Origin of the sequence: Enterobacter sp. KB-221C9 (assembly GCF_041320715.1) — a bacterium.
GTDB classification, from domain to species: Bacteria; Pseudomonadota; Gammaproteobacteria; order Enterobacterales; family Enterobacteriaceae; genus Enterobacter; species Enterobacter asburiae_D.
Window position 1 is genome coordinate 168,729 of sequence record NZ_JBGIWG010000006.1, and the last position, 57,671, is coordinate 226,399.

Here is a 57,671-nt window from a genome sequence, read left to right on the forward strand (position 1 = left end):
CCGTTCGCGGTGTCACCAAAGAGATCCGTATTCCGACGCTGGAAGAGTGTGACGTTTGCCACGGCAGCGGCGCGAAAGCGGGTACGCAGCCTCAGACCTGTCCAACCTGTCACGGCTCTGGTCAGGTACAGATGCGTCAGGGCTTCTTCGCGGTACAGCAGGCCTGTCCGCACTGTCACGGTCGCGGTACGCTGATTAAAGATCCGTGCACCAAATGCCACGGCCACGGTCGCGTTGAGAAAACCAAGACCCTGTCCGTTAAAATCCCGGCTGGCGTCGATACGGGCGACCGCATCCGTCTGGCGGGTGAAGGTGAAGCAGGGGAGCACGGCGCGCCGGCAGGCGATCTGTACGTTCAGGTGCAGGTGAAACAGCACGCCATCTTCGAGCGTGAAGGTAATAACCTGTACTGCGAAGTGCCGATCAACTTCGCGATGGCGGCACTGGGCGGTGAAATCGAAGTACCGACGCTGGATGGTCGCGTGAACCTGAAAGTGCCTGGCGAAACCCAGACCGGTAAGCTGTTCCGCATGCGCGGAAAAGGCGTTAAATCCGTTCGCGGTGGTGCGCAGGGTGACCTGCTGTGCCGCGTCGTCGTGGAAACGCCGGTTGGCCTGAACGACAAGCAGAAACAGCTGCTGAAAGAGCTGCAGGAGAGCTTTGGCGGCCCGACGGGTGAGAAAAACAGCCCGCGTTCCAAAAGCTTCTTCGATGGCGTCAAAAAATTCTTCGATGATTTGACCCGTTAATCTGTTCGCAGGTTTTCATCCGCAAAAGCCCGGAAGCGATTCCGGGCTTTTTCTATTTAGGGGTATTGCTCGGTAAAACTGAATATATACTCAATATTAATCTGTTTTTGTCGAGCTATCTGGCTTGGTATTATGGTTTTATCGAGGTATTGTTGTAACAGAGAGAATTAAAGTGAAATTACTACACCGTTTTTTTAGCAGTGAGGCGTCCGGCGGCGTGATCCTGATTATTGCCGCTGCGGCCGCGATGGTGCTGGCTAACCTTGGCATCACGCAGGAACTCTACCATGCATTTCTGGAAACGCCCGTTGAGCTGAAGGTCGGCGCGCTCGAAATTAACAAGAACATGCTGCTGTGGATCAACGATGCGCTGATGGCGGTGTTCTTCCTGCTCATCGGGCTTGAGGTTAAGCGCGAGCTGGTACTGGGCTCGCTTGCCAGCCGCCAGCGCGCGGCGTTTCCGGTGATTGCCGCCCTCGGTGGGATGGTGGTGCCGGCGCTGCTCTTCCTGGCGTTCACCTGGCAGGATCCGATTGCACGTCACGGCTGGGCGATCCCTGCCGCGACGGATATCGCTTTTGCGCTCGGAGTGCTGGCACTGCTGGGAAGCCGCGTGCCGGTGGCCCTGAAAATCTTCCTGATGGCACTGGCGATCATCGATGACCTGGGCGCCATTGTGATTATCGCGCTGTTCTACACCAGCGATCTGTCGATCCTGTCCCTGAGCGTGGCCGCTGGGGCGATTGCGTTGCTGGCGCTGCTGAACGTCTTCAATGTTCGCCGTATCGGTATCTATATCCTGGTGGGGATGGTGCTGTGGACGGCGGTGCTGAAATCGGGCGTGCACGCTACGCTGGCAGGTGTGATCGTCGGCTTCTTCGTGCCGCTTAAGCCGCAGGACGGCAGGTCGCCTGCCAAACAGCTGGAGCATGTGCTGCACCCGTGGGTCGCCTTTATGATTCTGCCGCTGTTTGCGTTTGCCAACGCGGGCGTTTCCCTCGGTGGCGTGACGCTGGACGGGCTGACGTCCGTGCTGCCGCTGGGCATTATTGCCGGGCTGTTTATCGGTAAGCCGCTGGGCATTAGCCTCTTCTGCTGGCTGGCGACGAAGCTGAAGCTGGCGTCTTTACCGCACGGCACCACGTTTAAGCAGATTATGGCCGTCGGCGTGCTGTGTGGCATCGGGTTTACGATGTCGATCTTTATCTCGACGCTGGCGTTTGGTGCGCATGCGCCTGAGCTTATCGTCTGGGCTAAACTCGGCATTCTCATCGGGTCATTACTGGCCGCGGTAATCGGTTATACCTTGTTGAAGGTGAAATTGTCCGGACAGGCCGTCCAGGCATAACGGAACACCGGGAGGAGGCGAGCCTTCTCCCGATACACACTCAGGGAGAGAAGACGCGATGTCTCATTTAAATTACAACCATCTGTACTACTTCTGGCACGTCTATAAACAGGGCTCGGTGGTGGGGGCGGCAGAGGCGCTCTACCTGACGCCGCAAACCATCACCGGGCAAATCAAGGCCCTGGAAGAGCGCCTGCAGGGCAAGCTGTTCAAGCGTAAAGGGCGCGGTATTGAACCCAGCGAACTGGGCGAGCTGGTGTTTCGCTATGCGGACAAAATGTTCACCCTGAGCCAGGAGATGCTGGATATCGTCAACTACCGCAAAGAGTCGAACCTGCTCTTTGACGTGGGCGTGGCGGATGCGCTGTCCAAGCGGCTGGTGAGCGGCGTGCTGGATGCGGCGGTGGTAGAAGATGAGCAAATCCATCTGCGCTGCTTTGAATCCACCCACGAGATGCTGCTGGAACAGCTGAGCCAGCACAAGCTGGACATGATTATCTCGGACTGCCCGATCGACTCCACCCAGCAGGAAGGGCTGTTCTCGGTGAAGATTGGCGAATGCGGCGTCAGCTTCTGGTGCATTAACCCGCCGCCGGAAAAACCGTTCCCCGCGTGCCTTGAAGAGCGCCGCCTGCTGGTGCCCGGAAGGCGTTCCATGCTCGGACGCAAGCTGCTTAACTGGTTTAACTCGCAGGGGCTAAAGGTAGAAATCCTTGGTGAGTTCGACGATGCGGCGCTGATGAAAGCCTTTGGCGAAGCGCATAACGCGATCTTCGTTGCGCCGACGCTGTACGCGCACGATCTCTATTCGGACGAGAAGATTACGGAGATAGGCAGAGTGGATAACGTGATGGAGGAGTATCACGCCATATTTGCCGAAAGGATGATTCAGCACCCGGCGGTACAGCGAATCTGTAACCGTGACTACGCGGCGCTGTTTACGCCACCGGCAATCTGAAGGCATAAAAAAACCCGCGTTAAGCGGGTTCTTTAAACAAGCAACAACAAATAGCGATTAAGCCAGTTTGTTGATCTGCGCGGTCAGGTTTGCTTTATGACGCGCTGCTTTGTTTTTGTGGATCAGACCTTTAGCAGCCTGACGATCCACGATTGGTTGCATTTCGTTAAATGCGTTCTGCGCTGCAGCTTTGTCGCCAGCTTCGATTGCTGCGTATACTTTCTTGATGAAAGTACGCATCATAGAGCGACGGCTTGCGTTGTGCTTACGAGCCTTTTCAGACTGAACGGCACGTTTCTTAGCTGATTTGATATTAGCCAAGTCCAACTCCCAAATATGTTCTATGTGGACAATTCAAAGGCCGAGGAATATGCCCTCTTTGCCTTCTTTTGTCAATGGATTTGTGCAAATAAGCGCCGTTAATTAGCGACGCTACGTTACGTAGTGATGGCGCAGGATTCTACCAGCTTGTCTTCCCTGAATACAGCCTTTCGGCATAAAAATCGCAGTTCACGAGCAGATTTTTTCGCTGCGAAAGGTCAGCCTGATGAAATCATTACGGCTTTCTGTTTTGCGCGAACAATCGCCGGTTAACCTTAACCGCTGTACAAGGTATACTTTGGCGATTTTCACTGTTTTGAGCCAGACATGAAGCTGATACGCGGCATACATAATCTCAGCAGCGCGCCAAACGGGTGCGTGCTGACCATTGGTAATTTCGACGGCGTGCATCGTGGTCATCAGGCGCTGTTGCAGGGATTGCGTAAAGAAGGGGAGGCCCGTGGCCTGCCCGTTGTAGTGATGATTTTCGAGCCGCAGCCGCTGGAGCTGTTCGCGGGCGATAAATCTCCCGCCCGCCTCACTCGCCTGCGCGAGAAGTTGCGCTATCTGGCGGAGTCCGGCGTTGACTATGTATTGTGTGTGCGTTTCGACCGTCGCTTTGCCGCACTGACAGCACAAAATTTCGTCAGCGACCTTTTGGTTAAGCGTCTTGGCGTGCAGTTTCTCGCCGTGGGGGATGATTTCCGCTTTGGCGCTGGTCGTCAGGGCGATTTCTTGCTATTACAGAAGGCTGGTCTGGAGTACGGATTTGACGTCACCAGCGCGATGACCTTCTGCGAAGGCGGCGTGCGCGTCAGCAGCACGGCGGTTCGTCGGGCACTGGCCGATGACGAACTGGATACGGCGGAAACCCTGCTGGGGCATCCGTTCACTATCTCTGGCCGCGTGGTCCATGGCGATGCGCTGGGCCGCACGATAGGCTTCCCGACGGCGAATATACCGCTGCGTCGTCAGGTTTCCCCGGTTAAAGGGGTGTATGCGGTAGAAGTGGCAGGACTGGGCGATAAGCCGTTTTACGGCGTCGCCAACATTGGCACGCGTCCGACCGTCGCCGGTGTGCGTCAGCAGCTAGAAGTGCACCTGCTGGACGTTGTAATGGACCTCTATGGTCGCCATATAGATGTGATACTGCGTAAAAAAATACGCAACGAGCAGCGATTTGGTTCGCTGGATGAACTAAAAGCGCAAATTGCGCGAGATGAATTGACGGCCCGCGAGTTTTTTGGGCTTTGAACCCGGCTTAACTGCCTACGTGATAAATACGGAACCGAGAATCTGATGAGTGACTATAAATCAACCCTGAATTTGCCGGAAACAGGGTTCCCGATGCGCGGCGATCTCGCCAAGCGCGAACCGGGAATGCTGGCGCGTTGGACCGATGATGACCTGTACGGCATCATTCGTGCAGCCAAAAAAGGCAAAAAATCCTTCATTCTGCATGATGGCCCTCCATATGCGAATGGCAGCATTCATATTGGTCACTCGGTTAACAAGATTCTGAAAGACATTATCGTGAAGTCCAAAGGCCTCACGGGATATGACTCGCCTTACGTTCCGGGCTGGGACTGCCACGGTCTGCCAATCGAACTGAAAGTAGAGCAAGAGTTCGGCAAGCCGGGTGAGAAGTTCACCGCCGCCGAGTTCCGTGCGAAGTGCCGCGAATACGCCGCGACGCAGGTTGACGGTCAGCGCGCTGACTTCATCCGTCTGGGCGTGCTGGGCGACTGGTCGCACCCGTACCTGACCATGGACTTCAAAACTGAAGCCAACATCATCCGTGCGCTGGGTAAAATCATCGGTAACGGCCACCTGCACAAAGGCGCTAAGCCGGTGCACTGGTGCGTGGACTGCCGCTCTGCGCTGGCAGAAGCGGAAGTGGAGTATTACGACAAAACCTCTCCTTCTATTGACGTGGCGTTCCATGCCGTCGATCAGGATGCGGTGAAGGCTAAATTTGGCGTGTCGTCCGTTAATGGCCCAATCTCGCTGGTTATCTGGACCACCACCCCGTGGACCCTGCCTGCCAACCGCGCGATCTCCCTGTCCGGTGAGTTCGAATACGCGCTGGTTCAGGTTGAAGGTCAGGCGGTTATCCTGGCGAAAGATCTGGTTGAGAGCGTGCTGAAGCGCGCACATATCACCGACTACACCGTGCTGGGCACCGTGAAAGGTGACGCGCTGGAGCTGATGCGCTTCAAACACCCGTTCCTGGACTTCGACGTTCCGGCGATCCTGGGCGACCACGTGACGCTGGAAGCGGGTACCGGTGCGGTGCATACCGCCGGTGGCCACGGCCCTGACGACTACAACATCAGCCTGAAGTACGGTCTGGAAATCGCTAACCCGGTTGGCCCGGACGGCTCTTACCTGCCTGGCACCTACCCGGCGCTGGACGGTATCAACGTCTTCAAAGCGAACGACATCATCGTCGACATGCTGCGCACCAGCGGCGCGCTACTGCACGTTGAAAAAATGCAGCACAGCTATCCGTGCTGCTGGCGTCACAAGACCCCGATCATCTTCCGTGCGACCCCGCAGTGGTTCATCAGCATGGATCAGAAAGGCCTGCGCGAGCAGTCTCTGAAAGAGATCAAAGGCGTGCAGTGGATCCCTGACTGGGGCCAGGCGCGTATCGAATCCATGGTGGCTAACCGTCCTGACTGGTGTATCTCCCGTCAGCGTACCTGGGGCGTGCCGATGTCTCTGTTCGTACATAAAGAGACGCAGGAGCTGCACCCGAACACCCTGGAACTGATGGAAGAAGTGGCGAAGCGCGTCGAAGTTGACGGCATTCAGGCGTGGTGGGATCTCGACTCCCGCGACATCCTGGGCGCTGACGCAGACAGCTACGAGAAAGTGCCGGATACCCTGGACGTGTGGTTCGACTCCGGGTCTACCCACTCCTCCGTGGTTGACGTGCGTCCTGAGTTTGCCGGTCACGCTGCCGATATGTATCTGGAGGGCTCTGACCAACACCGCGGCTGGTTCATGTCATCCCTGATGATCTCCACCGCCATGAAGGGTAAAGCACCTTACCGTCAGGTACTGACTCACGGCTTCACCGTGGATGGTCAGGGCCGTAAGATGTCCAAATCTATCGGTAACACCGTTTCTCCGCAGGATGTGATGAACAAGCTGGGCGCAGACATTCTGCGTCTGTGGGTGGCCTCTACCGACTACACCGGCGAAATGGCGGTGTCCGACGAGATCCTGAAGCGTGCTGCCGACAGCTATCGTCGTATCCGTAACACCGCGCGCTTCCTGCTGGCGAACTTGAACGGGTTCGATCCGGCAAAAGACATGGTGAAACCGGAAGAGATGGTGGTGCTGGACCGCTGGGCGGTAGGCTGCGCGAAAGCGGCGCAGGACGATATCCTGAAAGCCTATGAGTCTTACGACTTCCACGAGGTGGTGCAGCGCCTGATGCGCTTCTGCTCCATCGAGATGGGCTCGTTCTACCTCGACATCATCAAAGACCGCCAGTACACCGCGAAAGCGGACAGCGTGGCGCGTCGTAGCTGCCAGACCGCGCTGTTCCACATCGCAGAAGCGCTGGTGCGCTGGATGGCGCCGATCATGTCCTTCACCGCGGATGAAATCTGGGGCTATCTGCCGGGCGACCGTGAGAAGTATGTCTTCACGGGCGAGTGGTACGAAGGTCTGTTCGATCTCTCCAGCACCGAAGCGATGAACGATGCCTTCTGGGACGAGCTGCTGAAAGTGCGTGGCGAAGTGAACAAGGTTATCGAGCAGGCGCGTGCAGACAAGAAAGTCGGCGGCTCTCTGGAAGCGGCAGTCACCCTGTACGCCGAACCGGAGCTGGCGGCGAAGCTGACGGCGCTGGGCGATGAATTGCGATTTGTCCTGTTGACCTCCGGTGCGAAAGTTGCGGATTATGCCGATGCTTCTGCTGATGCTCAGCAGAGCGAACTGCTCAAAGGACTGAAAGTCGCGCTGAGCAAAGCCGACGGTGAGAAATGCCCGCGCTGCTGGCATTACACCACCGATGTTGGCCAGGTGGCGGAACACGCAGACATCTGCGGACGCTGTGTAAGCAACGTCGCCGGTGACGGCGAAAAACGTAAGTTTGCCTGATGAGTAAAACTCTCTGTTCAACAGGACTGCGCTGGCTGTGGCTGGTTGTGGTGGTGCTGATTATCGATCTGGGCAGCAAGTTCCTGATCCTCCAGAATTTCGCTCTGGGGGATACGGTCCCGCTGTTCCCGTCGCTTAACCTGCACTACGCGCGTAACTACGGCGCAGCGTTTAGTTTCCTTGCCGACAGCGGTGGCTGGCAGCGCTGGTTCTTTGCGGGTATCGCTCTCGGTATCTGCGTGATCCTGGCGGTGCTGATGTACCGCTCGAAGGCCACGCAAAAGCTGAATAACATCGCCTACGCGCTGATCATTGGCGGCGCGCTGGGCAACCTGTTTGACCGCCTGTGGCACGGCTTTGTGGTCGATATGATCGACTTCTACGTCGGCGACTGGCACTTCGCGACCTTTAACCTCGCCGATAGCGCAATTTGCATCGGTGCGGCGTTAATCGTGCTGGAAGGCTTCTTGCCGAAACCGGCCGCGAAAGAGCAGGCTTAATTGTCAATGCCGGGTGGCGCTGCGCTTACCCGGCCTACAGAATTTGTGGCCTCCCGTAGGCTCGGTAAGCGCAGCGCCACCGGGCAACAGGTGACCCAAAACAAGCGAGCAATTTGCATGTCTAAATCCGTACAGAGCAACAGCGCGGTTCTCGTTCACTTCACGCTGAAGCTGGATGACGGCTCCACGGCCGAATCCACCCGCAACAACGGCAAACCGGCCCTGTTTCGTCTTGGCGATACCTCCCTGTCTGAAGGTCTTGAGCAGCAGCTTCTCGGTCTGAAAGAGGGTGAGAAAAAAGCCTTTTCGCTGGAGCCGGATGCCGCGTTTGGCGTGCCAAGCCCGGACCTGATCCAGTATTTCTCGCGCCGTGAGTTTATGGACGCGGGTGAACCGGAAATCGGGGCGATTATGCTCTTTACCGCTATGGACGGCAGCGAAATGCCTGGCGTGATCCGCGAAATCAACGGCGACTCGATTACCGTTGATTTCAACCATCCGCTCGCCGGGCGTACCGTTCATTTTGATGTTGAAGTGCTGGAAATCGATCCTGCACTGGAGGCCTGAAATGCAGATCCTGTTGGCTAACCCGCGCGGCTTTTGCGCCGGTGTAGACCGCGCTATCAGCATTGTTGAAAACGCGCTGGAGATTTACGGCGCGCCGATTTATGTGCGTCACGAAGTGGTGCATAATCGCTACGTGGTCGACAGCCTGCGCGAGCGCGGCGCTATCTTTATTGAGCAGATCGGCGAAGTGCCGGACGGTGCGATCCTGATCTTCTCCGCGCACGGCGTCTCGCAGGCGGTACGCAACGAGGCGAAAAGCCGCGATCTGACCGTATTCGATGCCACCTGTCCTTTGGTGACAAAAGTGCATATGGAAGTGGCGCGCGCCAGCCGTCGTGGTGAAGAGTCGATTCTGATTGGCCATGCCGGTCATCCGGAAGTCGAAGGCACCATGGGCCAGTACAGTAACCCGGAAGGGGGCATGTATCTGGTCGAGTCGCCTGAAGATGTCTTTACGCTAAACGTGAAAAATGAAGCCCGCCTGTCGTTTATGACCCAGACGACGCTCTCCGTAGACGATACCTCGGACGTGATTGACGCCCTGCGCCAGCGCTTCCCGAAAATCGTCGGTCCGCGTAAGGATGATATCTGCTACGCGACCACTAACCGTCAGGAAGCGGTGCGCGCACTGGCTGAACAGGCGGACGTGGTGCTGGTGGTCGGCTCCAAAAACTCGTCAAACTCCAACCGTCTGGCCGAACTGGCGCAGCGCATGGGGAAAATGGCTTTCCTGATTGATGACGCGTCGGATATTCAGGAAGCGTGGGTTAAGCACGCGGCCTGTGTCGGCGTGACGGCCGGGGCATCTGCGCCAGATATTCTGGTACAGAACGTCATTTCCCGTCTGCAGGAGCTGGGCGGCGGCGAAGCGGTGCCGCTGGAAGGACGTGAAGAGAACATCGTTTTCGAAGTCCCGAAAGAGCTGCGCATCGACGCCCGCGAAGTCGAATAGTCCTTTTTCTGATGAAAGGCCAGCACCTCCTGTGCTGGCCTTTTTTTTACCCGTTACTTTATCGTGACGACAAAATCATGTCTTTTACTGATATTTAAGTCGGTTTCACGTTAAATTCTAATTATCGGTGTTTTCAGTTGGCAGTGCCTCTCAAGGCTGGTTAATCTGAAAACGGTTTACATCATTTTAACGTAAGAGAATAACTATGCATGATGCACAGATCCGCGTCGCCATTGCGGGCGCGGGTGGACGTATGGGCCGTCAGCTTATTCAGGCGGCACTTCAGATGGATGGCGTCGCGCTTGGCGCGGCCCTGGAGCGTGAAGGTTCTTCGCTTCTGGGGAGCGATGCCGGTGAGCTGGCAGGCGCAGGCCACACGGGCGTAACCGTGCAAAGCAGCCTGGAAGCGGTACAAGAGGACTTCGATGTCTTCATCGATTTTACCCGCCCGGAAGGGACGCTCACGCACCTGGCGTTTTGTCGCCAGCACGGCAAGGGGATGGTGATCGGCACCACCGGTTTTGACGATGCGGGTAAGCAGGCTATTCAGGATGCATCAAAAGAGATTGCGATTGTCTTCGCCGCAAACTTCAGCGTGGGCGTGAACGTCATGCTGAAGCTGCTGGAGAAGGCTGCGAAGGTGATGGGCAACTATACCGATATCGAGATCGTCGAAGCTCACCACCGTTACAAAGTTGATGCGCCATCAGGCACGGCGCTGGCGATGGGCGAAGCGATTGCCCATGCACTTGATAAAGATTTAAAAGACTGCGCGGTCTACACCCGCGAAGGTTACACCGGCGAACGCGTGCCGGGCACCATTGGCTTTGCAACCGTGCGAGCGGGTGACATCGTCGGCGAACACACGGCGATGTTCGCCGATATTGGTGAACGCGTCGAAATTACGCATAAAGCCTCCAGCCGAATGACGTTCGCCAACGGCGCCGTACGTTCCGCTTTGTGGCTGAAAAACAAGAAAGATGGCCTTTTTGATATGCGAGATGTGCTCGATCTCAACAATTTATAAGCATTATTACCCATCGTGATGTGGTTATTGCAGTCGTAATTGTTTGATTGCATAGGGCAATATTTTATTGCCCTTTTATTTTGTCTGTTTCATTGTGTATTTTGATTTAAAGCCATAAATATCTATCTATTGCTGCGTTTTAACGTTGCTGAAATGTAAATTTTGACCATTTGGTCCACTTTATTAAGCTCCATCGCATTATTTTTTATTAAACCAGGCGCGCAAGCGTTTTCCGCAGTGATTTACCTGATCTTTTTGTCGCTTAAGCCGCATTCCTCTCTCCAGGACTGCAAAAGACTAAACAAAATATCCGTTTTAAGTTGACTTTTACCCACCAAATCCCCAGAATGCCGCCGTTTGCCAAAAATCCGCTGGCAACACATTTGCATTGATCCATGACATGCTATGAATTAATATGCAAATAAAGTGAGTGAATATTCTCTGGAGGGTGTTTTGATTAAGTCAGCGCTATTGGTTCTGGAAGACGGAACCCAGTTTATCGGTCGGGCCATAGGGGCAACGGGTTCGGCGGTTGGGGAAGTCGTTTTCAATACTTCAATGACCGGTTATCAAGAAATCCTCACTGATCCTTCCTATTCTCGCCAAATCGTTACTCTTACTTATCCTCATATCGGCAATGTCGGCACCAATGCGGCTGACGAAGAATCTTCTCAGGTACATGCGCAAGGCCTGGTCATCCGCGACCTGCCGCTGATTGCCAGCAACTTCCGCAATACCGAAGACCTCTCTTCTTACCTGAAACGCCATAACATCGTGGCGATTGCCGATATCGATACCCGTAAGTTAACGCGTCTGCTGCGCGAGAAGGGTGCACAAAACGGCTGCATCATCGCGGGCGATAACCTCGATGCGACGCTGGCGCTGGAAAAAGCGAAAGCCTTCCCGGGCCTGAACGGCATGGACTTGGCGAAAGAAGTAACGACCGCAGAAGCCTACAGCTGGACCCAGGGTAGCTGGACGCTGGAAGGCGACCTGCCGGAAGCGAAAAAAGAGAGCGAGCTGCCGTTCCACGTGGTGGCCTACGATTTCGGCGCCAAGCGCAACATCCTGCGCATGCTGGTTGACCGCGGCTGCCGCCTGACGGTGGTGCCGGCACAGACCTCTGCAGAAGACGTGCTGAAGATGAATCCGGACGGTATTTTCCTGTCCAACGGTCCAGGTGACCCGGCACCGTGCGATTACGCCATCGCCGCCATCAAGTCCTTCCTGGAAACCGACATCCCGGTATTCGGCATCTGCCTCGGCCATCAGCTGCTGGCGCTGGCGAGCGGTGCGAACACCGTTAAGATGAAGTTCGGCCACCACGGTGGTAACCACCCGGTGAAAGACATCGATAACAACACGGTGATGATCACCGCGCAGAACCACGGCTTTGCCGTCGATGAAGCCTCGATGCCGGCTAACCTGCGCGTGACCCATAAGTCGCTGTTCGATGGCACCCTGCAGGGGATTCATCGCACCGATAAGCCAGCGTTCAGCTTCCAGGGTCACCCGGAAGCCAGCCCGGGCCCACACGACGCCGCGCCGCTGTTCGATCACTTCATCGAACTTATCGAGCAATACCGTAAGACCGCTAAATAATCAGGAGCCGAGAAGACAATGCCAAAACGTACAGACATAAAAAGCATCCTGATCCTTGGCGCTGGCCCGATCGTCATCGGCCAGGCCTGCGAATTTGACTACTCCGGCGCGCAGGCATGTAAAGCCCTGCGTGAAGAGGGTTACCGCGTTATCCTGGTGAACTCTAACCCGGCGACCATCATGACCGACCCGGAAATGGCTGATGCAACCTACATCGAGCCGATTCACTGGGAAGTGGTGCGTAAAATCATCGAGAAAGAGCGTCCGGACGCGGTGCTGCCAACCATGGGCGGCCAGACGGCGCTGAACTGTGCGCTGGAGCTGGAGCGTCAGGGCGTGCTGGCCGAGTTCGGCGTGACCATGATTGGTGCGACCGCCGACGCGATTGATAAAGCAGAAGACCGTCGCCGCTTCGACGTGGCGATGAAGAAAATCGGCCTCGACACCGCGCGTTCCGGTATCGCACACAATATGGAAGAAGCGCTGGCCGTTGCGGCTGATGTGGGCTATCCGTGCATCATCCGTCCATCGTTCACCATGGGCGGCACCGGCGGCGGCATCGCCTACAACCGCGAAGAGTTCGAAGAGATTTGCGAACGCGGTCTGGATCTCTCCCCAACCAAAGAGCTGCTGATTGATGAATCGCTGATTGGCTGGAAAGAGTACGAGATGGAAGTGGTGCGTGATAAAAACGACAACTGCATCATCGTCTGCTCTATCGAAAACTTCGATGCGATGGGTATCCACACCGGTGACTCCATCACCGTTGCGCCAGCCCAGACCCTGACCGACAAAGAGTATCAAATCATGCGTAACGCCTCGATGGCGGTACTGCGTGAAATCGGCGTAGAAACCGGCGGCTCAAACGTGCAGTTCTCCGTGAACCCGAAAACCGGTCGCCTGATTGTTATCGAAATGAACCCGCGCGTGTCCCGTTCCTCCGCGCTGGCTTCCAAAGCGACCGGCTTCCCGATCGCCAAAGTGGCGGCGAAGCTGGCGGTAGGCTATACCCTCGACGAACTGATGAACGACATCACCGGTGGCCGCACGCCTGCGTCCTTCGAGCCGTCCATCGACTACGTTGTCACCAAAATTCCTCGCTTCAACTTCGAGAAATTCGCGGGCGCGAACGACCGTCTGACCACCCAGATGAAATCTGTCGGTGAAGTGATGGCGATTGGCCGCACGCAGCAGGAATCCCTGCAGAAAGCGCTGCGCGGCCTCGAAGTGGGCGCGACCGGCTTCGACCCGAAAGTGAGCCTGGACGACCCGGAAGCGCTGACGAAAATCCGCCGCGAGCTGAAAGACGCGGGCGCAGAGCGTATCTGGTACATCGCCGATGCCTTCCGCGCGGGCCTGTCCGTCGACGGCGTGTTCAACCTGACCAACATCGACCGCTGGTTCCTGGTGCAGATTGAAGAGCTGGTGCGTCTGGAAGAGCAGGTGGCTGAGCTGGGCATCACCGGCCTGGACGCTGACTTCCTGCGCGTGCTGAAGCGTAAAGGCTTCGCCGATGCGCGTCTGGCTAAGCTGGCGGGCGTGCGTGAAGCGGAAATCCGCAAGCTGCGCGACCAGTACGATCTGCACCCGGTCTACAAGCGCGTGGACACCTGTGCGGCTGAATTCTCGACCGACACCGCCTACATGTACTCCACCTATGAAGACGAGTGCGAAGCGAACCCGTCCGTCGACCGCGACAAGATTATGGTGCTGGGCGGCGGTCCAAACCGTATCGGCCAGGGCATCGAGTTCGACTACTGCTGCGTACACGCCTCCCTGGCGCTGCGTGAAGACGGTTACGAGACCATCATGGTCAACTGTAACCCGGAAACCGTATCGACCGACTACGACACCTCTGACCGCCTCTACTTCGAGCCGGTGACGCTGGAAGACGTGCTGGAAATCGTGCGCATCGAGAAGCCAAAAGGCGTTATCGTGCAGTACGGCGGCCAGACCCCGCTGAAGCTGGCGCGCGCGCTGGAAGCAGCAGGCGTGCCGGTTATCGGCACCAGCCCGGACGCGATTGACCGTGCGGAAGACCGCGAGCGTTTCCAGCAGGCGGTTGACCGTCTGAAGCTGAAACAGCCGGCGAACGCCACCGTCACCGCCATTGAGATGGCCGTTGAGAAGGCGAAAGAGATTGGCTACCCGCTGGTGGTGCGTCCTTCCTACGTGCTGGGCGGCCGCGCGATGGAAATCGTGTATGACGAAGTCGACCTGCGTCGCTACTTCCAGACCGCGGTAAGCGTCTCCAACGATGCGCCAGTGCTGCTCGACCGCTTCCTCGACGATGCGGTAGAAGTGGACGTTGACGCCATCTGCGACGGCGAAATGGTGCTGATTGGCGGCATCATGGAGCACATCGAGCAGGCGGGCGTACACTCCGGTGACTCAGCCTGTTCTCTGCCCGCGTACACCCTGAGCCAGGAAATTCAGGACGTGATGCGCCAGCAGGTGCAGAAGCTGGCCTTCGAGCTGCAGGTGCGCGGTCTGATGAACGTCCAGTTCGCGGTGAAAGACAACGAAGTCTACCTGATTGAAGTTAACCCGCGCGCGGCACGTACCGTACCGTTCGTCTCCAAAGCCACCGGCGTACCGCTGGCGAAAGTGGCGGCGCGCGTGATGGCAGGCCAGACGCTTGCGCAGCAGGGCGTGACCAAAGAGATCATTCCACCGTACTACTCGGTGAAAGAAGTGGTGCTGCCGTTCAACAAATTCCCGGGCGTTGACCCGCTGTTAGGGCCAGAAATGCGCTCTACCGGGGAAGTGATGGGCGTGGGCCGCACCTTCGCAGAAGCGTTCGCGAAGGCGCAGCTGGGCAGTAGCTCCACCATGAGAAAATCAGGCCGTGCGCTGCTCTCCGTTCGTGAAGGCGACAAAGAGCGCGTGGTTGACCTGGCCGCCAAGCTGCTGAAACAGGGCTTCGAGCTGGATGCGACCCACGGTACGGCGATTGTGCTGGGCGAAGCCGGTATCAACCCGCGTCTGGTGAACAAGGTGCATGAAGGTCGTCCGCACATTCAGGATCGTATCAAGAATGGCGAATACACCTACATCATCAACACCACCGCAGGCCGCCAGGCGATCGAAGACTCCAAGCTGATTCGCCGCAGCGCGTTGCAGTACAAAGTGCACTACGACACCACCCTGAACGGCGGTTTCGCAACGGCCATGGCGCTGAACGCGGATGCCACCGAGAAGGTGATTTCGGTGCAGGAAATGCACGCGCAGATTAGCAAGTAAGCAAAAATGCCCGGTGCCGTTCGGCTGCCGGGCATTCTCCCCATCTTCAGAACCTTCTGGTTTTTCATCCGCTTTCAGTCAGTTAACCTAAAATGGTTAGGTCGATAACGAAATTCAACTGAGAGCAGGGGAAAACACCATGCAAAATAAATTACTGATCGCTTCCGTTCTGGCTGCCACCACAATGTTTACCGTTGCGGGCTGTTCGTCTAATCAGGCCGTTAAAACCACCGATGGCAAAACCATTGTCACCGACGGTAAACCGCAGGTGGATGACGATACCGGTCTGGTGTCTTACAAAAACGCCGAAACCGGTCAAACCGAGCAGATCAACCGTGACCAGGTGAAATCCATGGGCGAGCTGGATAACTAATTCAGAATTCTGACGTAAGCCCGTCAATAATATTCACTATTAGCCTGTTGAATTACTGACTACACTCTTTTGTTAAAAGAGAGCAGTAACAACAGGCTAATCAATGATTCTGATAATTTATGCCCATCCTTATCCGCAGCACTCGCATGCGAATAAGCGGATGCTTGAGCAGGTAAGGACGCTTGATAACGTAGAGATACGTTCCCTCTATCAACTCTATCCCGATTTTAATATTGATATCGCCGCCGAACAGGAGGCGCTTTCCCGTGCCGATCTGATTATCTGGCAGCATCCCATGCAGTGGTACAGCACGCCCCCGCTCCTGAAACTGTGGATTGATAAAGTCTTCTCCCACGGCTGGGCGTATGGTCACAACGGCAATGCGCTAAAAGGAAAAAGCCTGATGTGGGCGGTCACCACCGGCGGAGGGGAAAGCCATTTTGATATCGGTTCCTTCCCGGGTTTTGACGTCCTGGCGCAGCCGCTGCAGGCGACTGCGCTCTATTGCGGTCTGAACTGGCTCCCGCCGTTTGCGATGCACTGCACGTTTGTTTGCGATGATGAAACGCTGCAGGCGCAGGCTCGCCATTATAAACAACGCTTACTTGAGTGGCAGGAGGCGCACCATGGATAGCCATACGCTGATTCAGGCGCTGATTTACCTCGGCGCGGCGGCGCTGATTGTGCCCGTGGCGGTACGCCTGGGGCTGGGCTCTGTTCTCGGCTACCTGATTGCGGGCTGCGTCATTGGGCCGTGGGGCTTTCGACTGGTCACGGATGCAGAGGCGATTCTCCATTTCGCTGAAATCGGCGTGGTGCTGATGCTGTTTGTGATTGGCCTGGAGCTCGACCCGCAGCGGTTGTGGAAGCTTCGCGCCTCGGTATTTGGTGGCGGGGCGCTGCAGATGGTGGCCTGCGGCCTGCTGCTGGGCGGGTTCTGCATCCTGTTGGGTATGGACTGGAAAGTGGCAGAGCTCATCGGGATGACGCTGGCGCTCTCTTCAACGGCCATTGCCATGCAGGCGATGAACGAGCGAAATCTGACGGTATCCCAGATGGGACGCAGCGCGTTCTCGGTGCTGCTGTTCCAGGACATTGCCGCTATCCCGCTGGTGGCGATGATCCCGCTGCTGGCGGCCAGCGGTTCCTCTACCACGCTGGGCGCTTTCGCGCTGTCGGCGCTGAAGGTGGCGGGCGCGCTGGCGCTGGTGGTGTTGCTTGGCCGCTACGTGACCCGCCCGCTGCTGCGGTTTGTTGCCCGCTCTGGCCTGCGCGAAGTGTTCAGCGCCGTGGCGCTGTTCCTGGTGTTTGGCTTCGGTCTGCTGCTGGAGGAAGCCGGGCTGTCGATGGCGATGGGGGCGTTCCTCGCAGGCGTTCTGCTGGCGAGTTCTGAATACCGTCACGCGCTGGAAAGCGATATCGAGCCGTTCAAAGGGCTGTTGCTGGGGCTGTTTTTCATCGGCGTCGGGATGTCCGTCGACTTCGGCACGCTGGTGACGCACCCGCTGCGGATCGTCATCCTGCTCGTTGGCTTCCTGGTCATTAAAATGGTGATGCTGTGGCTGATTGCGCGTCCACTGAACGTGCCGGGCAGGCAGCGTCGCTGGTTTGCCGTGCTGCTGGGGCAGGGGAGTGAGTTTGCGTTCGTGGTCTTTGGCGCCGCGCAGATGGCAAACGTGCTCGATCCCGAGTGGGCGAAAGCGCTGACGCTGGCGGTTGCACTGTCGATGGCGGCGACGCCTGTATTGCTGGTGGTGCTGACGCGCCTGGAAAAATCGGACAGCGAGCAGGAGCGCGAAGCCGATGAGATTGACGAGGAGCAGCCGCGCGTCATCATCGCCGGATTTGGTCGCTACGGGCAGATCGTGGGGCGTTTATTGCTCTCCAGCGGGGTGAAAATGGTCATCCTCGATCACGATCCCGACCATGTCGATACCCTGCGTAAATTCGATATGAAGGTGTTTTACGGGGATGCGACCCGTGTCGATCTGCTGGAATCCGCCGGGGCGGCAAAAGCCGAGGTATTGATTAACGCCATTGACGATCCGGAAACCAGCATGCAGATGGTGGAGCTGGTAAAAGAACATTTCCCGGCGCTGACTATTATCTCCCGTGCGCGCGATGTGGATCACTACATCCGGCTGCGGCAGGCGGGCGTAGACGCGCCGGAGCGCGAAACCTTCGAAGGTGCGCTGAAGTCTGGCCGCATGGCGCTGGAAAATCTGGGGCTCGGCGCGTATGAAGCGCGCGAACGGGCGGACCTGTTCCGCCGCTTTAATACCGAGATGGTTGAAGAGATGGCGGCGATGGCCGGCAGTACGGCCACCGAGCGCGCGGCGGTGTTTAAACGCACCAGCGCGATGCTGACGGAAATCATTAACGAGGACCGTAACCACCTGTCGCTTACCCAGCGCCATGGCTGGCAGGGTACGGAAGAGGGCAAGCATACCGGCGATCCGGCTGACGAACCCGAGAGTAAACCTTCCGCGTGAAGTGGAGTTGCCAGCAATAATAAAAAATTTCTTTATCTTTACCCTGCCGCCAGTCGACGAAAGATTAAGCTTTCCGTATAGTGGCGGCAATTTTTTGCATCCGGGAAATTTTCAATGATCAGTCTGATTGCAGCGCTGGCGGTGGACCGTGTTATCGGTATGGAAAATGCCATGCCGTGGAACCTGCCTGCCGATCTCGCATGGTTTAAACGTACTACGTTAAACAAGCCGGTAGTGATGGGCCGCCTGACCTGGGAGTCGATTGGTCGTCCATTGCCGGGCCGTAAGAATATCGTTATCAGCAGCCAGCCGGGCACTGACGATCGCGTCGAATGGGTAAAATCAGTAGACGAGGCGATTGCTGCGTGCGGCAATGCCGAAGAGATCATGGTGATTGGCGGTGGGCGCGTGTACGAGCAGTTCCTGCCAAAAGCGCAGAAGCTGTATCTGACCCATATTGATGCAGAAGTGGAAGGGGATACCCATTTCCCGGACTACGATCCGGACGAGTGGGAATCGGTATTCAGCGAATTCCACGACGCGGATGCACAGAACTCCCACAGCTACTGCTTCGAGATTCTGGAACGTCGTTAAGTCATTTTCCCTCTCCCGGCCGGGAGAGGGAATAACGTATCAGGAGGCGACGGCCTCACTTTCTCCTAAGTCCAGCTGTCGGTTGGACGGCTGCACAAAGTAAGCTTTATCTTCCCAGCGTAAGCAGGTTAAGTCTCCGCCCCAGCAGCATCCGGTATCCAGACCATAGATCCCTTCCGGTGTTCCTTTTCCTTCCAGTGCAGCCCAGTGACCAAAGACCACGCTGTACTCGCTGGTCACCGGCCCCGGAATGGCAAACCACGGTTTTAGCGGAGCGGGCGCGCTTTCCGGCGTCTCTTTCGAATACATGTCCAGCTGCCCGTTCGGGAAGCAGAAACGCATGCGGGTGAACGCGTTGGTGATAAAGCGCAGACGGGCCAGACCGCTGAGCTCCTCGCTCCAGTGGTTCGGCATATCGCCGTACATGGCATCGAGGAAGAAAGGATAGGAGTCGCTCGCCAGCACCGCCTCAACGTCACGCGCGCAGGTTTTCGCCGTCTCAAGATCCCATTGTGGGGTGATCCCGGCATGCGCCATGACCAGCTTCTTCTCTTCGTCGATCTGCAGAAGGGGCTGACGGCGCAGCCAGTTAATCAGATCGTCCGCGTCCGGCGCATCCAGCAGTGGGGTGAGGCGATCTTTAGGTTTGTTGCGGCTGATCCCGGCGAAAACCGCCAGCAGATGCAGATCGTGATTGCCCAGCACCATGCGCACGCTGTCGCCCAGCGATTTGACGAAACGTAATACTTCAAGGGAGCCGGGGCCACGCGCGACTAAATCGCCCGTCAGCCAGAGCGTGTCCTGTCCTGGCGTGAAGTCGACCTGTTTTAACAATGCGATCAGTTCATCGTAGCAACCGTGAACGTCGCCAATCAGATATGTAGACATTAGATTAATGAATGAGTGTGGTTACGGCGAGACGGAACACAGGAATGGCAACGCGGAAATCATTGCCATCGACGTCGACCATTTCATAATGGCCTTGCATGGTACCCATCGGCGTTTCAATCACCGCGCCGCTGGTGTACTGGTACTCTTCGCCAGGGGCGATATGGGGCTGCTCACCGACCACACCTTCGCCCTGAACTTCGATTTCGCGGCCATTGCCGTTAGTGATAAGCCAGTAGCGCCCGCGCAGCTGCACGGGCATCCGCCCCAGATTGCGAATGGTCACGGTGTAAGCGAAAACAAAACGTTCTTCGTCCGGGGAGGACTGCGATTCAACATAGACGCTTTGTACATGGACACATACGCGGGGCGAATCAATCATGGCTTAACTCTCCTTCGGCGGCGCATTATCGCTGATGTAATTAGCCAGCTTGCAGTACTGCTCTACGGAAATATTCTCCGCACGCATTGCCGGGTCGATCCCCAGCTCGGCTAACACCTCAACGGTAAACGAATTGCTCAGGCTGTTACGGATCGTTTTACGGCGCTGGTTAAAGGCTTCTGTGGTAATGCGGCTCAGTACGCGCAGATCTTTAACCGGATACGGTTTCGTTTTGTGCGGCACAAGGCGCACAACCGCTGAATCCACTTTCGGTGGTGGTGTGAACGCTGACGGCGGTACTTCGAGTACCGGGATCACGTTGCAGTAATACTGTGCCATCACGCTTAAACGACCATACGCTTTACTGTTCGGGCCTGCAACCAGACGGTTAACAACCTCTTTTTGCAACATGAAGTGCATGTCGGCAATGGCATCAGTATAGCTAAAGAGGTGGAACATGAGCGGCGTGGAGATGTTGTACGGCAGGTTGCCGAACACGCGCAGCGGCTGGCCCATTTTTTCCGACAGTTCGCCAAAGTTCATGGTCATGGCGTCCTGCTGATAGATGGTCAGCTTCGGCCCGAGGAACGGGTGCGTTTGCAGGCGAGCGGCCAGATCGCGGTCCAGTTCGATGACGGTCAGCTCGTCGAGGCGTTCGCCTACCGGTTCGGTCAGCGCGGCAAGGCCCGGGCCGATTTCGACCATAGCCTGACCTTTTTGCGGATTAATAGCCGAGACAATACTTTCGATCACGAACTGATCGTTAAGGAAGTTTTGCCCGAAACGTTTGCGGGCTAAGTGGCCCTGATGGACTCTATTAGTCATTGAGTATTAACAATCATTTTGATGGCGAGATTAAGCGCCGTAATAAAACTGCCGACATCCGCTTTCCCCTGGCCTGCCAGATCCAGCGCAGTACCGTGGTCAACGGACGTTCGAATAAAGGGTAAACCGAGGGTGATATTCACCCCGCGGCCAAAGCCCTGGTATTTTAGCACGGGCAGGCCCTGATCGTGGTACATCGCGAGCACGGCGTCGGCATTATCCAGGTATTTCGGCTGGAAAAGGGTATCCGCAGGCAGCGGCCCGCTGAGGTTCATCCCTTTCGCGCGCATTTCGTTGAGCACCGGAATGATGGTGTCGATCTCTTCGGTGCCCATATGACCGCCTTCTCCGGCGTGCGGATTCAGGCCGCAGACCAGCACGTGCGGCTGCGCGATCCCAAATTTTGTCTGTAGATCGTGGTGCAAAATCCCGATGATCTCGCGCAGGAGTTCAGGGGTGATCGCATCAGGAATGGCTTTGATCGGCAGATGGGTTGTCACCAGCGCAACGCGCATCTCCTCCGTCGCCAGCATCATCACCACTTTCGGGCTGTGCGAGCGCGCTTCGAAGAACTCCGTGTGCCCGGTAAACGGTATGCCCGCTTCGTTAATGACGCCTTTGTGGACGGGGCCGGTAATCAGGGCGGCAAATTCGCCCTTCAGGCAACCGTCGCAGGCGCGCGCCAGGGTTTCAACGACATAGTGGCCGTTTTCCGTGCTGAGCTGGCCCGGGATGACCGGCGTACGAAGGGGAACTGAAAGAAGGGTGAGCGTACCGGCTTGCTGCGGTGCAGGCTTTTGGCCTTCAACGTAAGGGATGAGCGTTAAAGGCAGACCGAGCAGCGTTGCCCGGTCTTGTAACAGTGTTGCATCGGCGCAGACAACCAGTTCTACCGGCCAGCTGCGCTGGGCGAGCTGGACAACGAGGTCAGGCCCAATCCCGGCGGGTTCGCCGGGCGTGATAACAACACGATGCTGTTTCATTAGTTGCTCAGAACTTTCACGTAAGCACTGGCGCGTTGTTCCTGCATCCAGGTTGCTGCTTCTTCTGAGAACTTACGGTTAAACAGCATACGGTAGGCTCTGTCTTTCTGTGCCGCATCCGTTTTATCAACGTTACGGGTGTCCATCAGCTCGATCAGATGCCAGCCAAACGAAGAGTGGACCGGCGTGCTGATCTGGCCTTTGTTCAGCTTCATCAACGCGTCACGGAAGGCAGGATCGTAAATATCCGCAGCTGCCCAGCCCAGATCGCCGCCCTGGTTAGCAGAGCCTGGATCCTGAGAGAACTCTTTTGCGGCCTTCGCAAACGAGGTTTTACCGCTCTTAATATCTGCTGCGATCTGTTCAAGCTTCGCACGCGCCTGATCGTCAGTCATGATCGGTGACGGTTTCAGAAGAATGTGGCGAGCGTGAACTTCGGTGACGGAGATATTTTGGCTCTGGCCGCGGAGATCGTTCACCTTCAGAATGTGGAAGCCCACGCCTGAACGGATAGGACCAACGATATCCCCTTTCTTCGCCGTGCTCAGCGCCTGAGCAAAGATGGATGGCAGCTCCTGAATACGTCCCCAGCCCATCTGGCCGCCTTTCAGCGCCTGTTGGTCAGCGGAGTAGGTGATTGCCAGCTTGCCAAAGTCGCCGCCGTTACGCGCCTGTTCAACAATAGAACGCGCCTGGCTTTCTGCTTCCGCAGCCTGATCGGACGTTGGGTTCTCTGGCAGTGGGATCAGGATGTGGCTCAGGTTCAGCTCTGTGCTCGCATCGTTCTGGTTACCCACCTGTTTTGCCAGCGCGTCCACTTCCTGAGGCAGGATGGTGACGCGGCGACGTACTTCGTTGTTACGCACTTCCGAAATCAGCATCTCTTTACGGATCTGGTTACGGTAGGTGGCGTAGCTGATGCCGTCATAGGCCAGACGGCTGCGCATCTGATCTAAAGACATATTGTTCTGCTTCGCGATGTTAGCGATCGCCTGATCGAGCTGCTCGTCAGTGACCTTCACACCCATTTTCTGCCCCATCTGCAGAACGATCTGATCCATGATCAGACGCTCCAGGATCTGGTGGCGCAGCGTGGCGTCATCCGGGAGCTGTTGACCGGCTTCGCCCGAATTGAGCTTCACCGATTTCATCAGACCGTCAACGTCACTTTCAAGCACGACGCCGTTGTTAACCACAGCAGCGACTTTATCAACAACCTGGGGGGCCGCGAAGCTGGTATTCGCAACCATAGCGACACCGAGCAGCAGCGTTTTCCAGTTCTTCATACTTTTTCCATTTCAATTAACCGCAAAGCGGATTACGTTGCAAATCAAGCACATTACAAGGCGCTACGGTACGGCAGAATATTCGAGCGCAGCATTTTCTGCGTACCCAGACCGTAGTTGGAACTCAGGCCGCGTAACTCGAAGTTAAAGCCAATCACGTTATCGTATTTGCTCTGATTGTTTTGAGTATCCCAGCCGTTAAGTTTGCGTTCGTAGCCGACACGCAGCGCGTAACAGCAGGAGTTATATTGCAGACCCACCATCTGGTCAGCAGCTTTATTGGCGTTAGTGTCAAAGTAGTAAGCGCCTACGATTGACCACCGGTCGGCGATTGGCCAACTTGCTGCACCACCCACCTGCGAAATACCGTCTTTATAGCGTTCTGAGCCAGCATAAGATGGCAATGTTGCCTGAATATATTCCGGGCTGGCGTAACGATACGTCAACTGCACCATACGGTCTTCATCACGGCGGTACTCAATAGCAGCGCTACTTGTCGCAATATTATCGAGTCGAGTGTCATATTGCACACCACCGCGCAGACCCCAGCGGTCAGTCATACGCCAGTAAGTATCTCCCGCCCAAACCAGCGATCCCGTTTTGTTATCTTTCTCCCAGTTAATGTTGTCATCACCGGTGCGTGACTCGGTGAAATAGTAGATTTGACCAACAGAAACGTTAAAACGTTCAACGGCGGCATCATCATAAACACGGGTTGTGACGCCGGTCGTTAACTGGTTAGCGGATGCGATGCGGTCAAGACCGCCGTAAGTACGGTCACGGAACAGGCCGCTGTAGTCAGACTGGAGTAAAGAAGAGTCGTAGTTCTGAATCTTGCTCTGATCGCGGTACGGCACGTACAGATACTGCATACGTGGTTCGAGCGTCTGGGTATAACCATCCGCCAACAGGGCCATATCACGCTCGAAGATGAGCTTGCCGTCCATTTTGAACTGCGGGAGCGTGCGGTTGACCGACTCTGCCAGATGCGTATTGTTTGTTGCGTTGTAGTTATCAACATTTTTTTGCTGATAGTGTGTCGCCATCAGCTTGGCTTCGGTATTCAGGCTTGCCCAGTCGTTAGACCATGGCAGATTGACCGTCGGCTCAAGGTGAACTCGCGTGGCTTCAGGCATGTCCGAATCCGTGTTAACGAAATGCACCGCCTGAGCGTAGACGTGAGTGTCGAATGGACCCACATCGTTCTGATACCAGTTAACGTCCAGCTGTGGCTCTGCGCCATACGTAGGCGTGGACTGGTCAGAAAATACCTGGAATTGCTTGGTCGAGACGGTCGCGTCAAAGTTCTGTACCGCATAGCCTACGCTGAATTTCTGCGTGGCATAGCCATCGGTACTCGAGCCGTATTTGGACGAGAAGTCATTAAAATAAGACGAATCGCTAACTTTGGTGTAGTCAACATTAAAGCGCCACACCTGATCCATCACCCCGGCATGCTGCCAGTAGAATAACCAGCGGTGTTTATCGCCTTCGGTCGGATGCTCGTCCCGGAAGACTTTATCTGACGGCAGATAGTCCAGCTCCATCAGACCCGCACCGGCGTGGGTCAGATAGCGGAACTCGTTCTCCCACATGATGTTGCCGCGCTTGTGGATATAGTGCGGCGTAATCGTCGCATCCATGTTTGGCGCGATGTTCCAGTAATACGGCAGGTAGAACTCAAAGTAGTTCGACGTGCTGTATTTGGCATTCGGGATCAGGAAACCGGAGCGACGTTTGTCACCCACGGGAAGCTGCAGATAAGGGCTGTAAAATATCGGCACCGGACCCAGCTTGAAGCGGGCGTTCCAGATCTCTGCGACCTGTTCTTCGCGGTCATGGATAACCTCGCTCCCGACCACGCTCCAGGTATTTGAACCCGGCAGACATGACGTGAACGTACCGTTTTCCAGGATCGTATAGCGGTTTTCACCGCGCTGTTTCATCAGGTCTGCGTCACCGCGCCCCTGGCGACCCACCATCTGGTAATCACCTTTCCAGACGTTAGTATCTTTGGTATTCAGGTTTGACCAGGCTTTCGGACCTTTCAGGATGACCTGATTGTCGTCATAGTGCACATTACCCAGCGCATCCACCGTTCGTACCGGCTCGGCCGCACCTTCCGGCTGCTTCTGGTGTAACTGCACTTCATCTGCCTGCAGGCGGCTATTGCCCTGGTTAATATCAACATTGCCCGTAAACGTGGCATTGTCAGGGTAAGTCCCTTTCGAACTGTCGGCAGTAATGGTTACCGGCAAGCTATTTGTATCGCCACTCACCAGTGGGCGATTATAACTTGGGACGCCAAGCATACATTGCGAGGCGAGATCGGCCGCCAGCCCCTGTTGACTGTACAGGGCGGTGCCAATCATTGTGGCCAGGAGGGTGGGGATACGTTTTTTCATACGTTGTATTTTATTGTTCCGTCATCAGTGGCTACGGCTTATAAACGCTCAGAGACTATCTTACTCATCTGCGCAGTACCAGCGTTAATCCTGCCCGTTTGCGTGCCAGAGTGTTAGGCTCGCTATCGAATGACGAGTATGATAAAGCAAATTATAGGCGATGTCCTTCAATTGACCGTGACTTGAACACAGTGATGATGACGTTGCGTCGGCCAGGAATATGACTATCCGGGGAGTATATGCAGTATTGGGGTAAAATAATCGGCGTTGTGTTCGCCATCATCATGGGAGCCGGGTTCTGGGGGATTGTGCTTGGGCTTATTATCGGCCATATGTTTGATAAGGCGCGCAGCCGCAAAATGGCCTGGTTTGCCAATCAGCGCGAGCGTCAGTCACTCTTTTTCTCCACCACCTTTGAGGTCATGGGGCATTTAACCAAATCCAAAGGGCGTGTCACAGAAGCCGATATTCAGATTGCCAGCGTTTTTATGGATCGCATGAACCTTCACGGTGACTCCCGTCTGGCAGCACAAAACGCGTTTCGCATCGGTAAAGCGGATAATTATCCGCTTCGCGAAAAAATGCGTCAGTTCCGCAGCATCTGTTTTGGACGTTTTGATTTAATTCGGATGTTTCTGGAAATTCAAATCCAGGCGGCCTTCGCCGACGGTTCGCTTCACCCTAATGAACGCGATGTACTGTACGTCATTGCGGAAGAGCTGGGCATCTCCCGTATGCAGTTCGACCAGTTCCTGCGCATGATGCAGGGCGGGGCGCAGTTTGGCGGCGGCTATCACCAGCAGTCGTCCGGCGGAGCCTGGCAGCAGGCGCAGCGTGGGCCGACGCTGGAAGATGCCTGCAACGTGCTTGGCGTAAAGCCCTCTGACGATCAGACCACGATTAAACGTGCCTACCGTAAGCTTATGAGCGAGCATCATCCGGACAAACTGGTCGCGAAAGGCTTGCCGCCGGAAATGATGGAGATGGCGAAGCAAAAAGCGCAGGAAATCCAGAAGGCTTACGAGCTCATTAAAGAGAAGAAAGGTTTCAAATAAGAAAAAGCCCGACGGTGTCGGGCTTTTTTTTTAGAAGTCCACCGGGGCTTTAAACGTCATCGCGTTACCAAAGGCCGGATGGGTGATGGTGAGCGTCTGCGCGTGCAGCTGCAGGCGTGGCGCTAAGGCCAGCGCTTCAGGCGGCGCGTAAAAGCGGTCGCCCAGAATCGGATGACCCAGGGCAAGCATATGCACGCGCAGCTGGTGTGAACGTCCGGTAATCGGCTTAAGCAGGACGCGCGCGGTATTATCCGGCGCGTACTCCAGCACTTCATACTCGGTCTGCGCGGCCTTGCCGGTTTCATAACACACCTTCTGCTTTGGCCGGTTCGGCCAGTCGCAGATCAGCGGTAAATCCACCAGCCCTTCCGCCTGCACGGGGTGGCCCCAGATGCGGGCGACATACTGCTTTTTCGGCTCGCGCTCGCGGAACTGGCGCTTTAACTCGCGTTCCGCCGCTTTATTCAGCGCCACCACAATCACGCCGCTGGTGGCCATATCCAGGCGATGGACGGACTCCGCCTGCGGATAATCGCGCTGGATACGCGTCATCACGCTGTCTTTGTGCTCATCCAGGCGCCCCGGCACGGACAACAGGCCGCTGGGCTTGTTGACCACCATAATGTGTTCATCCTGATACAGAACGACCAGCCAGGGATCCTGCGGCGGATTGTAAGGCTCCATCACCATCTTGCGCTCCGTTTACTGATGCGTCACAACGATAAGACGCAGGGCATCCAGACGCCAGCTCGCCTGATTCAGGCTTTCCAGCACCTGCTGACGGTTGCTCTCAATCGCCGCCAGCTCGTCGTCACGGATGTTCGGGTTGACTGCTTTTAACGCTTCCAGACGGGACAGCTCCGCAGACAGTTTCTCGTCGGCTTCGCTGCGCGCGGCGTCAATCAGCGTTCTGGCCGCTTTTTCAATCTGGGTTTCGCCCAGTTGCAGAATGGCGTGCACGTCCTGCTGTACCGCGTTTACCAGCTTGCTGCCCGTATGGCGGTTTACCGCGCTCAGCTGTCGGTTGAAGCTCTCGAATTCAACCTGTCCCGCCAGGTTCGTGCCGTTTTTGTCCAGCAGCAGGCGGATAGGCGTTGGCGGCAGGAAGCGGGTGAGCTGCAGCTGTTTCGGCGCCTGCGCTTCCACAACGTAGATCAGCTCCACCAGCAGGGTACCCACCGGCAGCGCCTTGTTTTTCAACAGGGAGATGGTGCTGCTGCCGGTATCGCCGGACAGGATCAGATCCAGACCGTTGCGGATCAGCGGGTGTTCCCAGGTGATAAACTGGGCGTCTTCGCGGGACAGCGCCACATCACGTTCGAAGGTGATGGTACAGCCATCTTCCGGCAGGCCCGGGAAATCCGGAACCAGCATGTGATCGGACGGGGTCAGGACAATCAGATTCTCGCCACGGTCGTCCTGGTTGATGCCGACGATGTCGAACAGGTTCATGGAGAAGCCGATCAGACTGGTGTCATCATCTTGTTCTTCAATGCTTTCGGCAAGCGCCTGCGCTTTTTCACCGCCGTTGGAGTGGATCTCCAGCAGACGGTCACGGCCCTGCTCCAGCTGCGCTTTCAGCGCGTCGTGCTGCTCACGGCAGGACTTGATCAGCTCATCAAACCCTTCCGCGTTTTCCGGCGCGGCCAGGTAGCCGATCAGATCGCCATGCACCCGATCGTAAATGGTGCGGCCCGTTGGGCAGGTATGTTCAAACGCGTCCAGACCTTCGTGGAACCAGCGTACCAGCACGGACTGCGCGGTTTTTTCCAGATACGGCACGTGGATCTGAATATCATGCGCCTGACCGATACGATCCAGACGGCCAATGCGCTGCTCCAGCAGATCCGGGTTAAACGGCAGATCGAACATCACCAGGTTGCTGGCGAACTGGAAGTTACGGCCTTCAGAGCCGATTTCCGAGCACAGCAGAACCTGTGCGCCGCTGTCCTCTTCCCCGAACCACGCCGCGGCGCGGTCGCGCTCGACGATGGACATGCCTTCGTGGAACACGGCGGCACGAATACCTTCGCGCTCGCGCAGGACCTGCTCCAGCTGCAGCGCGGTGGCCGCTTTGGCGCAGATCACCAGCACTTTCTGGGAGCGGTGCGCGGTCAGGTAGCCCATCAGCCACTCCACGCGCGGATCGAAGTTCCACCAGGTGCCGGTATCGCCTTCAAATTCCTGGTAGATTTGTTCCGGATAAAGCATGTCGCGAGCGCGCTCTTCCTGGGTTTTGCGCGCACCCATAATGCCGGAGACTTTAATCGCCGTCTGATACTGCGTTGGCAGCGGCAGCTTGATGGTGTGCAGCTCGCGTTTCGGGAAGCCTTTGACGCCGTTACGGGTGTTTCGGAACAGCACGCGGCTGGTGCCGTGGCGGTCCATCAGCATGTCGATCAGCTCTTTACGCGCGGATTCCGCGTTGTCGCTCTCGCTGTTCGCCGCCTGCAAAAGCGGCTCGATATCCTGCTCGCCAATCAGATCGCTCAGCGTGTTGAGTTCGTCGTTTGAAAGACGCTTGCCCGCCAGCAGCATGGCGACGGCATCCGCGACCGGACGGTAGTTATTCTGTTCTTCCACGAACTGCTCGAAGTCGTGGAAACGGTTTGGATCGAGCAGGCGCAAGCGGGCGAAGTGGCTTTCCAGACCCAGCTGCTCCGGCGTTGCGGTCAGCAGCAGGACGCCAGGGACGCGCTCGGCAAGCTGCTCGATAGCCATGTATTCGCGGCTCGGCGCGTCTTCGCTCCAGACAAGATGGTGCGCTTCGTCAACGACCATAATGTCCCACTCGGCATCGCACAGGTGCTCAAGACGCTGCTTGCTGCGGCGCACGAAGTCCAGGGAGCAAATGACCAGCTGTTCGGTTTCAAACGGGTTGTCGGTATCGTGCTGCGCTTCGGCATAACGTTCGTCATCGAACAGAGAGAAACGCAGGTTAAAGCGGCGCAGCATCTCAACCAGCCACTGGTGCTGCAGGGTTTCTGGCACCACAATCAGCACGCGTTCGGCAGCCCCGGAAAGCAGCTGTTGATGCAGGATCATACCCGCTTCGATGGTTTTACCCAGGCCCACTTCATCTGCCAGCAGCACGCGCGGCGCGTGACGACGGCCCACGTCATGGGCGATGTTCAGCTGGTGAGGGATCAGGCTGGTGCGCTGGCCGCGCAGGCCGCTCCACGGCATGCGGTACTGTTCACTCTGGAACTTGCGCGCGCGATAGCGCAGGGAGAAGCGATCCATACGGTCGATTTGCCCGGCAAACAGGCGGTCCTGCGGCTTACTGAACACCAGCTTGCTGTCGAGCAGCACTTCACGCAGGATGACATTGGCCTCGTCGGTGTCCAGGCGAGTCCCGATGTAGGCGAGCAGTCCATTCTCTTCTTTTACGTCTTCAATCTTGAGCTGCCAGCCGTCATGGCTGGTCACGGTGTCACCCGGATTAAACATCACGCGGGTTACAGGGGAGTCATTGCGAGCGTAAAGACGGTTTTCACCGGTGGCCGGGAAGAGGAGGGTAACCATACGCGTATCGATTGCTACGACGGTTCCTAATCCAAGTTCGCTTTCTGTATCGCTGATCCAGCGTTGACCAAGTGTAAAAGGCATAGTTGTTCGGCTCTAATCTTTAATTGCAGGCAATAGTTCGACCCCCGTCAAAAAAGACGGTCATCGAAAAATGGGTCCGGGAATGGAAAGGGCGCTATGGTACTGGATGGCAGCCATTTCGTCACGCGTCAAAATAGGCCAAGTTGTCCTGTCACTAGTGTAGCAAAATCATCGTCGATGAAGGGCAAAATTCCGTCGGCAACCGGCTGAAGCTGACGCGTCAGATAGTGTTCGTAATCCAGAGGCGAATGCTGATAATCCACGGGTTCCGGGCCGCTTATGGTCCAGACGTATTTGATGGTACCCCGGTTTTGATACTGCGGCGCGCGGCCACGGCGGACGTTTTCTTCATCCGCCAGGCGCGCGGCGCGTACGTGCGGAGGAACGTTGCGCTGGTACTCCGCCAGCGGGCGGCGCAAGCGCTTGCGGTACACCAGCTGCGCGTCAAGTTCGCCCGCCATCAGGCTGGCTATCGTCTCGCGCACGTAGTCCTGATACGGCTCATTGCGGAACACCCGAAGATAGAGCGTCTGCTGGAACTGCTGCGCCAGCGACGTCCAGTCGGTACGCACCGTTTCCAGCCCTTTAAACACCATCCGCTGCGCGTCGCCTTCCTGAATCAGCCCGGCGTAGCGCTTCTTGCTGCCCTGATCGGTACCGCGAATGGTGGGCATTAAAAAGCGGGCGAAATGGGTTTCAAATTCCAGCTCAAGCGCGCTGGTTAACCGCTCTTTCTGCAAATGTTCCTGCCACCAGTCGTTCACGAAGGCGACCAGCGCTTTGCCGATTTGCGCGGCGTCCTCTTCTGAATGCGTGCCCTTAAGCCACACAAAGGTGGAGTCCGTGTCGCCGTAGATGACGTCATAGCCCTGGGACTCAATCAGCGCTTTGGTCTGGCGCATGATCTCGTGCCCGCGCATGGTGATCGAGGAGGCGAGGCGCGGGTCAAAGAAGCGGCAGGCGCTGGTGCCCAGCACGCCGTAAAAGGCGTTCATGATGATTTTCAGCGCCTGTGATAACGGCTTATTGCCGTGGCGCTTGGCCTCGTCGCGCCCGTGCCAGATGTTTCCCACGATTTCAGGCAGACAGTGCTTTTCCCGCGAGAAGCGGGCGCCGAGGAAGCCTTCGGTGCTGTGCTCATCATCCGGCTGGGCCATGCCCTCAACCAGCCCGACGGGATCGATCAGGAAGGTGCGGATAATCGACGGGTACAGGCTTTTGTAATCCAGGACCAGAACGGAGTCATACAATCCTGGTCGGGAGTCCATGACGTATCCGCCGGGGCTTGCCTGCGGCGGCACGTCTCCGAGGTTGGGGGCGACGTATCCTGCCCGGTGCATCCGCGGAAAATAGAGGTGGCTAAAGGCGGCAACCGAGCCACCGTGCCTGTCGACCGCAAGGCCGTTCACCGTCGCGCGCTCCAGCAGGAACGGCATGATCTCGGTTTTGTGGAATATCTGCGTGACCAGCTCGCAGTCTTTCAGGTTATAGGTGGCGAGCGCGGGTTTATCTTCGTTAAAGCGCCGGTCGATCTCGTCCATCCTGTCCCAGGGGTTGTCGATGGATTTGCCTTCGCCAAGCAGCTCCTGCGCGACGGCTTCGAGGGAGAATGAAGAGAAGTTCCAGAAGGCGGATTTTAGCGCCTCGATGCCGTCGATAATCAGGCGACCGTTAGCCTGCGCAAAGAAAACGCCGTTCTTAAAACCGTGTTCGCGCCATTCCAGCTCGCTGTTTCCGCGCCCCAGCATCAGCGGGATGCGGTAGCGCTCGGCGTGTTTTTGCAGCACGCGCAGGTCGAACTGCACCACGTTCCAGCCGATCAGAACATCGGGATCGTAGTCGGCAAACCACTGGTTAAGCTTCTCCAGCAGCTGCGGGCGGCTGCTGACGTACTCAAGCCGGAAGTCCAGCGCGGACGCATCGCCATTCGGCGGCCCGAGCATATAGACAACCCGATCGCCGCAGCCTTCCAGGCCAATGCAGTACAGCTCGCCGTGACGGGTGGTTTCGATATCCAGGGAGACCCACTTCAGCGGTGGGCGATAGTGTGGGTTAGGCTTCAGGCGCGCGTTAACGAGGCTGCCGCTATGCGCGGTGCCGTCGACCCAGACGGGGGCGGTGATGAACCGCTCCATCAGAAAGCGTTCCGGTGGTCGGATATCGGCTTCGTAAAGCGTCACGCCCGCCTCGCGGAGCAGCTTTTCATAGCGCATCTGCTGGCGATGGGCGCGACAGTAGAGGCCGTAAACCGGCTGGCGGTGGAAATCTTTCAGCTCAAGCGGGGTGATGCGCCAGCCGTTTTCGCCGCGCAGCAGCTGCTTCACCTTCTCGACGTGGGCTTCAGGAATAAAGGCCACGGATTCCTGCGGGGGCAGCGTAACGTGCAGCGGGCCGTTGTCGGTTGCCAGCCAGAACGCGACCTCGGTGCCCTGAGGGGTATCCCGCCAGTGTCGGGTCAGTAAAAAACCTTCTTGCGCCTGCGCCACGCCGTTATCCCATAAAACAAAACCAGGCCTGATTATAGCCTGGTTAAGGGGCGTTTGCTGGGGTTTTATACAGTGCTGGTTTTGCCGGATGGCGCAGCGCCACCGGGCGATGAGCTACTGCCCGTAATACGCTTTCGCGCCATGCTTGCGCAGGTAATGCTTATCCAGCAGGGTTTGCTGCATATCCGGCAGCTGCGGCGCCAGCTGGCGACAGAAGATCCCCATATAGGCGACCTCTTCAAGCACGATGGCATTATGCACCGCGTCTTCTGCGTTTTTACCCCAGGCAAACGGGCCGTGGGAGTGCACCAGCACGCCGGGCATTTGCGCCGCGTCGATCCCCTGTTTTTCGAAGGTTTCAACAATCACGTTGCCCGTTTCCCACTCGTACTCACCGCCGATCTCCGCATCGGTCATCAGACGCGTGCAGGGAATGGTGCCGTAAAAGTAGTCCGCGTGGGTGGTGCCGGTCGCCGGGATGGACTGGCCCGCCTGCGCCCAGATGGTCGCATGGCGGGAATGGGTATGCACGATGCCGCCGATGGTCGGGAATGACCGGTACAGCAGACGGTGAGTCGGCGTATCGGAGGACGGTTTTTTCTTACCTTCCACCACTTCGCCGGTCTCGAGGCTGACAACGACCATATCGTCTGCGGTCATCACCGTGTAATCAACGCCGGAAGGCTTAATCACGAACACGCCTTTTTCCCGGTCAACGGCGCTGACGTTGCCCCAGGTCAGGGTCACCAGATTATGTTTCGGCAGCGCCAGGTTGGCTTCGAGCACCTGACGTTTGAGATCGTCTAACATAGTTGTCTCCTGCCGGATGGCGCTTCGCTTATCCGGCCTACGGAACCGTAGGCCCGGTAAACGCGGCGCCACCGGGCATTCAGGGCTTAGCGTTTTGAACCGTAATAGACTTCGTTCCAGCGCAGCGCGTCTTTGAAGGCGGGCAGGCGGGTGTCGTTATCAATCACGGTCAGTTCGATGTCGTGCAGCTCGGCGAACTGACGCATGTCGTTCAGATCCAGCGCGTGGCTGAACACCGTGTGGTGCGCGCCGCCGGCCAGGATCCAGGCCTCTGAGGCGGTTGGCAGGTCTGGCTGCGCTTTCCACAGGGCGTTGGCAACCGGCAGTTTCGGCAGGGAGTGCGGTGTTTCAACCGCATCGACGCAGTTCACCAGCAGGCGGAAACGATCGCCGAGGTCGATCAGGCTGGCGTTGATGGCCGGGCCGGTGCGGGTGTTGAAGATCAATCGCGCCGGATCGGCTTTACCGCCGATGCCGAGATACTGCACGTCGAGGATCGGTTTCTCTTCCACGGCGATCGTCGGGCACACTTCCAGCATGTGGGAGCCGAGCACCAGGTCGTTGCCGTTTTCGAAGTGGTAGGTGTAGTCCTCCATAAAGGAGGTGCCGCCCTGCAGACCGGTCGACATCACCTTCATGATGCGAAGCAGAGCGGCAGTTTTCCAGTCGCCCTCGCCCGCAAAGCCATAGCCCTGCTGCATCAGACGCTGTACCGCCAGGCCCGGCAGCTGTTTCAGTCCGTGGAGGTCTTCAAAGGTGGTGGTAAAGGCGTGGAAGCCGCCCTGTTCCAGGAAGCGCTTCATGCCCAGCTCGATGCGCGCCGCGTCCAGCACGTTCTGGCGCTTGTCGCCGTTGATTTGTGCCGCAGGCGTCAGGCGATAGCTGCTTTCGTACTCGTCCACCAGCGCGCTCACGTCGCCGTCGCTGATTTCATTCACCACCTGCACCAGGTCGCCCACGGCCCAGGTATTCACGGAGAAGCCGAACTTGATCTGCGCGGCCACTTTGTCGCCGTCGGTGACCGCCACTTCACGCATGTTGTCACCGAAACGCACCACTTTCAGGTGGCGGGTATCCTGCTTAGAGACCGCCTGACGCATCCAGGAGCCAATACGTTGTTGCGCTTTGCCATCCTGCCAGTGGCCGGTGACCACCGCGTGCTGCTGACGCATACGCGCGCCGATAAAGCCGAACTCGCGGCCGCCGTGCGCGGTCTGGTTCAGGTTCATAAAGTCCATGTCGATGCTGTCCCACGGCAGGGAGGCGTTGAACTGGGTATGGAACTGCAGCAGCGGTTTGTTGAGGATAGACAGGCCGTTGATCCACATTTTGGCGGGCGAGAAGGTGTGCAGCCACACCACCAGACCGGCGCATTTATCGTCGTAGTTGGCGTCGCGGCAGATGTGGGTAATTTCGTCCGGCGTGGTGCCCAGCGGTTTTAGCACCAGTTTGCACGGCAGTTTAGCTTCCGCGTTCAGCGCGTTAACCACGTGCTCCGCGTGTTTCGTCACCTGCTGCAGCGCTTCCGGTCCGTACAGATGCTGGCTGCCAATCACAAACCACACTTCATAGTTATTAAAAATGGTCATCATCGTGTCCTTAATGGGTCAGGGTTGCCGTAGTGTCCGCGGTGCTTTTGGCCGGGGCGGCGACAGGGAGATAGTGAAGTTCGGCGCTTTTTGCCCATTGCTGGTAGCGCTGATAAAGCTGTTCAAAGCGTTGTGCCTGCTGGGCACGCGGCTGGAGCGTATTTTCAACGGCGCTCGCCATATGCTGCTGCGCGGTCGGGATATCCGCATGAACGCCTGCGGCCACGGCAGCAAAAATCGCCGCGCCCAGCGCGCAGCACTGATCGGAGGCCACAATCTGCAGCGGACGGTTCAGCACGTCGCAGCAGGCCTGCATGATCACCGGGTTTTTACGGGCGATGCCGCCCAGCGCCATCACGTTGTTCACGTTGATGCCCTGCTCGGTGAAGCACTCCATAATGGCGCGGGCACCGAAGGCCGTTGCGGCAATCAGACCGCCGAACAGCGCAGGCGCGTCGGTCGCCAGGTTGAGGTCGGTAATCACCCCTTTGAGACGCTGGTTGGCAAACGGCGTGCGGCGACCGTTAAACCAGTCCAGCACCACCGGCAGGTGTTCGAGAGACGGATTTTTTGCCCAGGCTTCGGTGAGCTGCGGCAGAAGCTGCTTTTTGCTCTCGGCGATCTGGGTTTTCAGTTCAGGATGCGCCGCCGCCAGCCGATCCAGCGGCCAGCCGAGGACGCGGCCAAACCAGGCGTAGATATCGCCAAACGCGGACTGACCGGCTTCGAGGCCGATAAAGTCCGGCACCACGCTGCCGTCCACCTGGCCGCAGATGCCTTTCACCGCGCGGTCGCCGACGGTGGCTTTATCCGCCGTCAGAATGTCGCAGGTGGAGGTACCGATGACTTTGACCAGCGTGTTTGGCTGCGCGCCCGCGCCCACGGCGCCCATATGGCAGTCAAAGGCGCCGCCGGAGATCGCCACGTTCTGCGGCAGGCCGAGACGCGTCGCCCACTCTTCGCAGAGGGTGCCGACCGGAATATCGGCGGTGAAGGTGTCGGTAAACAGCGGGTATGTCAGGTTCTTGTTGATAATTGGGTCAAGTTCATCGAAGAACGCGGCCGGAGGCAGTCCGCCCCAGCCTTCATGCCACAGGGATTTATGCCCGGCGCTGCAGCGACCGCGGCGGATATCCTGCGGGCGCGTGGTGCCGGAGAGCAGGGCAGGCACCCAGTCGCACAGTTCAACCCATGACGCCGCAGCCTGTGCGACGGCGGCGTCGGCACGGGTGACGTGGAGGATCTTAGCCCAGAACCATTCGCTGGAGTAAATCCCGCCGATGTAGCGCGAGTAGTCTGTTTTGCCCGGCTGATGGCACAGGCGGGTGATGGCTTCGGCCGCTTCCACGGCGGTGTGGTCTTTCCACAGCACGAACATGGCGTTCGGGTTGTCGGCGAACTCCGGGCGCAGCGCCAGCACGCGGCCTTCGGCATCCACAGGGGCAGGCGTGGAGCCGGTGCTGTCGACGCCAATGCCGACAATCTCAGCCCGCTGGGCGTCAGTCAGTTCAGCGAGGACGGTTTTAATCGCCGCTTCCATCGACTCGATATAGTCACGCGGGTGGTGGCGGAACTGGTTGTTCGGCGCATCGCAGTAGCGCCCCTCTTGCCAGCGCGGGTACCACTCAACGCTGGTTGCTATCTCCTGGCCGGACGTACAGTCCACTGCCAGCGCGCGAACTGAATCGCTGCCAAAATCGAGGCCAATCGCAATTGCCATGGTGTTGCTCCATCGAAAAAACAGGTATGGAAGAACATTAGAGACTGGGGACAAAAGTCGTCAGGCAGGATCCGCTAATCTTATGGATTAAATTGCTGTTACAACGGAAAGTGTGACGCCGTGCAAATATTCAATGTGGACATTTCTGCCGCACTTATAGACACTTTTGTTACTGGTTATCTGCCTGCTCTGGCGGAGAAATCAGGGGGAAAGGCTGAAACATGGCGGACGTAAAAGCGGCGTGATGCTTTTTGGATCTTTTCGCGGGCCATTTTTAAGCTGCTTTTAGTGATATGGACAATTGGTTTCCTTCAGGACCCTTGGGAGAACTGAATCTATGGCCGAAACGCAAAACGATCCCCTGCTGCCGGGATACTCGTTTAACGCGCACCTTGTGGCGGGACTGACCCCTATCGAGGCTGAGGGATATCTCGACTTTTACGTCGACCGACCGCTCGGGATGAAAGGGTATATCCTCAACCTGACCGTGCGAGGGGAAGGGATCATCAAGAACGGTGACCAGCAGTTTGTCTGCCGCCCCGGCGATATCCTGCTGTTCCCGCCGGGGGAGATCCACCACTATGGCCGTCATCCGGATGCCAAAGAGTGGTATCACCAGTGGGTCTACTTCCGTCCGCGCGCCTACTGGCAGGAGTGGCTTTCCTGGCCGGCTATTTTTGCGCACACCGGTTTTTATCGCCCGGATGAGGTTCATCTGGCGCAGTTTCGCGAGCTTTTTGCGCAGATTATTGAGGCGGGACAGGCCGGGGGTCGTTACGCTGAACTGCTGGCGATTAACCTGCTCGAACAGCTGCTTCTGCGACGGATGGAGGCGATCAACGAGTCGCTTAACCCGCCGCTGGATAACCGCGTGCGCGACGCCTGCCAGTACATCAGCGACCACCTGGCCGATAGCCAGTTTGATATCGCCAGCGTTGCCCAGCACGTCTGCCTGTCGCCGTCGCGGCTGTCGCATCTGTTCCGCCAGCAGCTGGGCGTCAGCGTTTTGAGCTGGCGTGAGGATCAGCGCATCAGCCAGGCGAAACTGTTGCTCAGCACCACCCGGATGCCCATCGCCACCGTGGGGCGTAACGTAGGCTTTGAGGATCAGCTCTATTTCTCCCGGGTATTTAAAAAATGCACCGGCGCCAGCCCGAGTGAATTCCGCGCGGGATGTGAATAAACGGTAAACATTCAGGTGAACTTCAGGAGCATCTTGTAAACTATTCAGACAATTGATGCCTTGACGCGGTGCGGGGCGCTAAGCAGAATCGCTGATTCGTTTTCTGACCGGAATAGTTATGCAGGCATTGCTGGAACACTTTATTACCCAGTCCGTTATGTACTCGCTCATCGCCGTGGCGCTGGTGGCGTTTCTGGAATCGCTGGCGCTGGTTGGGTTGATCCTGCCCGGCACCGTGATGATGGCAGGGCTTGGGGCGCTGATTGGCAGCGGCGAGGTTAATTTCTGGCAGGCGTGGCTGGCCGGGATTATCGGCTGCCTGCTTGGCGACTGGATCTCCTTCTGGCTGGGCTGGCGCTTTAAGAAGCCGCTGCACCGCTGGTCGTTTATGAAAAAGAACAAAGCCTTGCTGGATAAAACCGAGCATGCGCTGCACCAGCACAGCATGTTTACTATCCTCGTTGGCCGCTTTGTCGGGCCAACGCGTCCGCTGGTGCCGATGGTGGCGGGAATGTTGGATCTGCCCGTCGCGAAATTCGTGGTGCCAAACATTATCGGCTGCGTCTTCTGGCCGCCGTTCTACTTCCTGCCGGGGATCCTCGCGGGTGCTGCCATTGATATTCCTGACGGTATGCAAAGCGGCGAGTTTAAATGGCTGCTGCTGGGCACGGCGGTGCTGCTGTGGCTGGCGGCATGGCTCTGCTGGCGGCTGTGGCGCAGCGCGAAAGCCAGTGTCGATCGCCTGACGCGCTATCTCCCGCGTACTCGCTTGCTCTGGCTGGCCCCGCTGACGCTGGGTGTGGCCGTGGTAGCCCTGGTCGCGCTGATTCGTCACCCGCTGATGCCGGTGTACGGCGAAATTTTATTAAAAGTGGTCAGCCGTTAAGGACTATTTTCCTCTCCCTTTGGGAGAGGGTCAGGGTGAGGGCATCAGACCGCTCGAATGCCCATTAGCGAAGACGCACCCGCTCTACCACTCAGCAGTTCTTCTGTACTTCCATCCCACAAAATACGCCCTTCGGCAATCACCACCGATCGCGGCGCAATCCGCGCGGCATCCTCAATACTGTGCGAAACCATCAGCATCGTCAGCTGCTGGCGCTGACAGACGTCCTGCACCAGCGCCAGCATCTCCTGGCGCAAAGCAGGATCGAGCGCCGAGAACGGCTCATCCAGCAGCAGGATCGGCTGCTCGCGCACCAGACAACGCGCCAGCGCCACGCGCTGACGCTGGCCGCCGGAAAGCTCGCCCGGCAGCCTGTCGATGAACTCAGCGATCCCCATCTGTGCGGCAATGATCTCCAGCTTCTGGCGCTGGGCATCGTTCAGCCTGAGTCCCGGATGCATTCCCAGCGCGATGTTTTGCCGCACCGTCAGGTGGGTAAACAGGTTGTTTTCCTGAAACAGCATTGAGACCGGACGTTTTGCGGGCGGCGTGTGGGTATGATCGTGATTTTCAATGACGATCGCGCCGCTTGCCGGCTGCAGAAAACCCGCAATCAAATTAAGCAGCGTGCTTTTTCCCGCGCCGCTTGGGCCAAGTACGGCGATCATCTCCCCCTGACGCACGGAGAGCGTGAAGCGCATCGGCAGATGCTGGTAAAGCCAGGTTACATCAGTCAGTTTTAACATCACGCCCCGGGAGTTTGTCGATAGCGGTAAATAAGGCAAAGCACAGCAGCAGCAGTAACAGCGCGGTGACCGCGCCGTCCTGACTGCGATAAGAGCCGATTTGCTGATAGAGCCAGTACGGCAGCGTGCGGAAATCGTCATTGCCAAAGAGAGCCACCACGCCAAAATCCCCAATCGACAGCACGCAGGCAAACGCCAGCGCCTGCGCCAGCGGACGTTTCAGCGAGCGGAGTTCGACCACCCTCAGCCGCTGCCAGCCCTGCATGCCCAGCGACTGGCACAGCAAACCGTAGCGGCTGTTGACGTCGCGCATCGGATTTTCCAGCACTTTGAGCGCGTAAGGAATGGCCATCAGGGCGTTGGTGAAAATCACGATGCCATCGGCCCTTTCCGGCAGGCCGATGGTGCTGTTGAACAGTAAAAAGAAGCCCGTCGCCAGCACGATGCCCGGCATCGCCAGAATGAGCATCCCCGTCAGCTCCAGCGCCTGTCCGGCCTTTTGGGCCTGCCGGGCATAGAGTTCACGGCTGCTCCACAGCAGCATCATGGTCAGCATGACGCAGAGTAACCCAGCCGCCAGGGCGATACGCAGCGAGGTCCAGGTGGCCTGCCAGAGGACGGGCTGTTGCAGGACGGATATGAGATTGAGGTTCAGTCCGTCAACGATAACGGCCATCAGCGGCGGCAGCAGAAGCAGGAGCGCCAGCGCAATCAGGATAAAATCGGTGACGCGGCTGTGCAGGCTGTCCTGCGGATCGCGCCAGCCGGTTATTTGATTGCTGCCAGCGGGAATGGCTTTACTCAGCCGCTGGCTCAGCAGCACCAGCGCAAGGCAGCACGCCATCTGCACCATCGCCAGCAGCGCGGCGCGACCGGGATCGTAGTCGTAACTTAGCGCCTGGTAAATCGCCAGCTCAATGGTGGTGGCCTGCGGCCCGCCGCCGAGTGACAGCACGGTGGCAAAGCTGGCAAAGCAGAGCATGAAGATTAACGCCGCGACGGGCGGGATTTGGCGGCGCAGCCACGGCCATTCGACAAAGCGGAAGAACGACACGCCGCGCATGCCGAGCTGGGCGGCAACCTGACGCTGTTCCCCGGGAATGTTTTCCAGCGCCTGCAGGAAGAGGCGCGTTGCCATCGGCATATTGAAAAAGACGTGCGCCAGCAGAATGCCCTGCAGTCCGTAAGGCGAGAATGACCATTCCAGACCAAGCAGGCCGAACAGCGAAGCCAGCCAGCCCTGGCGACCGTAAACGCTCAGAATACCAAATACCGCTACCAGCACGGGCAGGATCAGCGTCATGGCGCACAGGCGCAGCAGTGCCAGCCTGCCGGGAAAACGCCGCCGATACAGTGCGCGCGCCAGAAAAATGGCCGGGATCGTCGACAGCAGGGCAGAGAGAGATGCCTGCCAGAAGGAGAACCGGATAACGTGCCAGAGGTAGCCGTCGTGCCAGAGGGCAAGCAGATCGCTCTCTGGCGCGTTGAACCACAGTGCAAGAAAAGCTCCCAGGCTGACCACTACCATCACTATGGCGGCGAGCAGCCCGGGAAGTAACCAGCCGGGAATCAACGGCTGACGGCGCGTTGCCATTCACTTACCCATGCTGCACGCTGCGCGGCGACCTGCTGCGGCGTAAACTCCAGCGAGGCTGTTGGTTTGGTCAACTGCTCGAAACCTGCGGGCAGGGCAACGTTAGTGACCGGATACATCCAGTTGCCTGCGGGAATCGCATTCTGGAACGCCGGTGAAACCATGAACTTCAGGAACCTCTCGGCCAGCTCGGGCTGTTTGCTGGCGGCGGTACGCGCGGCGACTTCCACCTGCAGATAGTGCCCTTCAGCAAAATCAGCGGCAGCATAGTTATCTTTCTTTTCGGCGATAATGTGGTAGGCCGGCGAAGTGGTGTAGCTCAGCACCAGATCGCTTTCGCCTTTCAGGAACAGGCCATAGGCTTCGCTCCAGCCCTTGGTCACGGTGACGGTTTTGGCGGCCAGTTTCTGCCACGCTTCCGGCGCTTTATCCCCATAGACCTTTTGCATCCACAGCAGCAGGCCCAGACCTGGCGTGCTGGTACGCGGATCTTCATAAATTACGCGCCACTTCTGGTCACTTTCGACCAGCTCTTTCAGGCTCTTCGGCGGGTTTGTCAGCTTATTTTTGTCGTAAACAAAAGCAAAGTAGCCATAGTCGAACGGCACAAAGGTGTCGTTTTTCCAGCCGCCCGGCACGTTAACGGCATCTGCTGCTACGCCGCTTTTGGCAAACAGTTTGGTTTGCGAGGCGGCTTCCAGCAGGTTGTTATCCAGCCCGAGCACCACGTCGGCCTTGCTGTTTTTCCCTTCCATACGCAGACGGTTAAGCAGCGACACGCCATCTTCCAGCGCCACGAACTTCAGCTCGCAGTTACAGTCAGCTTCAAAGGCTTTTTTGACTACCGGGCCAGGGCCCCAGTCGGCAGAGAAGGAGTCATAGGTGTAGACCGTCAGGACGGGCTTCGCAAAAGCAGGCAGCGCAAACAGCGCCAGCAGGGGGAGAACTTTTTTTAACACTTTGCACCTCAAAGTTGAGTGGCAAAGGATTTTGAGCGACAGCCTCAAATCCCTTCGCCGGCGTTATCCGGATCAGGTTCGACGGGTATTATCTCAGCGCACATCTGTGATGCAGCACCCCGTTGAGAACGGCGCTATTGTAATGATTTGGTGAATATTACGAAAGCGTTATGGCTCCGGCGGCGCAAACCAGGCGGATTTAAAATCAAACCAGCCCAGGGTATTCATCCGCAGGCCGCGCATGCTGCGCTGGCCCTGGATCATCAGCCAGTGGTGGATCAACGGTACGATCGCCTGCTCGGCCAGCAGCTGCTGGCACCACGCAGCAAGATTCATTTCTCCCGCACGCCACTGGGCTGCATCCTGCTGCCAGTCACGGTCGATGCAGTGCTGGATGAGAGGCACTTCATACAGATGCGAGAAAAGGGAAAAATCGAGCGGCAGGGTAAAGTTGGCGCTGTTGAGCCAGATATCACTGGCGATCTCCCCCTGATGCCATTCGTCATAGTCCACTTCCCTGACGTCTAACGTGACCTCCTCGGCTGCCAGCAGTCGGGTCATGATTCTGGCGATAAAACGATGCTCCACGTGCTCGCGGTAGTAGGTCAGGGTGATGGACTCCAGCCCTGCGGGTTTGTCGCAGTGCACCGGGCGGGCGTGGTGCCAGCGCGGAAGCAGGCCATACGCCGGGAACCAGTATGTCTGGTACTGCTCTTCCGCATGGTAGATCAGATTGGAAGGGGACAAAACGTGGCTGATCCACTTGCGGACGGCCTGGTTTGCCCCACGGTGGGTGCGGCGGTCAAAGAGAAGATAGTAACATCCCTCTTCAAGGCGACTTTCCACGGCCTTTTCTCCCGTGGTGGGGCCTTCAAGCGTTAGGCCGGCGCTCAGCTCTTCATTGAGATCCGGTAATACCCACACGTTCACTTCGTCGATCAGCGCCCGATAGCCAAAGTAGTCGTCGAACGCGCGGATTTTCAGCTGGTTGCTGTTATTGCGGGACACGGAATAGGGCCCGGTGCCAATCGGCTGGCTGGCAAAGTTGTTCAACGATTCCCACTCGCCGGGCAAAATCATCGACGGCACATAGCCCAGCAGCCAGGGAAGCCACTTATCCTGCTGCGACAGCTCGATATCCAGCGTCCAGGCCGTGGGGGAGTGGACGCGGGAGATATGCGAGTAGAGCGGGAGCTTGCGGACGCGTTCCAGAGAGGCGATGACGTCGTGCATTTCCAGCTCGCGGCCGTGGTGAAAGTGGATGCCGGGGCGTAAGAAGAAGCGCCAGTGAAGCGGGGAAACCTGCTGCCAGTGGTGCGCGATATCCGCTTCCAGTTCCCCGTTTTCCTCATTTATGCGCGTCAGGCCGCTGAAGATTTGCCGGGCCATGTGGGTTTCAGAGCGGCGTAAGGCCGTGCCGGGCAACAGATTTTTCATTGGGCGATAGTAGAGCACCCGCAGGATGTGTCGGCCCTGACGAAAGCTGCGCCCGAGATGGGAAACCAGCATCTGGCGCACGGCGGCTTTGTCGCCCACCAGCTGTACCAACTGATCGATGCGGTCCTGCTCGAGCAGGTCTTCCGCACGCTGCTGCTGCAACGCCAGCCCGGTATAGAGAAAGGTCAGTCGCGAGCGCTTGCCGCGTCCCGCCTCCGCTTCCCAGCTTAACCAACCCTGTTGCTGCATGGTGTTGAGCAGCGTGCGCATATGGCGGCGGGAACAGCTAAGCAGGTCAGCCAGCTCGTTGAGCGTGGTCTCCTGCGATTGCCCCTCGCAGCACTGCCAGAGGCGGATAAACTGTTGTTGCAGACGACCGGAAGGCATAAAAGGGGAACTCCTGACAAAAAACCAGCAATTTATTTATCCCTATATTAGGCCAATAATTCTCCTCGATGAAGTGAGGAGGTAAATTATGAAGAGGTCTACCGCACGTCAGTTTTATCAGCAGTACTTTTCAGCGACAAAGGGATCGTCCTGGCTGGCCCGCCGGTGTGCAGAGCAACGGCTGAAAACGTTAGAAGAATTGATGCAGTGGGACGTTACAACACCGACCTCTTCCCGCTAACTCGCCTCGATCATGTGTGACTGAGTATTGGTGCTAATCACCCGCCAGCAAAATGTTTTTGCTGGCTTTTTTCGTTTATTCTTTCACCCAATTTCGATTCGCTTTCACAAGGACTTGCGCATGCTCTGGTTGATGACGATGGGGCGACGCCTGAACGGCGTGTATGCCGCTTTTATGCTGGTGGCCTTTATGATGGGCGTGGCGGGGGCGCTGCAGGCGCCGACGCTGAGCCTGTTTCTCAGCCGCGAGGTGGGGGCACAGCCGTTTTGGGTTGGCCTGTTTTATACCGTCAACGCCATTGCCGGGATCCTGGTCAGCCTCGCGCTGGCGAAACGATCGGACAGCCAGGGCGATCGCCGCAGGCTGATCCTCTTTTGCTGCGCCATGGCCGTGGGCAACGCGCTGCTCTTTGCCTTCAACCGTCATTATCTGACGCTCATTACCTGCGGCGTGCTGCTGGCGTCGCTGGCGAACACCGCCATGCCGCAGCTGTTCGCGCTGGCCCGTGAATATGCGGATAACTCGGCGCGGGAAGTGGTGATGTTCAGCTCGGTAATGCGTGCCCAGCTCTCGCTGGCGTGGGTCATTGGCCCGCCGCTGGCCTTCATGCTGGCGTTGAACTACGGTTTTACCGCCATGTTCTCCATCGCCGCCGGGATTTTTGTCATCAGTCTGGTATTGATTGCCTTCGCGCTGCCGTCCGTGGCGCGCGTCGAACAGACGACGGATAAACCTGTCACCGAGGTTAGCGGCTGGCAGGACAAAAACGTCCGCATGCTGTTTATTGCCTCCACGCTGATGTGGACCTGCAACACCATGTACATCATCGATATGCCGCTGTGGATCAGCAGCGATCTGGGCCTGCCGGACAAGCTTGCGGGGATCTTAATGGGGACCGCCGCCGGGCTGGAAATTCCGGCGATGATTCTGGCGGGTTACTACGTTAAGCGCTTTGGAAAGCGTCGGATGATGATCGTCGCCGTGGCGGCCGGGGTGCTGTTCTACGCGGGGCTGATCCTTTTCCATTCGCGTGAAGCGTTGCTGGCGCTGCAGCTGTTTAACGCCGTGTTTATCGGGATTGTTGCCGGGATCGGCATGCTCTGGTTTCAGGATCTCATGCCCGGTCGCGCAGGCTCGGCGACCACGCTTTTTACCAACAGTATTTCAACCGGGGTGATTCTGGCAGGCGTGATTCAGGGGGCGCTGGCGCAAAGCTACGGGCATGCGTCTGTCTACTGGATGATTGCGGCGATCTCTGTCGTGACGCTTCTGCTGACCTGCCGCGTAAAAGACGTGTGATTGGATGAATGAAACGGAGCCCGGAAACGCCGGGCTCTGCGAACCGTTTACTCTGAATACTGATATTTACGCTGCGCGCGTAGCGTCAGGTACATATGAACGAGGCCCATGAAACCGTGTGCCCAGAAATATGTCTCAATAAAGACCGTCAGGAATTTATGCAAATGTAAGGCGGATTCCGTGACGGACGAAGCCTTAACGATCGCTTGCGTCATACTGTATTTATGCGTTTCGATTAGTGGGTAGGATCAATATGCGTCATCACGTTCAGCACATTGAATTTTTTCATCACGTTGTTTCTGGCATTGACGGCAATCTGATGCCCTTCTTTTACGCTTAGTTCGCCGTTAACTTCCAGATGGACATCGACAAGGGCTAAATCGCCCATCTTGCGGGTTTTTAAATCATGGAGTCCGGTGACGCCCTCGGTTGAGAGAAGACACGTTTTGATGTCGTGCTCCAGCTCGGGCTCAAGCGAACGGTCCATCAGGTCGTGCAGGGCATCGGCAGAGAATTTGTAGCCCATATGGGCGATAAATATCCCGACAATCAGGGCTGCAATCAGGTCCATCGCGTGAAAACCCACTAAATTCCCGGCAATCCCGATGGCGACAACCACTGACGAGGCGGCGTCAGAACGGGCATGCCAGGCATTGGCTATCAGCAGCGAGGACTGAATACGTTTTCCCGTGGCAAACATGTATCTGAACAGGCTTTCCTTCACCACCAGCGCCAGTATCGCCACCCACAAAGCAGCCCCTTTCACCAGCTGATGCGTCTCGGGGTGAAGCAGTTTATTCCCTGCGGACCAGAGCATCCCAACGCCAACCAGCAGCAGAATAGCGCCAATAATGAGTTTTGCACCGTTTTCGAAACGCAGATGACCGTAATGATGATCGATATCAGAGGCTTTCTGACTCTTTTTATTCGCAATCAAAACGACAAAGTCGGAGGATAAATCAGAAAGAGAATGAATCCCATCAGCAATTAATCCCTGTGAGCCGGAGAATATTCCTGCAACTATCTGAAAGCCGGTGAGTAAACTATTTGTTATCACGCTCACTATTGTGCATTTTTGTATTTTCTCAGAACGGAGATGAGACTCATTGCCATTTTTCTTTTCCATGATAATTTCCGCTACCAGCTGATTGAGCGATTATTCTGAGCAGGGAACATTAAATTGACATTAAATATAACGTCATTATTGGCTGAGTTTGCGAAGTATTTACATAAGGAAGATTGGGGGCCGGGATAAAACGCGGCCTGCAGAGTGCACTGCAGGCCGGAGGATTATTTCATAAATGCAGGTTGTTTTTGTTCGTAAGTGGCAATCGACGCTTCGTGCTGGAGAGTTAAACCAATGCTGTCCAGACCGTTCAGCATGCAGTGACGGCGGAAGGCATCAATGCTGAAGCTGTAGGCCTTATCCCCTGCTTTCACCACTTCGGCTTCCAGATCCACTTCAAACGAAATGCCCGGATTCGCCTTAACCAGCGCGAACAATTCATCGACCTGTTCATCGCTCAGCGTCACCGGCAGCAGCTGGTTGTTGAAGCTGTTGCCGTAAAAAATGTCCGCGAAGCTTGGGGCAATAACCGCTTTAAACCCGTAGTCGGTGAGCGCCCACGGCGCATGTTCACGGGATGAGCCGCAGCCAAAGTTTTCCCGCGCCAGCAAAATCGAAGCGCCTTTGTATTCCGGGAAGTTCAGAACGAATTCCGGATTAGGCACTTCGCCCTTATCGTCCAGGAAACGCCAGTCGTTAAACAGATGCGCGCCGAAACCGGTACGCGTCACCTTCTGCAGAAACTGTTTTGGAATAATAGCATCAGTATCGACGTTAGCGGCGTCCAGCGGGACAACACGGCCCGTATGTTGGGTAAATTTCTCTGCCATGATTGTCTCCTTATTTCAGGCTGCGAATATCGGCGAAATGGCCGGTGACTGCCGCAGCGGCGGCCATTGCCGGGCTGACCAGATGGGTGCGCCCACCGCGGCCCTGACGGCCTTCAAAGTTACGGTTGCTGGTAGAGGCGCAGCGCTCACCTGGATTCAGGCGATCGTTGTTCATGGCCAGACACATGGAGCAGCCAGGCAGACGCCATTCGAAGCCTGCTTCAATGAAGATCTTATCCAGACCTTCTGCTTCCGCCTGGGCCTTAACCGGACCGGAGCCTGGAACCACCAGCGCCTGCACGCCTGGTGCCACTTTACGGCCTTTGGCAATTTCGGCGGCGGCACGCAAATCTTCGATACGGGAGTTGGTGCAGGAACCGATAAAGACCTTATCAATGGTTACGTCGGTCAACGGAACGCCGGGTTTCAGCCCCATATAGGCCAGCGCTTTTTCCGCACTGGCGCGCTCGACCGGATCGGCGAAGGAGGCCGGATCGGGAATGGCGTCGTTGACGGAAATCACCTGACCCGGGTTGGTGCCCCAGGTCACCTGAGGCGCAATCTCTTCAGCCTGCAGCGTGACAACGGTATCAAACGTTGCCCCATCGTCGGTTTTCAGGGTTTTCCAGTACGTTACCGCGTCGTCAAAATTCTGACCTTTCGGCGCGTGCAGACGACCTTTCACATAGTTGAAGGTAGTTTCGTCCGGCGCGACCAGACCGGCTTTTGCGCCCATCTCAATGGCCATATTGCACAGGGTCATGCGCCCCTCCATGCTCAGCGCCTGGATGGCTTCACCGCAGAATTCAACAACATGACCGGTGCCGCCCGCGCTGCCGGTTTTACCGATGATGGCCAGCACGATGTCTTTTGCGGTAATACCCGGTGCGGCTTTACCCTTCACTTCAATCTTCATGGTTTTGGCGCGGCCCTGTTTCAGGGTCTGCGTTGCCAGCACGTGTTCCACTTCAGAAGTGCCAATCCCGAATGCCAGCGCGCCAAACGCGCCGTGGGTCGCGGTATGGGAGTCACCGCAGACGATGGTCATGCCCGGCAGGGTGATCCCTTGCTCAGGCCCCATCACGTGGACGATACCCTGATACGGGTGGTTCAGATCGTACAGCTCAACGCCAAATTCATTGCAGTTCTTAATCAGCTCCTGCATCTGGATACGCGCCATCTCACCCGAGGCATTAATGTCTTTGGTCTGGGTAGAAACGTTGTGATCCATCGTCGCGAAGGTTTTACCCGGCTGACGTACCGGGCGCTTGTGCGCGCGCAGGCCGTCAAATGCCTGAGGAGAGGTCACTTCGTGTACCAGATGACGATCAATGTACAGCAGCGGGGTTTCGTTTGGTGCCTCGTAAACAACGTGCGCATCAAACAACTTTTCATATAACGTCTTAGCCATGATTACACCCCTTCAGCGACATAGCGGGCAATAATGTCGCCCATTTCATCGGTACTGACTGCCGCCGTGCCGCGTGCTAAATCGCCGGTACGGACGCCTTCTTCTAACGCCCGGTTAATGGCGTTCTCAATTGCGGTTGCCGCATCGCCTGCATCCAGGCTGTAGCGCAGCAGCAGGGCCAGGGAGAGGATCTGCGCAATCGGGTTAGCAATATTTTTGCCTGCGATATCCGGCGCGGAGCCGCCCGCAGGCTCGTACAGGCCAAAGCCTTCTTCATTCAGGCTTGCGGATGGCAGCATCCCCATGGAGCCGGTGATCATTGCGCACTCGTCCGAGAGGATGTCGCCGAACAGGTTGGAGCACAGCAGCACGTCAAACTGCGACGGATCTTTGATCAGCTGCATGGTCGCGTTGTCGATGTACATGTGCGACAGCGCGACGTCAGGGTACTGCTTAGCGACTTCACTAACGATCTCGCGCCACAAAATGGAAGACTGCAGCACGTTCGCTTTATCAATGGAGGTCACTTTATGGCGGCGCTTGCGCGCAGACTCAAACGCGATATGGGCGATACGTTCAATTTCGAAACGGTGATACACCTCGGTGTCGAACGCTTTCTCGTGTTGTCCGCTGCCTTCGCGCCCTTTTGGCTGACCGAAATAGATCCCGCCGGTCAGTTCACGCACGCACAGAATGTCGAAACCGTTGGCGGCGATATCCGCGCGCAGCGGGCAGAACTCTTCCAGACCCTGATACAGCTTCGCCGGACGCAGGTTACTGAACAGCTTGAAATGTTTACGCAGCGGCAACAGCGCACCGCGCTCTGGCTGCTCTGCTGGCGGCAGGTGTTCCCATTTCGGGCCACCGACGGAACCAAACAGCACGGCATCGGCATTTTCACAGCCTTCCACGGTCGCTTTCGGCAGTGGCGTACCGTGGTTATCAATCGCAATACCGCCCACGTCGTAGTGGCTGGTGGTGATTTTAATCGCAAAACGCGCGCGAACGGCTTCCAGTACTTTCAGCGCCTGTGCCATCACTTCCGGACCAATACCGTCGCCCGGTAACACAGCAATATGGTAATTCTTCGACATTACACGGTTTCCTTGTTGTTCTCTTTATTCTGAGCTTTGCGTTGCAACTCTTTTTCGACTTCGGCGGCGCGCCAGATGTTGTTCAGAACGTGCACCATCGCTTTGGCGGAGGATTCAACGATATCGGTCGCCAGGCCCACGCCGTGGAAGCGGCGTCCATTATGGGTAACAACAATGTCGACCTGACCCAGTGCATCTTTGCCGTGGCCCTTGGCCGTCAGGTCATACTTCACCAGCTCAACGTCGTACTCGGTGACGCGGTTAATCGCCTGGTAGATGGCATCGACAGGGCCGTTACCGTTCGCGGCCTCTGCTTTAATTTCATCACCGCAGGCCAGTTTGACCGAGGCGGTGGCGATGTTGCTGGAGCCTGACTGCACGTTGAAGTAATCCAGACGGAAGTGCTCTGGCTCTTCCTGCTGCTTGTTAATAAAGGCCAGCGCTTCCAGGTCATAGTCGAACACCTGACCTTTTTTGTCGGCCAGTTTCAGGAACGCGTCGTACAGCTGATCCATGTTGTAATCGCTGTCCTTATAGCCCATCTCTTCCATACGGTGCTTAACCGCCGCACGGCCGGAACGGGAGGTCAGGTTCAACTGCACCTGATTCAGGCCGATGGATTCCGGGGTCATGATTTCGTAGTTTTCGCGGTTCTTCAGCACGCCATCCTGGTGAATACCGGACGAATGCGCGAAGGCACCGGTGCCGACAATCGCTTTGTTAGCCGGAATGGGCATGTTGCAAATCTGGCTGACGGTCTGGCTGGTGCGCCAGATTTCGTTGTGATTAATGCGCGTATTCACATTCATAATGTCTTTGCGCACTTTGATCGCCATGATCACTTCTTCCAGCGAACAGTTGCCCGCGCGTTCGCCGATACCGTTCATCGCGCCTTCTACCTGGCGCGCCCCGGCGTGGACGGCGGCGATGGCGTTACCCACGGCCAGACCCAAATCATCGTGGGTGTGGACGGAGATAATTGCCTTATCAATATTCGGCACGCGGTCATACAGACCGGTGATGATGTTGGAGAACTCAAACGGCATGGTGTAGCCGACGGTGTCCGGGATGTTGATGGTTTTCGCACCCGCGTTGATGGCGGCTTCCACGACGCGCGCCAGGTCTTCGATTGGCGTACGGCCCGCATCTTCACAGGAGAATTCAACGTCATCGGTGTAGTTGCGTGCGCGCTTAACCATGTAGACCGCGCGCTCAATCACCTCATCCAGCGTGCTGCGCAGCTTGGTTGCGATGTGCATAGGCGAGGTCGCAATAAAGGTGTGGATACGGAACGCTTCGGCGACTTTCAATGACTCGGCAGCAACGTCGATGTCTTTCTCTACGCAGCGCGCCAGGGCACACACGCGGCTGTTTTTAATGGTGCGAGCGATAGTCTGGACGGATTCGAAATCACCCGGAGACGAGACCGGGAAACCGACCTCCATCACGTCGACACCCATACGTTCGAGAGCCAGCGCGATCTGCAGTTTCTCTTTTACACTCAGGCTTGCCTGTAATGCTTGTTCACCGTCACGTAAAGTAGTATCGAAAATAATGACTTGCTGGCTCATGGGTTAGGTCCTTGTCAGTCTTAGGGCGCCTTGCTACGAGCATAAAAAAACCCGCGCAGTGGCGCGGGTTTTTAGTCTTACTGGTGACGATTCAACGCTGAATTTCGCCCGCCAGTCTACCGCGCACAGTGAATGCGTTTAGTAGTAGTAGACCGGTGAAACGAATGGTGCGAGTCATGAATCGTGCTCCGTTAAATTCAATATGCTTTTAGTGGTACTGGATACGGCCGTTCATGTCAACCCCTGACGATGAAAACGGGCCCGACAGACGGAATCAACAGGATATTCACTTTAGCTAATTGTGCTGGTTTTAGCTTCCTCGACCCGACTAATTGTCTAATTTTGGACTTAAGAAAAGAGTTGCAGAAACAAATAAATATAATTGTTTAAAAATGAGTGAAATGTCCTGGGGAGGATGTTTTGTGCTTAAAGGGTTTAGATATCATTAAGTTATAAATTCAGTGAATCTATTCCAGAACGTTGAAAAGCGAGCGCAGATAACAGGTTGTTAACTAACTGTAGGCCGAAAGCAATAACAGTTTAATAATACTTAAGTCATCATTAACCTGATGGCAATTGTGTATTTGTTTGGTTTATGGTTTCATTCAAACCCTAAAGTCAAACATATCATTTGCGCTCATTAATTTTCGTTAATATTGAGTCTTTATATATTCCGAATTTTAAATAATTCTCTTTCGCTGATCGTATTTGCATGATAAATCATATTTCTCAAGATTATTACCCTACGATGGCAAAGGGAGTGTAGCGTGACAGTGGAGTCAGAAGTGCCAGAAAATAATATTAAACAACCTCAAGCTACTGATGGGATTAAACCGCAGTTACGCACGGTGGATCTTAATCTTCTGACGGTGTTTGATGCTGTCATGCAGGAACAGAATATCACCCGCGCGGCCCACACGTTGGGGATGTCACAACCTGCCGTGAGTAATGCCGTCGCCAGACTTAAAATCATGTTTAACGACGAGTTATTTGTTCGCTACGGGAGAGGGATCCAGCCGACGGCGCGCGCATTTCAGCTGTTTGGCTCCATCCGCCAGGCGTTGCAGCTGGTACAAAACGAGCTGCCCGGCTCGGGCTTTGAACCCTTAAGCAGCGAGCGTGTATTCCATCTTTGCGTCTGTAGCCCTTTAGATAATTATTTAACGTCGATTATTTATAATAAAGTTGAAGAGATCGCACCCAATATCAATCTGGTTTTTAAATCATCTCTGAATCAAAACACGGAACATCAGTTACGCTATCAGGAGATCGAATTCGTTCTGGGATATGAAGAGTTCCGTCGTCCAGAATTTTCCTGCGTGCCGCTGTTTAAAGATGAAATGGTTCTGGTCGCCAGTAAAAAACATCCGCGCCTGAATTCTCCGCTGCGAGAAAGCGATGTTTATAACGAGCAGCACGCCGTTGTGGCACTCGACAGATATGCGTCCTTTAGCCTGCCGTGGTATGACACTGCGGATAAACAGGCGAGCGTGGCTTATCAGGGCATGGCCATGGTTAGCGTATTAAATGTGGTCTCCCAGACGCAACTGGTGGCGATTGCGCCGCGCTGGCTGGCAGAAGAGTTTTCTGACCCTTTAAATCTGCAAATTTTGCCTCTGCCGCTCAAGCTAAATAGCCGTACCTGTTATCTTTCCTGGCATGAAGCTGCGGGTCGGGATAAAGGACATCAGTGGATGGAAGAGTTGCTGGTTGGCATCTGTCGCCGGTAAACGCCTCAGGGTAAATCGCATTGGTTTATGTGATTTATCCTGAATTCTTTTAGATAATTGCTATTTTGTTCTGTGGCGCTTTTTTTCGGGCTACTCTCCAGCACGCAAAAATAGATGATTTCCTGCATTGTCGCGCTTTTCAGCGATGATTTATCACCCCATCCTCTATTCCCAGAGGAATTAACCATATCTTCTGTTAACGGCTGCTTTTTCTGCTTTACGCGCCGTTTATCTCCCCGGGTTTGCTAATTGCCTGCCTCATAACGAGCGGTTAAGGTAAAGAACACTCTGCAATATATAAGATTGGTTTATCCCAATCGTAAGACGGTGCGGAAATGAATTCGGCAGTCCGTCTATAACAAAATGCCTGGAGGCAAAGCATGGAGATGTTGTCTGGCGCGGAAATGGTCGTTCGGTCGCTGATCGATCAGGGCGTAAAGCAAGTGTTCGGCTACCCTGGCGGCGCGGTCCTCGATATTTATGATGCGCTGCATACGGTAGGGGGCATTGACCATGTCCTGGTACGTCACGAGCAGGCGGCAGTGCACATGGCTGACGGCCTGGCGCGTGCGACGGGTGAAGTGGGCGTGGTGTTAGTCACGTCCGGCCCCGGCGCGACAAACGCCATTACCGGCATTGCGACGGCCTATATGGACTCTATCCCGCTGGTGATCCTCTCCGGGCAGGTGGCAACCTCACTGATTGGCTACGATGCGTTTCAGGAGTGCGACATGGTCGGGATTTCGCGTCCCGTTGTGAAGCACAGCTTCCTGGTCAAGCAAACAGAAGACATTCCCGGCGTACTGAAAAAAGCCTTCTGGCTGGCGGCGAGCGGACGTCCCGGACCGGTGGTGGTCGATCTGCCTAAAGATATCCTGAACCCGGCAAACAAGCTGCCCTATGTCTGGCCCGAATCAGTCAGCATGCGCTCTTATAACCCAACAACGCAGGGGCATAAAGGCCAGATCAAGCGAGCGTTGCAAACGCTGCTGGCAGCCAAAAAACCGGTGGTCTATGTCGGTGGCGGGGCGATCAACTCTGCCTGCGAAGTTCAGCTTCGTGAATTGATTGAAAAGCTTAACCTGCCTGTTGCATCGTCACTGATGGGGCTGGGGGCGTTTCCTGCCACCCATCGTCAGGCGCTGGGGATGCTGGGTATGCACGGTACCTATGAAGCCAACATGACGATGCATCATTCCGATGTCATCTTTGCTGTCGGCGTGCGCTTTGACGATCGCACCACCAACAACCTGGCGAAGTATTGCCCGAACGCCACCGTGCTGCACATTGATATCGATCCGACGTCAATTTCAAAAACGGTGTCGGCTGATGTGCCGATCGTCGGCGATGCCCGTCAGGTTCTGGAGCAAATGCTGGACCTGCTGGCCCAGGAGAGTGCAACCCAACCGCTGGATGAGATCCGCGACTGGTGGCAGCAGATTGAACAGTGGCGCGCGCGCCAGTGCCTGAAATATGACACGCAAAGTGAAAGCATTAAGCCGCAGGCGGTCATTGAAGCGGTGTGGCGACTGACGAAAGGTGAGGCATACGTGACCTCAGACGTGGGGCAGCACCAGATGTTCGCCGCCCTGTATTACCCGTTTGATAAACCGCGACGCTGGATCAATTCCGGTGGTTTAGGAACCATGGGCTTTGGTTTGCCTGCCGCGCTGGGCGTGAAGCTGGCGCTGCCGAATGAAACCGTCGTCTGCGTGACCGGAGATGGCAGTATTCAGATGAACATTCAGGAGCTGTCTACCGCGCTGCAGTATGAACTGCCGGTACTGGTGCTGAACCTGAATAACGGGTATCTCGGTATGGTGAAGCAGTGGCAGGATATGATCTACTCTGGCCGTCATTCTCAGTCCTACATGAAATCGCTGCCGGACTTTGTTCGTCTTGCTGAAGCTTACGGCCATGTAGGCATGCGGGTGACCGATCCGGCCGAGCTGGAAACGAAGCTCGCACAAGCGCTTGAGCACGTTAAAAACAACCGCCTCGTCTTTATGGACGTGATTGTTGATGGAACCGAGCACGTTTATCCGATGCATATTCGTGGTGGTGGTATGGATGAAATGTGGTTAAGCAAAACGGAGAGAACCTGATATGCGCCGGATATTATCTGTTTTACTGGAAAACGAGTCTGGCGCACTGTCGCGCGTCATTGGCCTTTTTGCGCAGCGCGGCTATAACATTGAAAGCCTGACCGTTGCCCCGACGGAAGACCCCACGCTGTCGCGCATGACGATCCAAACCGTCGGCGATGCCAAAGTGCTTGAGCAGATTGAGAAACAGCTGCATAAGCTGGTCGACGTACTGCGCGTGAGCGAGCTGGGGCAGGGGGCCTACGTTGAGCGTGAGGTCATGCTGGTGAAAATCCAGGCCAGTGGATACGGGCGTGAGGAAGTCAAACGCAATGCGGATATTTTCCGCGGACAAATTATCGACGTCACGCCTTCTCTTTATACGGTTCAGCTGGTCGGAACAAGCGACAAGCTGGATGCTTTCCTGGCGTCCGTGCGGGACGTCGCAAAAATTGTCGAGGTGGCGAGATCGGGTGTAGTGGGTCTGTCACGCGGCGAGAAAATCATGCGTTAGTTGTCAAAAAGGTTCGCCTCTTTCTGCCCGGTCACCAAAGCCGGGCTTTTTTTTGCGTAATCAGCCGACAACGCAGATAAAAGCGGTTGCCGCGAAGGCTTTTCTGCGTTTAGATGTTAAAAGATTTAACCATAACCTTGACAGGGCCATGGACTCTTTACTTTTTTTAAGGGGCAATTGTGAAACTGGATGAAATCGCCCGGCTAGCCGGCGTGTCACGAACAACGGCCAGCTATGTGATTAACGGTAAAGCAAAGCAGTACCGTGTCAGCGATAAGACCGTTGAAAAAGTTATGGCGGTGGTTCGTGAGCATAACTACCATCCGAATGCTGTCGCAGCCGGTCTGCGTGCCGGGCGAACCCGCTCTATTGGTCTGGTGATCCCTGACCTGGAAAACACCAGCTATACCCGTATCGCCAACTATCTTGAACGTCAGGCGCGCCAGCGCGGCTATCAACTGCTGATTGCCTGCTCGGAAGACCAGCCCGACAACGAGATGCGCTGCATTGAGCATCTTCTCCAGCGCCAGGTGGATGCCATCATCGTGTCGACCTCCTTGCCGCCAGAGCATCCGTTCTACCAGCGCTGGGCGAACGACCCGTTCCCAATCGTTGCGCTGGATCGCGCGCTCGATCGCGAGCATTTCACCAGCGTCGTGGGTGCGGATCAGGATGATGCAGAAATGCTGGCCGCAGAGCTGAGAACATTCCCCGCAGAAACGGTGCTATATCTTGGCGCGCTGCCCGAGCTTTCCGTGAGCTTCCTGCGTGAGCAGGGGTTCAGAACCGCCTGGAAAGACGATCCGCGCGAGGTTCACTACCTCTATGCCAATAGCTACGAGCGTGAAGCCGCGGCGCAGCTGTTCGAGAAATGGCTAGAAACGCATCCGATGCCTCAGGCGCTGTTCACCACCTCGTTTGCGCTCTTGCAGGGCGTTATGGATGTGACCTTACGCCGTGAAGGTAAACTGCCCTCCGACCTGGCGATTGCCACGTTCGGGGATAACGAGCTGCTCGACTTCCTCCAGTGCCCGGTGCTGGCGGTAGCACAGCGTCACCGCGATGTCGCTGAACGCGTGCTTGAGATTGTGCTGGCAAGCCTGGACGAGCCGCGCAAACCGAAGCCGGGCCTGACGCGTATCAAACGTAATCTCTACCATCGCGGAATTTTAAGCCGCCAAAAATGAAATGACCGGGGCGGCGAAATCTGCCCCATTTTGTTGCGATAATTCGTGCAGATAATTCCCGGAGAGAAATTAGGATAATTCTTGGGGGATCATAATCACCTATTTTTCTTAATTCATTCTGGCTTTTAAATTGTCCTTTTAAAGAACGTCAGGGTGATTTTAAACAGTACTCTTTGTATTATTTTGTTACAAACCCTCTTCGGTCGATGAATATTCAGACGTTTTTCCTCCTCCACTGCCAGCTTACGTGGCAACCGCCGCGCTTACCGTGTGCCTGGGTGAATCTGGCGCTGTTATCCCCTGAGAATCTGTCATAAAATGCTGCCCGCGTCGCAAACTGACACTTTATATTTATCTGCGATGATATTGAGTGAGCTTTAACGCTAGTGTGCATATTCGGTTTTTTTCTTACAAATATTCATAACGTTAATTTTGCCTCGCCAGTTGTGCAGTTATTAACCAGGACTGTTTATCTCTGTAAATAGAGGGCTTTCGAGTCCTTATAGGGAGAGTCCTGGCTTGACAAGCTTTTCCCTCGCTCCGTAAACTCCTTTAGGTGGGAATTTGTGGGT

The 57,671-nt window shown here is 56.4% G+C and carries 47 protein-coding genes, 1 pseudogene and 1 riboswitch (1 of these 49 only partly in view); of the genes and pseudogenes, 25 read left to right on the forward strand and 23 right to left on the reverse strand.

Features of this window, described 5'->3' with window-relative positions; genetic code table 11:
• The 3 genes from dnaJ to nhaR form a co-directional block, all read left to right on the forward strand.
• Positions 1-749 carry the 3' portion of a molecular chaperone DnaJ gene (dnaJ, locus tag AB8846_RS11020; protein WP_023310347.1) on the forward strand. 397 nt of this gene lie to the left of the window's left edge, so 749 of the gene's 1,146 nt are visible here — the last part of the coding sequence; its start codon lies off the left edge, out of view; the stop codon is at positions 747-749.
• 172 nt (positions 750-921) lie between these two features.
• The gene (gene nhaA / locus AB8846_RS11025) at positions 922-2,097 is read left to right on the forward strand and encodes a Na+/H+ antiporter NhaA (protein WP_370732707.1); all 1,176 of its coding nucleotides are present in this window, start codon (positions 922-924) and stop codon (positions 2,095-2,097) included.
• 58 nt (positions 2,098-2,155) lie between these two features.
• Positions 2,156-3,055: a transcriptional activator NhaR gene (gene nhaR, locus AB8846_RS11030; protein ID WP_370732708.1), complete on the forward strand. Its 900-nt coding sequence runs from the start codon at positions 2,156-2,158 to the stop codon at positions 3,053-3,055.
• Between the two features lie 57 nt (positions 3,056-3,112).
• On the opposite strand, the gene rpsT is transcribed toward nhaR, so the two are convergent.
• Positions 3,113-3,376 carry a 30S ribosomal protein S20 gene (gene rpsT, locus AB8846_RS11035; RefSeq protein ID WP_003856458.1) on the reverse strand — a complete coding sequence of 88 codons (264 nt, stop codon included), beginning with the start codon at positions 3,374-3,376 and terminating at the stop codon, positions 3,113-3,115.
• Between the two features lie 101 nt (positions 3,377-3,477).
• Between rpsT and AB8846_RS11040 the strand changes: the two are divergent.
• The 13 genes and pseudogenes from AB8846_RS11040 (at position 3,478) to folA (ending at position 18,842) form a co-directional block, all read left to right on the forward strand.
• Positions 3,478-3,696: pseudogene (locus tag AB8846_RS11040) on the forward strand (DUF2575 domain-containing protein).
• Positions 3,697-3,703: 7 nt separating this feature from the next.
• Complete coding sequence (ribF, locus tag AB8846_RS11045; RefSeq protein WP_063143314.1) at positions 3,704-4,630, forward strand: bifunctional riboflavin kinase/FAD synthetase; 927 nt, start codon at positions 3,704-3,706, stop codon at positions 4,628-4,630.
• A gap of 45 nt (positions 4,631-4,675) precedes the next feature.
• The gene (gene ileS, locus AB8846_RS11050; protein WP_063143315.1) at positions 4,676-7,492 is read left to right on the forward strand and encodes an isoleucine--tRNA ligase; all 2,817 of its coding nucleotides are present in this window, start codon (positions 4,676-4,678) and stop codon (positions 7,490-7,492) included.
• Positions 7,492-7,992 carry a signal peptidase II gene (lspA, locus tag AB8846_RS11055; RefSeq protein ID WP_047346316.1) on the forward strand — a complete coding sequence of 167 codons (501 nt, stop codon included), beginning with the start codon at positions 7,492-7,494 and terminating at the stop codon, positions 7,990-7,992. The genes ileS and lspA overlap by 1 nt, the downstream gene beginning before the upstream one ends.
• 117 nt (positions 7,993-8,109) lie before the next feature.
• Positions 8,110-8,559: an FKBP-type peptidyl-prolyl cis-trans isomerase gene (gene fkpB / locus AB8846_RS11060; protein ID WP_003856450.1), complete on the forward strand. Its 450-nt coding sequence runs from the start codon at positions 8,110-8,112 to the stop codon at positions 8,557-8,559.
• A gap of 1 nt (position 8,560) precedes the next feature.
• Entirely contained in the window at positions 8,561-9,511 is a 951-nt protein-coding gene (ispH, locus tag AB8846_RS11065) for a 4-hydroxy-3-methylbut-2-enyl diphosphate reductase (protein WP_063143317.1), read from the forward strand.
• Positions 9,512-9,716: 205 nt separating this feature from the next.
• Positions 9,717-10,538, forward strand: a complete 822-nt coding sequence (gene dapB, locus AB8846_RS11070) for a 4-hydroxy-tetrahydrodipicolinate reductase (protein WP_370732709.1) — start codon at positions 9,717-9,719, stop codon at positions 10,536-10,538.
• Between the two features lie 453 nt (positions 10,539-10,991).
• Positions 10,992-12,140 (forward strand): glutamine-hydrolyzing carbamoyl-phosphate synthase small subunit, encoded by a 1,149-nt coding sequence (carA, locus tag AB8846_RS11075; RefSeq protein WP_010427050.1) that lies wholly within the window; start codon positions 10,992-10,994, stop codon positions 12,138-12,140.
• Between the two features lie 18 nt (positions 12,141-12,158).
• A complete protein-coding gene (carB, locus tag AB8846_RS11080) occupies positions 12,159-15,383 on the forward strand; it encodes a carbamoyl-phosphate synthase large subunit (protein ID WP_063143319.1) in 3,225 nt (1,074 codons plus the stop codon).
• Positions 15,384-15,522: 139 nt separating this feature from the next.
• Complete coding sequence (locus AB8846_RS11085; RefSeq protein WP_023310357.1) at positions 15,523-15,756, forward strand: YgdI/YgdR family lipoprotein; 234 nt, start codon at positions 15,523-15,525, stop codon at positions 15,754-15,756.
• Between the two features lie 103 nt (positions 15,757-15,859).
• Positions 15,860-16,390 carry a glutathione-regulated potassium-efflux system oxidoreductase KefF gene (kefF, locus tag AB8846_RS11090; RefSeq protein WP_024907429.1) on the forward strand — a complete coding sequence of 177 codons (531 nt, stop codon included), beginning with the start codon at positions 15,860-15,862 and terminating at the stop codon, positions 16,388-16,390.
• On the forward strand, positions 16,383-18,248 hold the full coding sequence (kefC, locus tag AB8846_RS11095) for a glutathione-regulated potassium-efflux system protein KefC (protein ID WP_063143320.1): 1,866 nt from the start codon (positions 16,383-16,385) through the stop codon (positions 18,246-18,248). The genes kefF and kefC overlap by 8 nt, the downstream gene beginning before the upstream one ends.
• A 114-nt stretch (positions 18,249-18,362) precedes the next feature.
• On the forward strand, positions 18,363-18,842 hold the full coding sequence (gene folA, locus AB8846_RS11100; protein WP_008502023.1) for a type 3 dihydrofolate reductase: 480 nt from the start codon (positions 18,363-18,365) through the stop codon (positions 18,840-18,842).
• A 39-nt stretch (positions 18,843-18,881) separates the two neighbouring features.
• Here the strand turns inward: folA and apaH are convergent, their stop codons facing one another.
• The 6 genes from apaH to lptD are packed head-to-tail and all read right to left on the reverse strand — an operon-like array spanning position 18,882 to position 25,611.
• Positions 18,882-19,730, reverse strand: coding sequence for a bis(5'-nucleosyl)-tetraphosphatase (symmetrical) ApaH (gene apaH, locus AB8846_RS11105; protein WP_223562397.1), 849 nt, complete (start codon positions 19,728-19,730; stop codon positions 18,882-18,884).
• A gap of 4 nt (positions 19,731-19,734) precedes the next feature.
• Positions 19,735-20,112: a Co2+/Mg2+ efflux protein ApaG gene (apaG, locus tag AB8846_RS11110; RefSeq protein ID WP_023310361.1), complete on the reverse strand. Its 378-nt coding sequence runs from the start codon at positions 20,110-20,112 to the stop codon at positions 19,735-19,737.
• A gap of 3 nt (positions 20,113-20,115) precedes the next feature.
• Complete coding sequence (gene rsmA / locus AB8846_RS11115) at positions 20,116-20,937, reverse strand: 16S rRNA (adenine(1518)-N(6)/adenine(1519)-N(6))-dimethyltransferase RsmA (protein WP_023310362.1); 822 nt, start codon at positions 20,935-20,937, stop codon at positions 20,116-20,118.
• Positions 20,934-21,920, reverse strand: coding sequence for a 4-hydroxythreonine-4-phosphate dehydrogenase PdxA (gene pdxA / locus AB8846_RS11120; protein WP_370732710.1), 987 nt, complete (start codon positions 21,918-21,920; stop codon positions 20,934-20,936). The genes rsmA and pdxA overlap by 4 nt, the downstream gene beginning before the upstream one ends.
• Positions 21,920-23,206: a peptidylprolyl isomerase SurA gene (gene surA, locus AB8846_RS11125; RefSeq protein WP_063143323.1), complete on the reverse strand. Its 1,287-nt coding sequence runs from the start codon at positions 23,204-23,206 to the stop codon at positions 21,920-21,922. The genes pdxA and surA overlap by 1 nt, the downstream gene beginning before the upstream one ends.
• Positions 23,207-23,259: 53 nt before the next feature.
• Positions 23,260-25,611 (reverse strand): LPS assembly protein LptD, encoded by a 2,352-nt coding sequence (gene lptD, locus AB8846_RS11130; protein ID WP_370732711.1) that lies wholly within the window; start codon positions 25,609-25,611, stop codon positions 23,260-23,262.
• Between the two features lie 239 nt (positions 25,612-25,850).
• Here lptD and djlA point away from each other — a divergent pair, with 239 nt between their 5' ends.
• A complete protein-coding gene (gene djlA, locus AB8846_RS11135; protein ID WP_063143325.1) occupies positions 25,851-26,666 on the forward strand; it encodes a co-chaperone DjlA in 816 nt (271 codons plus the stop codon).
• A 30-nt stretch (positions 26,667-26,696) separates the two neighbouring features.
• Here djlA and rluA read toward each other — a convergent pair whose 3' ends face one another.
• From rluA to araB, 6 genes are all read right to left on the reverse strand, one after another.
• Complete coding sequence (rluA, locus tag AB8846_RS11140) at positions 26,697-27,356, reverse strand: bifunctional tRNA pseudouridine(32) synthase/23S rRNA pseudouridine(746) synthase RluA (RefSeq protein ID WP_370732712.1); 660 nt, start codon at positions 27,354-27,356, stop codon at positions 26,697-26,699.
• A 12-nt stretch (positions 27,357-27,368) separates the two neighbouring features.
• Entirely contained in the window at positions 27,369-30,275 is a 2,907-nt protein-coding gene (rapA, locus tag AB8846_RS11145) for an RNA polymerase-associated protein RapA (protein ID WP_370732713.1), read from the reverse strand.
• Between the two features lie 128 nt (positions 30,276-30,403).
• Complete coding sequence (gene polB, locus AB8846_RS11150) at positions 30,404-32,761, reverse strand: DNA polymerase II (protein ID WP_370732714.1); 2,358 nt, start codon at positions 32,759-32,761, stop codon at positions 30,404-30,406.
• A gap of 114 nt (positions 32,762-32,875) precedes the next feature.
• Positions 32,876-33,571, reverse strand: coding sequence for an L-ribulose-5-phosphate 4-epimerase (gene araD / locus AB8846_RS11155; protein WP_032660728.1), 696 nt, complete (start codon positions 33,569-33,571; stop codon positions 32,876-32,878).
• Between the two features lie 86 nt (positions 33,572-33,657).
• The gene (gene araA, locus AB8846_RS11160) at positions 33,658-35,160 is read right to left on the reverse strand and encodes an L-arabinose isomerase (RefSeq protein WP_023310371.1); all 1,503 of its coding nucleotides are present in this window, start codon (positions 35,158-35,160) and stop codon (positions 33,658-33,660) included.
• A 10-nt stretch (positions 35,161-35,170) separates the two neighbouring features.
• The gene (gene araB / locus AB8846_RS11165; protein ID WP_370732715.1) at positions 35,171-36,880 is read right to left on the reverse strand and encodes a ribulokinase; all 1,710 of its coding nucleotides are present in this window, start codon (positions 36,878-36,880) and stop codon (positions 35,171-35,173) included.
• Positions 36,881-37,217: 337 nt separating this feature from the next.
• On the opposite strand from araB, the gene araC reads away from it, so the two are divergent.
• Together araC and AB8846_RS11175 are read left to right on the forward strand one after the other, a co-directional pair.
• Complete coding sequence (gene araC, locus AB8846_RS11170; protein ID WP_023310373.1) at positions 37,218-38,063, forward strand: arabinose operon transcriptional regulator AraC; 846 nt, start codon at positions 37,218-37,220, stop codon at positions 38,061-38,063.
• 118 nt (positions 38,064-38,181) lie between these two features.
• Positions 38,182-38,949, forward strand: a complete 768-nt coding sequence (locus AB8846_RS11175) for a DedA family protein (protein WP_023310374.1) — start codon at positions 38,182-38,184, stop codon at positions 38,947-38,949.
• A gap of 44 nt (positions 38,950-38,993) precedes the next feature.
• On the opposite strand, the gene thiQ is transcribed toward AB8846_RS11175, so the two are convergent.
• From thiQ to sgrR, 4 genes are all read right to left on the reverse strand, one after another.
• Entirely contained in the window at positions 38,994-39,695 is a 702-nt protein-coding gene (gene thiQ / locus AB8846_RS11180) for a thiamine ABC transporter ATP-binding protein ThiQ (protein WP_370732716.1), read from the reverse strand.
• Positions 39,679-41,289: a thiamine/thiamine pyrophosphate ABC transporter permease ThiP gene (thiP, locus tag AB8846_RS11185; protein WP_370732717.1), complete on the reverse strand. Its 1,611-nt coding sequence runs from the start codon at positions 41,287-41,289 to the stop codon at positions 39,679-39,681. Before thiP ends, thiQ begins: the two co-directional genes overlap by 17 nt.
• Positions 41,265-42,248, reverse strand: a complete 984-nt coding sequence (thiB, locus tag AB8846_RS11190; protein WP_370732718.1) for a thiamine ABC transporter substrate binding subunit — start codon at positions 42,246-42,248, stop codon at positions 41,265-41,267. The genes thiP and thiB overlap by 25 nt, the downstream gene beginning before the upstream one ends.
• A 31-nt stretch (positions 42,249-42,279) precedes the next feature.
• Positions 42,280-42,380, reverse strand: a riboswitch (TPP riboswitch).
• A gap of 36 nt (positions 42,381-42,416) precedes the next feature.
• Positions 42,417-44,072 carry an HTH-type transcriptional regulator SgrR gene (gene sgrR, locus AB8846_RS11195; RefSeq protein ID WP_370732719.1) on the reverse strand — a complete coding sequence of 552 codons (1,656 nt, stop codon included), beginning with the start codon at positions 44,070-44,072 and terminating at the stop codon, positions 42,417-42,419.
• 88 nt (positions 44,073-44,160) lie between these two features.
• On the opposite strand from sgrR, the gene sgrT reads away from it, so the two are divergent.
• Both sgrT and AB8846_RS11205 read left to right on the forward strand, forming a co-directional pair.
• Entirely contained in the window at positions 44,161-44,313 is a 153-nt protein-coding gene (gene sgrT / locus AB8846_RS11200) for a glucose uptake inhibitor SgrT (protein ID WP_023334488.1), read from the forward strand.
• Positions 44,314-44,433: 120 nt separating this feature from the next.
• Complete coding sequence (locus tag AB8846_RS11205; RefSeq protein WP_063143335.1) at positions 44,434-45,612, forward strand: sugar efflux transporter; 1,179 nt, start codon at positions 44,434-44,436, stop codon at positions 45,610-45,612.
• 235 nt (positions 45,613-45,847) lie between these two features.
• Here AB8846_RS11205 and AB8846_RS11210 read toward each other — a convergent pair whose 3' ends face one another.
• The 6 genes from AB8846_RS11210 to leuL all read right to left on the reverse strand — a co-directional run bounded on the left by AB8846_RS11210 (position 45,848) and on the right by leuL (position 51,762).
• A complete protein-coding gene (locus tag AB8846_RS11210) occupies positions 45,848-46,738 on the reverse strand; it encodes a cation diffusion facilitator family transporter (RefSeq protein ID WP_370732720.1) in 891 nt (296 codons plus the stop codon).
• Between the two features lie 164 nt (positions 46,739-46,902).
• A complete protein-coding gene (gene leuD, locus AB8846_RS11215; RefSeq protein ID WP_370732721.1) occupies positions 46,903-47,508 on the reverse strand; it encodes a 3-isopropylmalate dehydratase small subunit in 606 nt (201 codons plus the stop codon).
• A 10-nt stretch (positions 47,509-47,518) separates the two neighbouring features.
• The gene (gene leuC / locus AB8846_RS11220; protein WP_370732722.1) at positions 47,519-48,919 is read right to left on the reverse strand and encodes a 3-isopropylmalate dehydratase large subunit; all 1,401 of its coding nucleotides are present in this window, start codon (positions 48,917-48,919) and stop codon (positions 47,519-47,521) included.
• 2 nt (positions 48,920-48,921) lie between these two features.
• Positions 48,922-50,013: a 3-isopropylmalate dehydrogenase gene (gene leuB, locus AB8846_RS11225; protein ID WP_196346983.1), complete on the reverse strand. Its 1,092-nt coding sequence runs from the start codon at positions 50,011-50,013 to the stop codon at positions 48,922-48,924.
• Positions 50,013-51,584, reverse strand: coding sequence for a 2-isopropylmalate synthase (gene leuA / locus AB8846_RS11230; RefSeq protein ID WP_063143341.1), 1,572 nt, complete (start codon positions 51,582-51,584; stop codon positions 50,013-50,015). The genes leuB and leuA overlap by 1 nt, the downstream gene beginning before the upstream one ends.
• 91 nt (positions 51,585-51,675) lie before the next feature.
• Entirely contained in the window at positions 51,676-51,762 is an 87-nt protein-coding gene (gene leuL, locus AB8846_RS11235) for a leu operon leader peptide (RefSeq protein WP_074147213.1), read from the reverse strand.
• A 589-nt stretch (positions 51,763-52,351) separates the two neighbouring features.
• Here leuL and leuO point away from each other — a divergent pair.
• The 4 genes from leuO to cra all read left to right on the forward strand — a co-directional run bounded on the left by leuO (position 52,352) and on the right by cra (position 57,099).
• A complete protein-coding gene (gene leuO / locus AB8846_RS11240; protein ID WP_321220992.1) occupies positions 52,352-53,314 on the forward strand; it encodes a transcriptional regulator LeuO in 963 nt (320 codons plus the stop codon).
• 380 nt (positions 53,315-53,694) lie between these two features.
• Positions 53,695-55,419, forward strand: a complete 1,725-nt coding sequence (gene ilvI / locus AB8846_RS11245; RefSeq protein WP_370732723.1) for an acetolactate synthase 3 large subunit — start codon at positions 53,695-53,697, stop codon at positions 55,417-55,419.
• A 1-nt stretch (position 55,420) separates the two neighbouring features.
• A complete protein-coding gene (gene ilvN, locus AB8846_RS11250) occupies positions 55,421-55,912 on the forward strand; it encodes an acetolactate synthase small subunit (RefSeq protein WP_008501994.1) in 492 nt (163 codons plus the stop codon).
• A gap of 179 nt (positions 55,913-56,091) precedes the next feature.
• A complete protein-coding gene (gene cra / locus AB8846_RS11255) occupies positions 56,092-57,099 on the forward strand; it encodes a catabolite repressor/activator (protein WP_008501993.1) in 1,008 nt (335 codons plus the stop codon).
• The last annotated feature ends 572 nt before the right edge of the window (positions 57,100-57,671 follow it).

Coding starts and splice junctions, on each gene's coding strand:
- nhaR (WP_370732708.1), top strand. CDS start 2,156: ATGTCTCATTTAAATTACAACCATCTGTACTACTTCTGGCACGTCTAT.
- ribF (WP_063143314.1), top strand. CDS start 3,704: ATGAAGCTGATACGCGGCATACATAATCTCAGCAGCGCGCCAAACGGG.
- ileS (WP_063143315.1), top strand. CDS start 4,676: ATGAGTGACTATAAATCAACCCTGAATTTGCCGGAAACAGGGTTCCCG.
- lspA (WP_047346316.1), top strand. CDS start 7,492: ATGAGTAAAACTCTCTGTTCAACAGGACTGCGCTGGCTGTGGCTGGTT.
- fkpB (WP_003856450.1), top strand. CDS start 8,110: ATGTCTAAATCCGTACAGAGCAACAGCGCGGTTCTCGTTCACTTCACG.
- ispH (WP_063143317.1), top strand. CDS start 8,561: ATGCAGATCCTGTTGGCTAACCCGCGCGGCTTTTGCGCCGGTGTAGAC.
- dapB (WP_370732709.1), top strand. CDS start 9,717: ATGCATGATGCACAGATCCGCGTCGCCATTGCGGGCGCGGGTGGACGT.
- carB (WP_063143319.1), top strand. CDS start 12,159: ATGCCAAAACGTACAGACATAAAAAGCATCCTGATCCTTGGCGCTGGC.
- AB8846_RS11085 (WP_023310357.1), top strand. CDS start 15,523: ATGCAAAATAAATTACTGATCGCTTCCGTTCTGGCTGCCACCACAATG.
- kefF (WP_024907429.1), top strand. CDS start 15,860: ATGATTCTGATAATTTATGCCCATCCTTATCCGCAGCACTCGCATGCG.
- kefC (WP_063143320.1), top strand. CDS start 16,383: ATGGATAGCCATACGCTGATTCAGGCGCTGATTTACCTCGGCGCGGCG.
- folA (WP_008502023.1), top strand. CDS start 18,363: ATGATCAGTCTGATTGCAGCGCTGGCGGTGGACCGTGTTATCGGTATG.
- apaH (WP_223562397.1), bottom strand. CDS start 19,730: ATGTCTACATATCTGATTGGCGACGTTCACGGTTGCTACGATGAACTG.
- apaG (WP_023310361.1), bottom strand. CDS start 20,112: ATGATTGATTCGCCCCGCGTATGTGTCCATGTACAAAGCGTCTATGTT.
- rsmA (WP_023310362.1), bottom strand. CDS start 20,937: ATGACTAATAGAGTCCATCAGGGCCACTTAGCCCGCAAACGTTTCGGG.
- pdxA (WP_370732710.1), bottom strand. CDS start 21,920: ATGAAACAGCATCGTGTTGTTATCACGCCCGGCGAACCCGCCGGGATT.
- surA (WP_063143323.1), bottom strand. CDS start 23,206: ATGAAGAACTGGAAAACGCTGCTGCTCGGTGTCGCTATGGTTGCGAAT.
- lptD (WP_370732711.1), bottom strand. CDS start 25,611: ATGAAAAAACGTATCCCCACCCTCCTGGCCACAATGATTGGCACCGCC.
- djlA (WP_063143325.1), top strand. CDS start 25,851: ATGCAGTATTGGGGTAAAATAATCGGCGTTGTGTTCGCCATCATCATG.
- rluA (WP_370732712.1), bottom strand. CDS start 27,356: ATGGTGATGGAGCCTTACAATCCGCCGCAGGATCCCTGGCTGGTCGTT.
- rapA (WP_370732713.1), bottom strand. CDS start 30,275: ATGCCTTTTACACTTGGTCAACGCTGGATCAGCGATACAGAAAGCGAA.
- araD (WP_032660728.1), bottom strand. CDS start 33,571: ATGTTAGACGATCTCAAACGTCAGGTGCTCGAAGCCAACCTGGCGCTG.
- araA (WP_023310371.1), bottom strand. CDS start 35,160: ATGACCATTTTTAATAACTATGAAGTGTGGTTTGTGATTGGCAGCCAG.
- araB (WP_370732715.1), bottom strand. CDS start 36,880: ATGGCAATTGCGATTGGCCTCGATTTTGGCAGCGATTCAGTTCGCGCG.
- araC (WP_023310373.1), top strand. CDS start 37,218: ATGGCCGAAACGCAAAACGATCCCCTGCTGCCGGGATACTCGTTTAAC.
- AB8846_RS11175 (WP_023310374.1), top strand. CDS start 38,182: ATGCAGGCATTGCTGGAACACTTTATTACCCAGTCCGTTATGTACTCG.
- thiQ (WP_370732716.1), bottom strand. CDS start 39,695: ATGTTAAAACTGACTGATGTAACCTGGCTTTACCAGCATCTGCCGATG.
- thiP (WP_370732717.1), bottom strand. CDS start 41,289: ATGGCAACGCGCCGTCAGCCGTTGATTCCCGGCTGGTTACTTCCCGGG.
- sgrR (WP_370732719.1), bottom strand. CDS start 44,072: ATGCCTTCCGGTCGTCTGCAACAACAGTTTATCCGCCTCTGGCAGTGC.
- sgrT (WP_023334488.1), top strand. CDS start 44,161: ATGAAGAGGTCTACCGCACGTCAGTTTTATCAGCAGTACTTTTCAGCG.
- AB8846_RS11205 (WP_063143335.1), top strand. CDS start 44,434: ATGCTCTGGTTGATGACGATGGGGCGACGCCTGAACGGCGTGTATGCC.
- AB8846_RS11210 (WP_370732720.1), bottom strand. CDS start 46,738: ATGGAAAAGAAAAATGGCAATGAGTCTCATCTCCGTTCTGAGAAAATA.
- leuD (WP_370732721.1), bottom strand. CDS start 47,508: ATGGCAGAGAAATTTACCCAACATACGGGCCGTGTTGTCCCGCTGGAC.
- leuC (WP_370732722.1), bottom strand. CDS start 48,919: ATGGCTAAGACGTTATATGAAAAGTTGTTTGATGCGCACGTTGTTTAC.
- leuB (WP_196346983.1), bottom strand. CDS start 50,013: ATGTCGAAGAATTACCATATTGCTGTGTTACCGGGCGACGGTATTGGT.
- leuA (WP_063143341.1), bottom strand. CDS start 51,584: ATGAGCCAGCAAGTCATTATTTTCGATACTACTTTACGTGACGGTGAA.
- leuL (WP_074147213.1), bottom strand. CDS start 51,762: ATGACTCGCACCATTCGTTTCACCGGTCTACTACTACTAAACGCATTC.
- ilvI (WP_370732723.1), top strand. CDS start 53,695: ATGGAGATGTTGTCTGGCGCGGAAATGGTCGTTCGGTCGCTGATCGAT.
- ilvN (WP_008501994.1), top strand. CDS start 55,421: ATGCGCCGGATATTATCTGTTTTACTGGAAAACGAGTCTGGCGCACTG.